Raw genomic sequence first — 57,671 nt, forward strand, 5'->3', positions numbered from 1 at the left:
GCTTATGAGTTGTTGCTTGCTAGGAACCGCGCCCGCAAGGTTGATAACTATCCGCGTAACGCGAGTGGGATTTTTGAGCAGATGTGTGGAGAGACTGCTCGGGCAGCAAGTATCCATAGCGGTAATATTGGCAAGCTTTTGGATGAATATATTGATGATGTGAGCGCTTTTGAACGTGCCACCTCAGGTTTGGTGGATGATTGCCGGTGGGTGGATAACGCCTTGGAGGAAGCGCGTATCCAGGCGAGTCAGGGTGGTCTTCGCGTGGATGATCAGGCGATCTACCCGCCCTATATTTTGGATGTTGATCCAGATACCTACGAACGTCAAATGGCGGTGTATGTGAAGGTTGAGGAGAAGGTTGCTTTCGCATACCAGCGTGCTGAGGAAGCATTCGCGCTTTTCAGTGATAGCTGCGGAGGATTGTTTGCCAAGCTTCTTCCTGATGGTGGGCTTGCACAGGCTCTAAAGGAAGAGGTTGTCCCTGAGGATGAGGCGGGGTGGACGATATGGTGGACTGGGCGCGTTGATGATGCTGGAAGTGGAGTGCAGTGGGCTTACCGCCGCGCCACTGATGCTGAGCTGAGAATTCCGGTGGGGGTGGGGGCAGATGGCAAGGGTGGCGTCATGTATAGAGCCCCGAGGACTGTGTTCGAGAAGGTGATGCACCAGGGCAATGTGGAGAATTGGCTGCCGGGGCAGAAACCAGCCCCAACGTGGTTAGGGAAAGCTTCGAACTTTGCTGCCAAGCATGCTGACACTCTTAAATGGGGTGCGCGTATCGGTGGTGGTCTGGCCTTCGCGGTCGGTGCTTATGAACAGTGGCAAGAGGACTCGCTTAACCCGGATTTGAGTAATGGGCAGCGCGTAGCACGGGCAGGCGTGACAGGTGTTATGACAGCAGGAGGCGGTTATGGTGGCGCGTATGGTGGAGCTTTAGCAGGAGCGGCTGTAGGAGGATTCTTTGGACCAGTCGGTGCTGCTGTTGGTGGAATTGTTGGTGGAATTTTTGGTGGGGCATTAGGAGTGTATTTGGGTGATCAGGGAGCTGATATCTTAAACGGTTTATATTGTTAGGGTATGGAGAAAGGTGGTTCGGTGGATTATAGAGCCCTTTGGATGATAATATTTGGCGCTGCCCTTCTTGTGGTCTGGTGGTTCGATATGTTTTCTGATTCCGCTTTTGGGCAGATGGGGCGCTCTGTGGCGAAGTGGCAACGGCAAGGAAGGAATGTAATAGCCCTTTTTTTACCGGGTTTTTCCGCTGGGATGATTCTGCTTGCAGTGGTCGATCTTTTATCGACTTTAAATGTCCCAGATCTTGTAACAAATGGGGTTGGATTCGTTGCTGTAGGGGTTCTTCTGGTCGCCTTTCTCGGGTTTCTTCCGATTCCTTTGCCGCGTTGGATGTATCCGGAGTATCACTTGGCAAGGCGTGAGCGTATTCGTGCGGAAAAGCTTTCTCGTGGTGAGGTGGTGAAGATGCCGTCTTCTGGGCGGGTTGCTGTTGAGGCGCAGCGTCTTGAGCAGATTGTGCGGGAGCGGGAAGCTGCTCAGTGTGCTGATGAGGATTCTTCCCGATAGTGGGGTCGGGTTGGTGTGTTGATGATCGGTGGCAAGAGGACTCGCTTAACCCGGATTTGAGTAATGGGCAGCGCGTAGCACGGGCAGGCGTTTCTGGTGTTATGACGGTAGGAGGTGGTTATGGTGGCGCATACCTCGGAGCGTCCTTCGGTGCGACTATCGGGGCATTCGGCGGTCCTATTGGTGCTGCTGTTGGTGGAATCGTTGGAGGAATTGTTGGTGGGGCCCTAGGGGCGTATGGTGGAGAGACTTTTGCTGATTTTCTCAATGAGAGCTATAGCCGGATAGGAGCGCATGAATGAACTCTGACTTCTTGATTGCCGCCTCATTTTCGGTGGCTTCTCTTGCTACGTGGTGGTTCGTGATGTTTTCGGATTCCGGGTTTGGTCAGATGGCGCGGGCTATGGCGAAAAAAGGCAGATACGGGAAGAACTTTAATGCTTTGTTTATTCCTGGCTTTGGATTGGGGGGAGCGCTCATTTTGTTGATGAAGATTCTCCTGGATCTTGGTGTATCGGCACAGTTAGCTAAAGGTTTTGGTGCTGTTGGGGCGATGGTAATTGCTGCTGCTTTTCTCGGTCTTTTCCCGATTCCTTTGCCGCGTTGGATGTATCCGGAGTATCACTTGGCTAAGCGTGAGCGTATTCGTGCGGAAAAGCTTGTTCGTGGCGAGGCGGTGAAGATGCCGTCTTCTGGCAGGGTTGCTGTGGAGGCTCAGCGTCTTGAGCAGATTGTGCGGGAGCAGGAAGCTGCTCAGCGTGCTGATAAGGACGAGTCTTCCCGGTAGTGGGGTGGGGCTGCTGGGGGTGGTGTGCTGACAATCAGTGGCAAGAGGACTCGCTTAACCCGGATTTGAGTAATGGGTAGCGCATTTTAAGGGCTGGTGTTACGGGAGGAATGACTGCGGCTGGAGGTTGGGGTGGCGCAGCTGCTGGCGCATATATAGGTGGTGGTCTTGGAGGTTTTTTGGGTCCAATAGGTGCTGCCGTTGGTGCGATTGCCGGAGGTCTTATCGGTGGTGTCATAGTGGCGCATTTTGCCGAGCAGGGGGCAAGCTTAGTGAATGAAACTTTCATCACAGAAGGGTGACTGTCGTGGCATCAGTTTACTTTCTAGGTCTTTTTGCAATAATTGGCCTGGTCGTGTGGTGGTTTGGGATGTTCTCTGACTCGGGGTTTGGGCAGATGATTCGGGCCATGAACAAGAGTTCTTCGCGGGGGAAGAATGAGTTTTCTCTCTCTTACCCGGCTGTTTGGTGTATGTTCCTATTCCTGCTTTTGTTGCTGGTTACAAGGGACCTAGATCTTCCGAAAAGCGTGGCCGTGATTGGTGTTACTGGACTTTTGGGTTGCGTAGTATTTTTCATCCTCGGCTTTTTTCCGTTTTCTTTGCCGCGTTGGATGTATCCGGAGTATCACTTGGTGAGGCGTGAGCGTGTTCGTGCGGAAAAGCTTGCTCGTGGTGAGGTGGTGAAGATGCCGTCTTCTGGCAGGGTTGCTGTGGAGGCTCAGCGTCTTGAGCAGATTGTGCGGGAGCAGGAAGCTGCTCAGCGTGCTGATAAGGACGAGTCTTCCCGGTAGCAGGGTGGGGCTGCTGGGGGTGGTGTGCTGACAATCAGTGGCAAGAGGACTCGCTTAACCCGGATTTGAGTAATGGGCAGCGCGTAGCACGGGCGGGCGTGACGGGTGCTCTCGCAGCAGGTGGAGGGTTCTTGCTTGCTTCGTGGGGTGCCGTAGGTGGTGCGAGTATTGGCGCGTTTGGTGGACCAGTCGGTGCCCTTATCGGAGCTGTTGCTGGAGGTATCCTTGGCGGAGTAGGAGGTTCCTACGGCGGTGAATGGCTTGGCAAGAGGGTTAACGCGCGGCTTCTGTCGTAGAAAGGTGTTATTAAGTTGGATTATAGGAGTTTGTTTGTTTTTCTAGGCGGTTTACTCTTATTGATTTCTTGGTGGTTTGAGATGTTTTCTGACTCAGGGTACGGGCAGATGACGCGGGCCATGAAGAAACAAGGTGGTTATGGGAAGAATTTCTCTGCACTGGCGTTGCCTGCGGGAGGGATCTGTGCCGTATCGGGCGGGCTTTTGATGTTCGGAGGTGAGGCTGCTTTTCCGATTTGGGCTGTAGATACTTTTGGCTATTTGACGCTTACTTTTGCTGTAGCAACGGGTCTTGGGTTTCTTCCTGTTCCTTTGCCGCGTTGGATGTATCCGGAGTATCACTTGGCGAGGCGTGAGCGTATTCGTGCGGAGAGGTTGGCTCGTGGTGAGGTGGTGAAGATGCCGTCTTCTGGGCGGGTTGCTGTGGAGGCTCAGCGTCTTGAGCAGATTGTGCGGGAGCAGGAAGCTGCTCAGCGTGCTGATAAGGACGAGTCTTCCCGGTAGCGGGGTTGGGTTGGTGTGTTGATGATCGGTGGCAAGAGGACTCGTTTAACCCGGATTTGAGTAATGGGCAGCGCGTAGCGCGGGCAGGCGTTTCTGGTGTTATGACAGCAGGAGGCGGTTATGGTGGCACGTATGGTGGAGCTTTAGCAGGTGCGGCTATCGGAGGATTTCTTGGGCCAATAGGTGCTGCCGTTGGCGGGATTGCTGGAGGGCTCATCGGCGGGGCTATGGGTGCCTATGTCGCAGATGAGTTTGCTGATTGGGCGGTCAATAGATTTCTGTAGGGGGTGTCGTGGTGTCCAATATAGTTATGGCATTCATAATTTCTGGACTTTTGCTGGTGTCATGGTGGTTCGAGATGTTTTCGGACTCTGGCTTTGGGCAGATGGCGCGGGCTATGAATAAAAAAGGTAGGTATGGGAAAAATGTCATCGCGTTAATGGTTCCGGCAATAGGATCTTCTTTTTTGGTTTGGGCGATCGCATTGATTGTTGAATCGGTGGGATTCTCAGAGCTGTCGATCGATGTGCTGGGCTATGTCGCGTTAGTCCTTTTTGCCATTGGTCTCGTTGGTCTTTTTTCGATTCCTTTGCCGCGTTGGATGTATCCGGAGTATCACTTGGCTAAGCGTGAGCGTCTTCGTGCGGAAAAGCTTGCTCGTGGCGAGGCGGTGAAGATGCCGTCTTCTGGCAGGGTTGCTGTGGAGGCTCAGCGTCTTGAACAAGCCCTCCGGAGACAGTCAGACAAAAACGAGTGACAGACACGTAAGCGAGCGCTCAGTGCGTGCGGTCAAGATGCGACGGACACCTCTGACGAATGGTGGACGAGAGCGCGCACCGCGCACGCCCTGTGGCACAGTAGGAGTGTGCAAACATGCCCCGTGGAATCCGGCCATGTACCTACTACTGAAATGCCATTCGGTGATCCTTTTGAGGATGATCGCCCCCACGACCACTGTGGGGTTTTTGGCGTATGGGCGCCAGGTGAGGACGTTGCCCGCCTGACGTACTTTGGCTTATACGCCCTCCAGCACCGCGGGCAGCAGTCGGCTGGTATTGCGACCTCCGATGGAGAATCCCTGCTGGTCTACAAGGATCAAGGTCTGGTCAATCAGGTGTTCTCCGAGCAGACCCTCCAGGGCCTCAAAGGTCACATTGCGCTCGGCCACGTCCGCTACGCCACGACGGGTGCTGACACCTGGCGCAACGCCCAGCCCACCCTCGGCCCCACCCCGCGCGGCGCGATGGCACTTGGCCACAACGGTAACCTCGTCAACACGGAAGAATTGCGCGCCCTGGCCCACTCCGTGGCCGACGGCGAGGACGTTCAGCGTGGCGCCTCGACGGACACGTCGATTCTGACCGCCCTGTTGGGCCTGGCAGAGAGCTTGCCTGGCCCCCTGCCTTTCGTTGGCCAACCCCGCCCTGAGGGTGGACAGCCTGCTCCCAGCGCGCAGGAGCCCGTCGAGGACGCCGCCCCCCTCGTGCCCGCAGCCCTCAAGGTCCTGCCGCGTCTGCGAGGCGCATTCTCCCTGGTCTTTATGGACGAGACGGCGCTCTACGGTGCGCGAGACCCCCACGGCTACAGGCCGCTGGTGCTCGGTCGTCTGACCAGCGGCTGGGTCCTGGCCTCCGAGACCGCCGCCCTTGACCTCGTTGGCGCCTCCTTCGTGCGCGAGGTCGAACCGGGCGAACTCATTACCATCAACGCCTCTGGCGTCCACTCCTGGCACTTCGCCCCCACGCGCGCCAATACCTGCGTCTTTGAATACGTCTACCTTGCCCGCCCCGACACCGTCGTGGGAGGCCGCCAGATTGTCGCTGCCCGCCGCGAAATGGGTGCAATCCTCGCCCGGGAATGCCCCGCCGACGCCGACCTCGTCATGCCCACCCCCGATTCAGGCACCCCAGCGGCAATTGGCTACGCCCAAGAATCCGGTATTCCCTTCGCGCAGGGCCTGGTGAAAAACGCCTACGTGGGTCGCACCTTCATCGAACCCACTCAATCCCTGCGCCAACTCGGTATTCGCCTCAAGCTCAACCCCCTCCGTGAGGTGATTGAGGGCAAACGCCTGATCGTCATTGACGATTCGATTGTGCGCGGCAATACTCAGCGTGCGCTGGTCAAGATGCTCCGCGAGGCCGGCGCCGCCGAGGTGCATGTGCGCATCTCCTCCCCGCCGGTGGAATGGCCCTGCTTCTTCGGTATTGACTTCCCCACGCGCGCTGAACTCATTGCTTCCTCGATGAATGCTGAGGCGATCCGCGCGTGGATTGGCGCAGACTCCCTGGGCTACCTGTCCTTGGAAGGTATGGTGGAGGCTACCAAGCAGGGCACCAGCCTCTGCCTGGGATGCTTCACCGGTGAATACCCCGACCCGATCGAGAAGGGCACGCCAATTCCCGGCACGCCCGGGGCGACCACCTGCTGAGCCGCCCCCTGATCCCTCCCGCATTCGAAGGTTCCCACTCCTGACTTGCCCACTGCCGACCTTCCCCACTAGAGAAAGCCGATGACTATGAGCGACGCACCTGCCCTGGATTACGCTGCTTCGGGCGTAGATACTGCTGCGGGGGACCGCGCTGTTGAGCTGATGAAGAACGCAGTGACGCGCACTCATAACGCCACTGTCTTTGGTGGCACCGGGGGTTTTGCGGGCATGGTCGACGCTTCGGCTCTTCTGGGCATGAAGCGTCCGCTGTTGGCAACGTCCACTGATGGCGTGGGCACGAAGATCGCCCTGGCGCAGGCCATGGACGTGCATGACACCATTGGCCAGGACCTGGTGGGCATGGTCGTTGATGACATCGTGGTGGTGGGTGCCCGTCCAGTGTTGATGACGGACTACATCGCCTGCGGCAAGGTCGTGCCGGAACGTATTGCTGCGATCGTCACCGGTATTGCGCGCGCCTGCGCCGAGGTTGAATGTCCGCTGGTGGGTGGTGAAACCGCTGAGCATCCGGGCGTCATGGCGGAAGATGACTACGACATTGCTGGTGCGGCCACAGGTGTCGTTGATGCTGAACGCGTGCTGGGTCCTGCTCGCGTGGGGGAGGGCGATGTCCTGGTGGGCATTGCCTCTTCAGGCTTGCATTCGAATGGCTACTCTTTGGTGCGCAAGGTGCTGGAGGTTTCCGGGCTGGGTTTGGAGGCGCAGATGGCGGAGTTTGGCCGCACTCTGGGTGAAGAGCTTCTGGAGCCTACGCGCCTGTACACCAAGCTCTGCTTGGATCTTATTGAGGCAGTGGGGGAGGGCGAGCTCCTCGTACCGATGGAAGGTCCCGAGGCTGATGCTCTGCGCGCTCCGGGCCTGCATGGCGCGGCAACGGGTATCCACGCGCTCAGCCATGTGACCGGCGGTGGCTTGGGTGCGAATGTGTCGCGGGTGCTGCCTCGTGGTTTGGTGGCCGAGGTCGACCGTGGCGCTTGGGGTGTGCCCGCCGTGTTTGATTGGGTGCGGCGTGAGGGCAATGTGTCCTGGGAAGCCCTGGAGGATTCTCTCAACCTCGGGGTGGGGATGGTTGCCGTCGTCGGGCGCGACAGTGTGGATGCTGTGGTGGAGTCCGTGCGGGCGAGCGGTGTTGAGGCTGGGGTTATCGGTCAGCTGCGTGCGCTCGCCGATGACGAGGCTTCCCGCTTGGCCTGCGGCGAGCGTTTGATTGCGGGAATGAAGGGTGTCGATGCGGGGACGGTGCTGTTGCGCGGAGAGTACCGCCTAGCCTGAGATACTCCCCCTTGGGGTGTCTGAGAGTGTGAGGCTGCTGCGCGGCCATGCCGGTATTCAGTCTGAATATGTGGTCAGGCTTTTTATCCGGGCAAGTTATCTGGGAAGTTATCTGAGCAAGCGTGCCTTTTCGTGTGACGAATGTGCACTCAGTCGAAGATGTAAAAAACCCGAAAGATAATGTGACCAAATGGTAGGCCCCTGCTTTTATCTGTGCCCGTGAGGTTAATTCGCTGATGAGAGGCTCAATGAAGCGTGAGTATCTCGTCGGGTTGAGAGGCTGCTTCCTTGCCTTCATTGTGATGAATGTGACCAGGTGACCTGCTTATCGACCTATTTATTTCGGATGCTTAATCACATCGGGTGAATATCTTAACAAGAATTCGACATTGATTTGGCGGAAGAAGTGCATTAAATTTAGACCGTCCATCAACAATGTGTCAGTGTTCACCGCATGCGCTCGCCGCGTATGCGGTTGCCAGCGAGGTCGTAATGTCTCGAGGTAGCTATCGCCTTTCTATGGAGCGCGGCTCCACTACCCGCGTCACCTCACGCCTTTTTACCCTTTTCTTTGTCATTTTTCTCTGCGCTTCCCTCTTGGCAGCCAACGCTTTAGCCGCTGAGGTCACCGCACCCTCAACAGCGACCACATCTGGGGCGACCTCGTCGACGCCGACTCCGGAGGATGCGACGCCCTCTGAGGTCACCTCTGAGAACGAGCAACCAGGCTCTGCGGACTCCGATGCGGCTATGAGCGCCACCGATACTCCCGGGAATTCCCTTGAAAAGAGCGGTGACATTGCAGCAAGTGAAGAAGGCAACGCGAGTGCTCTCCCTCCACAGTCTGACGTAGAGAGCAAGGTATCTGCAGAATCCGCTCAGAGCGGCGTCCAAGCGGCCACCGAAGAAGAGAAAGTCGGAGAAAGCGAAGAAGCTCCGATGACGCCGGTTCACTCTCCCTTCCGGCGCGCACAGGGGCAGACCCAAGGCATCTCCGACAACGCAGACCTCTTTGAGTGCAGGGGCGGGCATGTCTACACCCTTTCAGAACATGGCCAGATCTATTACTTCACCGGCGGCCGGGTGAAGACAATCGGTTCGCAGATCCCAGCTCTTGGGAATGGGCGGGCAGCTAATGCCTTCGGTATCGACCTGGACGGGCGTAAAGCCTATGCGATCGTTCAAGGGGCAGGCTCTCAAGAAGTGCACCGCTACACGCTATCGCGAGGGTGGGAACAAGTCGGCAGCGTCACCAATCAACTGCTCAATGGCCGCATCACCTCAGGCGCAGTACACCCTCAAAACGATGAGTTCTATTTCGGTGGCTTCGATCTTCAAAACAGGCGCTATCGGCTCTGGCGCTATAGTCCCAGTGATGGAAGAGTCCAAGGTGGCGGGGGATTTCAGCTCAAAGGATTCACCCCCGCTGAAACAGGTGAGTCCGACATTGCCTTCGACATGTACGGCAATCTACGAATCATGGTCAGCGCCCGTTCAGGGAACTCAACGCGCCTTCAAATCTACGGGCTGAAAAGGGATGCTATTAACACCCTCGCTCAAAGTGGAATGCGCGTAGAAACAGGCACCAATGCGAGGCTCACCCTCATCCAAGACGTCACCAACGCGAGTGCTGGACTTACCGGCCTGACCATGCAAACCCATACCGCCGGAACGGAAGGTGTTGTGGTTGGACGAGACGCTACCAGTGCCCTCTATCGATCCAACCTCTCCCTGGCGGCAAGAAATCTCGAACGCAATGCGTTCTTCAACCAGCCCGACAATCAAGGGGTCATCTTCGCTGACGCGGCATCTTGTGAAGTGGACTTTGACATCCCCGGGGTGCATCGATACCGGCCGATGAGCATCGCATATTCAGGTATTGCCAGCCAGTATGGGATTGATGGCCAACCCTTCATCCCAGAGAGGAAATACTTCCTCAAAGGATTTACAGCACGAATCTTCCCTCGAGCCGTAGATAATCGCAGGATTGACCCTGCTTACATGAGAAGTCACACGTGGACCATCACAGAGTGTGAAGGAAGTGCCTGCGGCGCTGAACGCACTCAAGATATCAGCCCCGAATCAGGTGCCGCTACGGTATATCTTCCTCTGCTCACCGACTTGAACTACCGTGCACACTACTGTGTCGAATTAACCTCGCAAATCCCGACGGGCTATATCTTCCCGCAATCCGGGGAGAATCCTCGTGAGTACTGTGGCATATTGCCCAACAGTAATGCCAGCGGCGTGGGCAAAGTGGGTATGGAGACCTCCCTCCGACCCCTGGTCGGAGGCGTCCAATGGTCGAAGTTTGCTCAGCTGACAAAGGGTATCACTCGTCCCCTTCCCGGAGCTGAATGGCGAATCCGAGGCACCTATGACGCAGGTGGAGAGCAAAGAACTATCGATCAGCGCGTCGTTCCCTGTCAAGACGCCTCCTGCGTCCCCTGTAACAATTTCATGTGTCCATCAGTCCTATACGTCAAAAAGGACACCGCGTATTACAACATCATTCTTCCTCCGGGACGCTACACCCTGGAAGAGACGAGTGCGCCTCCTGGCTATGAGCGCAGGACCGATAAGATCCCCTTCACCGTCACGGTAGACACCACTAACGTCAATCCGAACGCCATCACTGTCCCCAAGGAACAACTCGGCACGATCAATAATCCTGCCTACGTCAGCCGAATCGACCTGCGAGTAGCGTTCACTGACTTCAGAGGCCAAAGACTCCCCGGTGATCAAACACCGACCCTGCAAGCGCGCTTTGAAGTGGAGAAGAAGGATCAAAGCGTATGGATCTCACCGGGTGGTGGAGACTTTCCTGCCGTCAGCAGCCTCGTGCAGATGAAGAAGCCCGGCAACTATTTCCCGGACCCGTGGTTCGTGCACTACTCCACATCCAATGCGTCGACACCGATCCGCTTCGAGGATGTCCTGCCCCCGAATTCAGGCTTTACACGCACGGGTGTTTCCTGCGTGGGGAAGAAGAGCGCGATCTCCTATCTCAGCGTCACGGGTACGGGCGCCCCTACAGCCAGGCCCGTGCCCAAGGGTGAAGAGATTGAGTGTTATGTTACCTACGTCAAAAATGCCACTACAGGTGCCATAACCTGGCAGAAGACCACAAGTGGCGGAACCCTTCTGCGCGACTCGCAGTGGCAATTGATCCCAGTTGGTCCAGGCCAGGGGAGTGCGAAAGAGGTTCGCGATTGTGTTGCCACAAGTGCCTCGCAATGCCCTGCCAATAGCTTCGACAAGGATCACCGAGCCGGATACTTCGACGTCCGAGACCTTCCCTTCGGTAGGTATCGCCTCGTTGAAACACAAGCGCCCACCGGCTACGACATCTCTCCAAATTACGCCCTCAATGGCCCGGCGCAGGTACGTGAAATCTCGGCGAACACACCTTTGGCTGACTTCGGCAAGATCACGAATGAGAAGAGCGCCATCCCCGGACAAACGCCCGTCAGTATCAAGGTCGTCATTGAACGAAGCTCAACGAGTGATGTCAACCCTGCTCTCACTCAGGTGAGTGTTCGTCAATCAGTCACCTCAACGGGAGCCCCCATTACCTTTGCGCATCACGCCGCGCCAGGAGGCGAATCGACCACTGCCGAGACTTTGCGCGCTGACGGCACGGTAGCACTGAGCAATACACTCAACTACGTCGACAACCGCCATCAGGCGACCTGGACGATCACCCCCACTCTTCCAGCAGACCGTAGCTACACCTTCGTGTCGGCCCGATGCACAGGAAAAAACAACAGGCAGTTCCTCAACTCCACCGCTCAGACAGCTGGTCTTACTCCAGCTGCCCTCACCACTCGGGCAATCCCTGCAGGGGAAAACGTCACCTGCGAATTACGCTACCGCCCGGCTGACATCACCAGCCAGATCTCAGCAACCATCAGTGTGGAGGACGAGCGCGGCAGACCGGTGTCATCCGAACAACATGGCATCACCCTTGGAATGAGGATTGAACCGGGCGCCACCCATGCGCGCTTCAACACAAGTCACCCAGCCCAGCTTCTTAAGACCCAAGAAAGCACGAGTCGCGGGACCTTCCCGCAGAACTGGATCATTTATCACGCCAACCCCACCGCGCAGCCACAGATCCGCTTCTCCCAGCAGATTCCACAAGGACGTCAGCTTCAATTCCTTTCCATGACCTGTCAGCGTCAAGGACAGGCAGCGGCCTTCTACACCAGTCAGGATCCTCAGCTGCCAGCCAGTAGCACAGGAATTGCCGCGAATTCGCGGATTGAATGTGCGCTCAGGTACCGTTTCTCCTCCACTGGATCTGCCAGCTGGTCCAAGGTGGACGCGCACGACACCTCCAAGACACTGGCAGGCTCTGCCTGGAGAATCAAACCCGTGGGCACCTCCCTGATGGTTGCCGAAGGCATCACCATCAGCGACTGCGTGGCAGCCACAGAATCCGCCTGCGCAAACCAGCACGATCGTGATCGACGCGAAGGACACTTCACAGTCACGAACATCCCTCTGGGTACCTACGACCTTATCGAGGAACAAGCCCCGAACGGTTACAGCAAGGCCCCCACCAAACGTTTCAGCCTCACCACAGGCCAGCAAGAACATGCCATAGGAGCCATCCCCAACAGCACCATCCTGCCGGAAGTGACGATCAGCGCTGAAGTCTTAGAAATCAGGATGGATGGGCGGCCGGACGCCCACAATAAGCACGCGGGATTCGGTATCGACGTGAGAGCCACCGCTGGAATCGACCACCTTTCGCCGCACGCCCCCAATACGCCTCTCATTGGCAAGCAAGGTATCACTGGGGCGGATTGGCAATCAGACACGACGTGGAAGGCACGACTGCATGAGGGACAGGCCAACGCAGGGATTACTGTCGATTCGCAGGTATCCCCCCACGCTCCCCATCTGAGGCGCGCCATGGCCCAATGTCAGCATGACCTGACTGCCAACCAGTTTGAAATCCTGGGATACACCTACATGGACGGCGAACTTGCGCTCACCGACGTACCTGCAGGCGCCCACATTCACTGCGTCTTCATCTACGCCCCTGAAGGCTACGAGGTGCCCGTCGACCTGCAATGGCGGAAAACTGACGCTCAACACAACCCGCTGCCGGGTTCGGAATGGACGCTGGCGCGCGGCGACCAGAGCCTTCCCATCATCGACTGCACCGATCCAGACCAGTGCGATGCTACCCATGACATTGACCCCCAACCGGGTGTGATCAGGATCGAAAGGCTTGCCCCCGGTGAGTACACGCTCACCGAAACAAAGGCGCCCCTGGGCTACGCCCTCGCCGCACCACAAACTATCCGCGTTCTCCCACGCCAAGATGTCACCGACCTAGGAGACATCGTCAACACGATGATCACGCCCCCCGCACTGCCTCTCACCGGCGGCGTAGGCGCGGACTACGTGCTGGCAACCGGTGCAGGATTCTTCCTCCTCTCCGGAATTGGCTGGGTCCTCTCACGCCGTCAAGAGAGGAAGAAACGCGCGATATAACCCCACAATCCCCCCGCCGCGCGCGGGTCAACACTCCTACACACAGTGTTTCGGGCATCAGCTGATGCCCTATTGGAAAGGAAAATCCCATGACACGACATCCCCTGTCGTTCCGGCACCGCGTGATTGCCGGAACGAGCGCTCTGGCCCTCGGCCTGGTGAGCGCACTCGGCGCGGCTGCGGCGGCCAACGCAGTGCAGGTTCCCAATACCGGCCTCATTGACGAAAGCCGCACCGGTACCCTCACCATCGTCAAACGAGCAGCCGGCGCCAACACCGCAGGCAGCATTGACGGTCAGGACGAAGGCACCGGCACTCCTCTGGCTGGCGCGCAGTTCGTCATCCACAAGATTGACGGCACCGATCTCAAGACCACTGCGGGGTGGGAAAAGGTCGATGCCCTCAAGCGAGTCAACCTCATGAATGCCTGCGCGAACGCAGATGCGCCCACCCTGAACGGGTACACCTTCTCTGACCCTAAGACCACGAGCCAGACCGCAGCAGGTACAGGTAAGACCACCCCTGTGAGCGGTCTAGCCCTGTCCGCCTACCTCGTGTGTGAAAAGGTCAAGCCCGCACAGGCACTCAAGCCCGCAGCACCCTTCATCGTCACCGTTCCGACACCCTTCGATAACGGCACCACCCCGTGGCTCTACGACATCACCGTCTACCCCAAGAATGTCGTGACAAACGCGCCGACCAAGACCCAGACCATTGACGCAAACGCGACCCTGGGCATCGCAGACCACGTCAAATTCGCCATCAGCGCCGTGGTGCCTGCGATTGACGTCAAAGAACACTTCAGCATGTTCACCCTTGCCGACCCCCTGCCGGGCGGCTTCGAGGACATTAAGATCACGGGCGTGACCCTCGCTGAAGCTGGTGGCGGTAACCCCGTTACCGTCACCGAAACCACGCATTACACGAAGAACATTGTCCAGGATAAGCACTGGGCTCAGATCATCTTCACGCGTGATGGCCTGAACCTCCTCAAGCAAAATGCTGGCAAGACCGTCACCATGTCCCTGGCAGCTACCGTCAAGACCCTGCCCGATGGCGTGGCGGACCGAGGCGTCCTCAAGAACACCGGTTACCTGATGTTTGACACCGTCATTCCTGGCGGCGATGAGCCCCCTCAGCCGACCACCCCTCCGATGACTCCTCCCGACAACCCTGGTGATGCGCCCAAGGTCCCCGACACACCCGGCACCCCTCCGCTGACCCCCACCAATAATGACGTGTACTCCAAGTGGGGCGGCTTCCAGATCCCCAAGGTCAACCAGGGGCACCCTGACCAGGTACTGCCCGGCGCCGAGTTCCAGGTATTCGTCGCAAAGGATCAATACGCTGCAGAATGCACCTCGCGTGAAACCACGGGCGAGGCACTGAGCTTTAAGAGCCCTACCGGCACCACTCAGACCCTCGTCACCGATGCTCAGGGCCTGCTCGTCGTGCCCGGCGTCCTCATCGACCAAAAGAGCGTCGCCTCCGGTCAGGATGCAGGATTGCAGTCTCACCGCTGCCTCGTCCTCGTCGAAACGAAGGCCCCCGCAGGCTACGTGAAGCCCTCCGGCGAAAACGCGAAGACTCCGATCAAGATCACCGGCGGGATGAGCACCTCCGATACCGCCATCTCCAACACCCAGCAGGGCGTACCCGAGCTGCCCATCACCGGTGCCAGCGGCCAGCTGCTGCTCACCGTTGGTGGCGTCGCCCTCCTGCTCTTCGCAAGCGGCGGATACCTCGTCAACCGTCGTCGCAGCGCACAAAAGTGAGGCACTAATACGCAACCGACACGCGTATAGTCACTCTATGTAAAGGTGGTGGGGGAAAGGCCGTAATCCTTTCCCCCACCACCTTGCTACGCCGACCTCCGCCAGCGCCCTGTCCACACTCCCCGGGGTCACTCCAAAGGACGCCACCTATGCTCGCCTCTCACGGACGCCACGTCGCTCACCGCAGGACCGCCACCACACGACGCGTATGGCGGCCCAACTTCCTTGCCTTGAGCACAGCCCTGTGCGCACTCCTGGGACTCATCTTCATCACCTACCCCACGGCGGCAGCCTGGCTGAGCCAATACAATCAATCCCTCATCGTCAGCGATTACAGCGAGCGCATCAAACAAACCGAGCCGAGCGGCGCAGAGCACCTCCTAGCCGCACGCAACTACAACGAGGCACTCACCGCCGGAGCCATCCTCGAAGCGAACACGAACGTCCCCACAGGTAATGGCAATAGCAGCGACCCGCTCTACGACTACAACACACTCCTCGCCGTCGACGGCACAAGCCTCATGGCGCGCATTCGGATTCCCTCCATTGAGCTTGATCTTCCCGTCTACCACGGCACCAGCGAAGCCACTCTCCTGAGCGGCATCGGACACCTGCGCGGCACATCCCTGCCTGTCGGAGGCGCTGGCACCCGCACGGTCCTGACCGGCCACCGTGGCCTAGCCAACGCAGAGATGTTCACCAACCTGGACCAGGTAGAAAATGGAGACACCTTCTCTATCGACGTCTTCGGAGAGACCATCACCTACCGGGTCTTTGACACGAAAGTCGTCGAACCCCACGAGACTGAGGCCATCCGCGCCGAAGAAGGCCGCGATCTGGCCACACTCGTCACTTGCACACCCCTGGGCGTAAATAGTCACCGTATTCTGCTCACCGGTGAACGGGTATTCCCCACACCCGACAATGAAATCATCGCGGCTCAGAAGGATCCGTCTATCCCACGTTTCCCGTGGTGGATTGTGTGGAGCCTTGCGGGGGTGCTGCTTCTTGCAAGCTACGTGTGGCGGTCAGGCCTACGCCCCCTCGCAGCCCCCACACCACCCGCGACCTCTCAGAGTGACGAAGTAGCATCAATGGCGCAATGACGCGAAAAATGACCAATCGGTTGTGAACATAGGAAGCAAAGTTGCTTCAAAAGGGTGATTCACGCTACCTTTTTTGGCAGGTGACTCTTATCCCATCAGCAAAGAGGCTTATCCTGAGGCGCGGGGGTCCAACCGCAATCTCTTCCAATCCAGTGCTGACCACCAGTGTTGTTTGGTCGCACCTACTGTGGAAGGTGACACGGCTCCTTCGCGTCTGTATGAGCCTCCACGCGCAACCTCGCGCGAAATCACCTACCTCATGACCTATCAACATCTGTGAAAGGACGCACCGATGCGCCTTGGCACTATGCATAGGCGGCGGCTTGCTGCGGCTACTGCCGTCTGCGGCCTCGCCCTCGCGGGTTTTATCCCACCCGCACAGGCCAACCCAGACGATATACCACCTGGAATCCCAGGACTCTCCGCGGTCACAGCACTACCACCCTCGAATATTTCCTTCCCAGGAAATGACGGACAGCCCCACACCGTCGGCTACGACAAGCACTCCTTCACCATTGACGGAGAACGCATCAATATCTGGTCAGGCGAGATCCACTATTGGCGAGCTCCTGATGTGAACTCATGGCGCGACCTCTTCCAAAAGATGCGTGCCATGGGCTATAACGGCGTCTCACTCTACTTCTTCTGGGGCCTGCATCAGAGCGAAGAAGGCGCACCTTTTGACTTCACTCCTGGCACCATTAAAGACCTTGACCTGCTGCTCACCCTGGCCAAGCAAGAAGGCCTCTACGTCATCGCCCGCCCCGGCCCCTACGTCAATGCCGAAATCTCCATGGGTGGTCTTCCCGCCTATATGACAAACTACTCGGCTGGCCTGCGGAGCACCGACCCTAAGGTCCTCAAGGCCTCCACCGACTGGCTGCGCGCATTCAACGAAATCGTCAAGAAACACCTGATTACCGACGGTGGCGGCTCCGTCATCCTCTACCAGGTGGAAAACGAACTCATCGCCGAGGACGCCAACAGGGGAGCTTTCCTCAAAGCTCTGGCAGACTTCGTCCGAAATGACGGCATCACAGTGCCGCTGTTCCACAATGACTATGGTCTGGGTGGTCGCTTCCACGACGTAAAGCGTTACGGGACGGACTTCTACGCCTATGACCGCTACCCCGTGGGCTTTAACTGCTCAGCGGGACGTAACACCATCCCCGACCTCGAAACACAATTCCGTACCTACGCGCCTGAAACACCCCACTTCATTACCGAATCTCAGGGCGGCGCATTCACCCCCTGGGGAGCGCGCTACAACGCCTCCGACTGCTACACCTACACTGACGAGGCTTTCACCCGCCAGTGGGGTGTGAACAATATTGGCAACGGTGTGACCGCCTTTAATTTCTACATGGCTTTTGGTGGCACCAACTGGGGGTGGACGGGTTCGCCCTCGTCAGGCTTCACCTCCTACGACTACGGTGCTGGCATCACTGAGGACCGCCAGCTCACCCCCAAGGCCTCGGTGCAAAAGGAAATCGGCTACTACACCAGGGCCGTCCCCGAGCTGGCGTCAATGGATCCCGTGCGGGCGCCTCGCCCAACCATGAATGCTGGTGCGGAGATCAGCGCCTACCAGCGTCAGGCCACAGATAAGGCCAACTCTGCCACGGGCAACGGCGTGCAGGTGCTTGCCTTCCGCCACCGCAACTCCAACGATCAAACGAACTCCACCTTCACTGTCCCCCTCTCTCTGGGGCGGGCTGCGGCCGCTGAGGAAGCCAGCTTCTCTCACGATGACCGCCACGAAGACATCCACTACACAGGGACGTGGGTTGACATCAACGAGGGCGGCGCCGCGAAGGGCACCTTGAAGCGGACCACGACAGTTGGCGATTCCCTGACCTTCACCTTCACCGGCCCAGGCCTGCGCATTATTACCGGCACCGGCGTTGACCATGGCGCATTTAGCGTACAGATTGACGACGAGCAGCCCGTCACGGTGAGCACGACAAAGGTTGACTCTGAACAGAACAAGCCCGAACAATTCGAGGCCTTCCGCGTAGAGAATCTCAGCAATACCCAACACACGCTGACGCTACGCAATGTTGGTACCGACCAGGCAACAACAGTCAGCATCGATGCCATTGATGTTTTTGCACCGGCAGCAACCGAGGCAGTCATCCACAATGATGCTGATGAGAGCTTCTTTACCTACACCGGCAACTGGACCCACGCTCGCGGGCAGCGCTGGACTGCTGGTGACATTAACGGGGATGAATCCTTCTCGAATACTCAGGGTGATTCCTACTCCTTCACCTTCACCGGCGTTGGCTTTGACCTCGTCGCCCCATGGTCAGAAAACCACGGATCGGCAACGGTTCGCGTCGACGGTGACATCGTTGGTCAAACCCGTGAAGAAACCACGAATGGTGCAACCCCTCAAAAGGACATCTTCTCCTGGCGGGCAGAGGACACCAGCACTCCCGCTCAACACACGGTGACGGTCACCAACGATGGCCAGGCATTCCCTCGTTCGAGCGGAACCTACACCTCCATTGATGCCGTGAGGGTTTTCCCCGACGCAAGCGCCCTGCCCAAGGAGAATAACGGCTTTGAGGAAGGTGAAATCGCCTGGGCTCGCGTGCCACAAAAGGAGGGCAGCTTCTTGACCTTGCATGGCCGTGATGCTCTGCTGCTCACAGCTGACCGCAATATTGACGGCCACGCACTGTACTACACGACCTCGCAGCTTTTTGGTGCACCGTTGAGCTTGGGTCAGAGCACCATGCAGTACATGCTGGGTGTTGATGGAGACGCAGGCGAAACGGTGTTGCATTACGATGCTGAGCCGACGGTGACCGTCCCTGAGGGCGCGCAGAAGCATTGGGATCCAGAACGCGGAGAGCTGCGTTTAAACTACACGCACTCGGCCACTCCCTTCGACATTACCGTCACCCCCGCTGGCGAGGACGGCCCTGCGCCTTTGAAGTTGCGCGTCATTGACCGCGTGGCGGCTCGGACCACGTGGCTGTTGGATTCTCAGGACTCTGAGGGTAACCCGGCAACGATCGCCGTCGAGGGCGCTGACCTTGCGCGTACTGTGAAGTACGAGGGCGCCACGGCAGCCCTGACCGGGTCGATGACTGCTGCCAAGAACATCACGGTGTTCCTGCCAGCAAACTACTCGACCGTGACGTGGAATGGTCAGGCTTTGGGGACCACTGAGGGTGATGCGCTCACTGCTGAGGTCCCCGGGCCGCAGGAGGTGACGGTCGCGCCTCTGACATTTGTTCGCGCTCAGGATCATGCTGAAGCTGCGGTCGATTTTGATGACTCCTCGTGGAAGACCATCACCGACACGGTGGCTGCGAACCCTCGCCATCAGGGCCCAGGGCCGCGCGCAGGAGTGGTGCTTGATTCGAACCATCATCGTTTCTATGAAGGGTCCGTCTGGTACCGGGCTCGCTATACCGCGGCCTCGGATAATCCGACGCTGAGTTTCACGGGTAATGGTGGCTCGGGGGTTCCCGGCCAGGGCCGTAATCCTGCGTTTATGCAGGTGTGGGTGAATGGCACCTATGTGGGGGCTCCTCGGGCTGAGGGTCGTCCCGTGCAGCTCACTGTCCCTGAGGGGCTTATTCGCGCTGGAGAGCCTGTGACGGTTGCGGTTTTGGTGCATAACCTGGGCCAGAACCTGGACTGGAGCGACAATGGCTTGTCTAAGCAGAACCGTGGCCTTTTTGACGCGGATCTGCGAGCCCGAGGTGGTGTGACGTGGAAGATTTCCGGTGCGACGTCGGCTGATGCTGCTGATCTGACGCGTAATCCTTCGGGGACGCTGTACAACAACGGCGGCCTGGGCGGAGAGAAGGCTGGCTGGCACATGCCTGCTTTTGATGATTCAGCGTGGACTGCCGCGCAGGATCTGCATTCTCCTGCGGGCGTGACCTGGTATCGCGCGAAGGTGAACCTGGATGTTCCGGCGACGCAGGATACGATCTTCCGTTTGGATGTGAATTCCTCTCGCTTTGCGCATTTGGCGGATCATTCTCAGGTGACGATCTTCGTCAATGGTTGGAATACGGGTGTCTACATTGGTAACCGTGGCCCGCAGACCTCTTTCGCTGTGCCGACGGCGTTCTTGAACCTCAATGGGCAGAACACCATTGCGGTGGCTGTGGCCGCTCAGGCGGACACAATGGGGCCCGAGTCACTGACCCTGCGGGCAGCGCATTCGAGCACCGTTCCGCAGCGAGTGGTGTCAACTGAGCCGCCTGCGCCGAATGAGCCGAATGAGCCGGGTGAGCCTGGTGGCCCGGGTGAACCCGGTGGGTCTGGTGAGCCTGGTGGGTCTGGTGAGCCTGGTGGGTCTGGTGAGCCTGGTGGGTCTGGTGAGCCTGGTGGGTCTGGTGAGCCTGGTGGCTCGACTCCTCAGCCGCCCACTGGCGGCACCGAGGAGCCCGAGAAGAAGCCGGAGATTTCGGGTGTTGTGGCTGCTCAGGAGATCCCCCAGAAGGGTGTTCTGACTGTGACCGTGAGCAAGCTTGCTCCGAAGGCGAAGGTTGCCATGGAGTTGCGCCGTCCCAAGATGAGTGGCGCGAGCGTCTTCCGCAGTGTGGCGTCCTTCTTCAGTGCCGCATCGTCTGACGAGGACGGTTTGCCGGTGTCGGTGAGTGCTGTCGCCAATGACGAGGGCGTGGCCACCTTGACCCTGAAGGTTCCTGCTGAGGTTGAGGCTGGTGCCGCCGAGCTGGCATTCAGCATTGAAGGCAAGGAAGTGTCCGCAATGCCAGTCACGATCGTTGCAGCTCAGGCGGGTGATGATGCGGGGTCTCAGACGCCGCCTCCAGGGAAGCCTGATTCTGGCAATAACGGCCAGGGCAAGCCTGACCAGTCCGGGAAGCCTAAGCCGCCGAGTTCCGATCAGAAGAAGGACAGTGGTGATGTGAAGGGCAGTGATGCTCAGACGTCGAAGAAGAGCAATGGTGTGCTTGCCTCAACGGGCGCGCACACCCTGGGTCTTGGCATCCTTGTTGTCGCAACGGTGGTGCTGGGGGGTCTGATGCTCATCCTGCGCAGAAGGAAGGACCTGAACTAAGGCATCTGGCCTCGCTCAGCTGCAGCTGACTCATCCTGCCGGGGTGTGTTCAGCTGCAGCTGAGTCATTGAGGCTGGGAGTGTGCAACTGTCTGGGTTCCTGGTTTGTGTCTGACTTCTGGGTCCGTGTGTGGGCGCGTGCTCTGTGGTTGGGTTCCTGGTTTGTGTCTGACTTCTGGGTCCGTGTGTGGGCGCGTGCTCTGTGGTTGGGTTTCTGGTTTGTGTCTGACTTCTGGGTCCGTGTGTGGGCGCATCTACCTCTTTGAGGTCTCTCCCAGAAACTGATGTGTTGCACAAGGCCTTTAGCTGCCTGATGTTGCCGGGGGGTGTGGGGATCGCAGATCCCCACACCCCCCGGCTTTGTGTGCCCACAGTAAATGCGCGTGGAGAGGATACCGGTGCCGCTGCCGGTCGAAAAGTAGCCCATTTTGACGGATGAAAAGTAGCCCACGGCCGGTGCCTGGAGCTGCATTTAATGGTGCTGAACTACTGCGCCCATGTCCATGTCCCGTGTTTTCGTCCGGGGCTCACTTTCAAGGAAGCGGTGTTGATAGCTACGCCCTGTCGAGGGCTTTTGCTTGTGTCACATGCAGGCCGCTGCACGTCCTTCGGGTGTGATGACCGGGATGCAAACTGTCGACCTCCGGGTCAAGCTGCCGTGCCTGCGGTAGGGAGGTCGAGTTATGTGACAGTTGTTGTCTTTTGTGACACGCACAGGTATCGCAAAAGACAACAACTGCCACACAACGCAATTTCTGCTGCGCGTGGCTTCCGCATTCCCCCAACAGCCCGCAGAGGTCCCGTGCTTTGCCCTGCTCACGCTGCTCGCGCTCGTGCTCTACGGCCACGCACACTGCTCACGCCGCGCACGCCCTCACACTGTTTGCCCTGCTCGCGCTCTTGCCCTACGGTTACGCACACTGCTCACGCTCGTGCTCTACGGTCACGCACGCCGCTCGCCCACAAGCCCTGTGTGGGGGAGTCCTGGACGGCGCATGCAAAACCCCGTGTGTTCTATGACGCCATAGAACACACGGGGGTGAGAGTGCGATGTGGTGAGTAGGAGTTACTCAGCGAGGCTCGGAGGGCGACCAGTAGTCGTCCTCGTCCTCGGTGTCCTCATCTTCGTTGTCGTCGTCATCGAAGTCAGCGTACTTCGCGTACAGATCGTCCTCGGACTCATCATGCCCTGAGGCCAACTCGCGTTGGAGTGCATCTAGATCCGTATCGGGGCTGAAGTACTTCAGCTTGCGTGCGACTTTCGTCTGCTTAGCCTTCTGACGGCCGCGCCCCATTGGCGTCGACCCCCTCCACCTCGTGCGGGTCCGCCGAAGCGGTTCCCTGATCTGTCAAATTCTTTCCAGAGACATCATAGCGCGTATCAGCGCAAAATTACGCCTCGGACAGTGCTTATGGATGAAAAAGTGTGCACTCCGACTGCGCAGTCCCTGATGTGCCGCGAGGAAAGTCTCCTCGTAGCAAGGGGAAATGCGTTCAATTAGCGTGAACGAAAAACCTTGCGCAGGACAAACACTCCGATGACGCCCACCACGCCAGCGGCGGCGTAGCCAACCTTCTTCAGTGCTTCCGTGTCGCCGGCGCGAGCGCTATTGAGGGTGTCGGCCACCTGGACCTTGACCTCTTCGGTCTTGCGGGCCAGGGACTCCTTGGAGACCTCGATAAGGTGCGCGGGTTGAAGCTGAGCGACGAGCTCATCAACGGTGGCGGTCATCTGCGAGCGGGTAGCCTCCAGGTCGGCCTGGATTTCCTCAGGGCTACGAGCGGTGGTGTCACTCATGACGGAGTCCCTTCTTGAGAGCTTCAACGCTGGCTTCCAGGCCAGACTTGGGATCGGGGGTGGTCAGGCGAGCCTTATCCACGGCGTTCTTCCCGAGCAGTGCAAGGACGAGGATGATGAGCAGCAAAATGGCGACGACGATGAGCGAGGCCGCCCACGCGGGGAGAACGAGGGCCAGTGCCAGCTCGATGGTGTGGAAGATCCATCCCAGCAGGTACAGGCCCAGCAAGCCGGCGGCACCAAGCAGACCAATGCCCATGCCCATACGCGAGGCGTAGGCGGTGGCCTTGGCCTTGGTCAATTCGATTTCCCCGCGGATGAGCGAGGTGATCTGGGTGCTCAGGGTGGCGAAGAGTTCTCCGATGCTGGCGGGCTTCTTCAGTGAAGGCGCGGCAGCGGGTGTCCCAAGGTCAGCGGCGGGCATATTCGGCGCTGCGGGTTTCACGTCGTTGGGGACCCCGGGTTGTTGGGGCGCCGCAGTGTTGTCATTGGCCATGGATGGCACTTCCCTTCTCGGCTGAGCAAAGCGTTGACTCCCTTAAGTGTGTCACGAAATGCGTGACAGGCGGGGCTCAATATGAATCTTCGCGCATTGTTGCAGTCCGATTCCTTCCTGTCGGGAAGTCGTGGTCCTGCATGATCGGGCTTATCGGGTGGCGTCGGGTCCTTGGGTGGCGTCGGGGTCGGTGCTCTTATTGACGAGGGGAAGCACGGGGCCGGGCAATTCGGTGAGGATCTGCTGGGCGCGGTTGAGGACTGCGGTGGAGTCTTCCGAGAGAGGCCCGGTGGTGGGGCGCGGGATCTGCGGAAGCATGGTCGTTGAGGGGTAGTGGTGCTCGCCGGTGTGACCGGTGGCGGGGGGCAGTGTGCTTGGGGGGCGGGTTGGGTGCGCCGTGTCCTTGGGCGTCCAGGGTGCGAGGATGCGAGTGGTCTGCCTCCCGAGCCTCCTCCGCTGGTGTGGTGACTGTGGCGGTGGGGACGAGGGGCGGGATCAGGGAATGTGATCCACGAGGGGACCGCCCCGCAGCCTGGGCGGCGAAGGCGCGGTCTGCGCGGGTGGGCAGTTCGGGCGCCTCGAAGTCTTGCGATTCTGGGAGGATTTCGGTGGCGGCGAGTTCTCCAGCATCAACGTGCGGAGCGTCGCTGGCTTGGGAGGTGGCGGGCTCCTGCATGCCTGTGCTGGTGCGTGCGAAGGACTCGGTGACGGGCGGGAAGAGGCGCGTGGAGGTGGCCTCGTGAGATGGGGAGGCAGAGGCGCGTGCCGTCGTCGCTGACGCTGGGCCAGCAGGCGGGTTGGGCGAGGTAGCCGACGTGGAGGAGACAGCCGGGTTGGGCGAGGCAGCCGCGGCAGCTGAGCCGCCCGAAACAGCCGCAGTAGCTGGGGTGGCAGCGGGTCGTGCCGCGCTACTTTCAGCGTGAGCGCGCCCCTGCGCTGACGATGCTGGCTGAGCACCATGACGGCGCTCAGCGCCGGAGACGCCATTCGATTCGGAGGCTCCATTGGAGCTCGCCGAGTTCACTACCGGGGGGACCGCCAGCGGTATCGGACGCAGTTGGCGCTCGCGGGACGAGGACGTCACCGGCGCCCACGTGGGGTGCATGGAGGGCGAGTCGGCGTCCTCGTCGGTGTCAATGAGCTCATCGTCATCAATGGTGACGATCCCCTCGCTCGGAGGAGTCACCCAGCTCATGGCGCTGCCTGATTGAGGATTCTTCAACGCGGTGGAGAACGCCAGGTTCAGCGCATGGTAGTCAGGCTGGCTGATATTGCCCACGACCTCCCCGTCAATGAGGATGAGCGCCTGATCGCTTTGCGCAGCAACATCGGGCGAACGAGTGGCAACAATGATCGAATACCCCATGTCCGCCAGCTCAAAGAAGTGACCAAAGAGGTCTTCGCTTTCTTCCACGCTGAGGAACTCCGTGGGTTCTTCCACGAGGAGCACGGGGCTGCCAGTGATGAGTGCGCGCGCGATCGCGGTGCGTAGACGCTCAAAGGGGGTGAGGAGGGCAACCTGGGCGTTAAGTAGGGGAGTGAGGACCAGGATCCTGCACAGGGAGAGCATGGCCTGGTGGTCGGCAAAACGGCCCGTCGCCGCCAGGGCAAGCATGAGTTCTTGCTCAACCGTCAGTTCATCGTTGAGGGCAGCGCGGCGCGGCACGTAGCCGATGGGTTCAAGATCGCCGCGGAAACGTGCCGCTAAAGAACGAGGCCGAGGCCAGGAGATCCTTCCGCTATCGAGCGGGGTCAGGCCGGCGCAGGCCAGCAGGAAGGGGGAGGGCTCTTGTGCGGGAGGCCAGGGCAGATCCCGGTAGCCGGTGAGGATGGCAGAGATCGTGCCGCGCGTGAAGGAGGCCGATACGGAGTTCAACACCAGATGCTCGTGTTGATTGTGGAGGCTGACATTACGCAGGCGAAGAACTCGGCGGCCCTTTTTTTGTGCGGGGCGCTGCGTCCGGGTACTCACCGCCTGTGAGGGTTCATCCTTCGAATGGGAGCGTGCTGCCACAGTCATGGGGTCATTGTTTCACGCTTGAAGGGGAGTCGTGCGGAGCCACCCCCGGGGGTGCGTCTCATGCGAGGTGGAACTCACGGTGAGCCAGGGAAACAGACTGGAGATTGGCTGTGAAATCAGCTGGGAAATGAAGCCTCCTCGGCGCTCCACATAGAGACTGAGCCTAGCTGCCGGTAGCGTTGGCCTCGTGGCACCATCTTTCTTCTCCCGCGCAGGTTCTTCCCAGGACTCCTCCGGCTCGCCCCACGGTGACGGAGGCCCTCACGTGGCACCCTCACACGCCTCCGAGCCCCAGGCTCCTTCAGCGTCGCCCGCTTTGGCCTCCACCCTGACGCACTCCAGCGGAAGTGACCCCCTGCGCGCTGGCGACCAGTCCGTGCTGAACGTGCTCACCAGTGCGAACGCCTTCGACGCCGCACTTGAAACCTGGCGGGACGAACTCTCCGCCGTCACCGCCCTCGAACGTTCCGACAACGCGCCGCGCCTGAGCCTCGCCCAAGCCCACCCCGGCGGCCTCGCCCAACTCTATGCCGAGCACACCACCCGACTGTCCAACCTGCTGCGCGAACCGAGTGCCTACGCGCGCGGCCTCGAACGATGCCGCGATATCCTCGCCCGCTCCGCCGAACTCGCCAACCGCCACGGCATCGGCACCGTCCACCTGGCCATCGGCAGCGCCTCGTGGACCCACAATGAAGCGCGCCTGACCTCCCCCGCACTGCTGCGCCCGGTATTCCTCGAAGAACACGAGGGCGACATCCTCGTCACCCTCACCTCCGGAGCCCAGGTCGCCCCCGCCCTCGCACGCGCCTTCAGCGCCAAGGGCGTCACCATCGATATTGAGAGCCTCATGAATGAGGCGCGCACCGTCCACGGTTTTGCCCCCAGCCGAGCCCTCGCCCACATTCGCGCCATTGGCGGCGCGCTACTGGGCTTTGACCTGCGCGATGACCTGGTTGTCGGCATCTTTGAACACCCCGCAGGCCCCCTCCTGCGTGAACTCGAAGCGGACGGCGCCCTCGCCTCCTCACCGATTGTGCGCGCGCTCGCGGGCGATCAAGGAATCGTCGACAAACTCCGTTCTGACCTGCCAGACCCCAATCCCGCCGACCGCGACCCATGGAAGGAACGCGGCGTCGGGGACCTGACCCCCCGCCAGCAGGATGTGCTCGATGCTCTGGCGCAGGGGCGTTCACTGCTGGTGGATGTCCCCCATGGTTCTGATGATGCGGGCATCATTGCCGCCGTCGTCGCTGAAGCGGGAATGCGCGGCCGCTCAACCTTGCACATTGGTGGGGCTCAGGCGCGCACCGCCCGTCTTGAGGCTCGCCTGCGGGAGCTCGGCGTGGAGGAGATGACCCTGCGGGTTGATGCCACCGCTGAGTCTGGCGCGCAATTGTGCGAGCGACTCACCACTGCCCTGGCTGAGACGACGCCGCTGCAATCACCTGAAGCTCTGGATGCGATGCGCACGAAGCTGCGCGGTACACGCCAGACGCTGACGAACTACACCACCGCCCTGCACACGCCCTTCCGCCAGTTTGGGGTGAGTGCGTCGGACGCCCTGCAGGTGCTGACCGATATTACGAGTGCGCGCCCGGCTCCGCGGACGAAGGTACGCCTTCGGGAAGAGGTGCTGCTCAATATCGCGCGCGACCAGGGTGATCAGGCGCGCACCCTGCTTCATCGTGCCGCGCAGCTCGGCGTCTTTTCACGCACCACCAGCCACGAGGCGTGGAACGGTGCGGTCATTAACTCCGCCGAGCAGGTCCCAGAGATCCTTGAACGGATCCTCCGCCTCTCTCAAGAGTCCCTGCCCGACCTGCAGGCACGCATGGATGCCGTCGTTGCTGAAACGGGCATTACGCCTCCGCAGAGCCTCAAGCACTGGGAAAGCCAGCTGGAGATGCTGGCGGGCGTGCGCGCCGCTTTGGATGTGTTCCGTCCGGCCATTTTTGAACGCTCCGCTGCTGACATGGTCATCGCCACCGCACCGAAGCAGTGGCGTAAGGATCATGGCATCACCATGAAGCGCTCTCAGCGTGTGCGCCTGGTCAAGCAGGCAAAGGACATGCTCTTGCCGGGCCGTCACGTGGATGACCTGCATCGTGAGCTCGTCCTCGTGCAGGAAAAGCGCGAGGTGTGGCGCCGCCACTGTGACGCTGACGGCTGGCCGACGCTGCCCTCGCGATTGGACGAGGCTATCGCCCTGACCGCCGCAGTGCGCGCCGACCTGGAGTGGATCGCACCGACCCTGGCAACCGGCCACCCGGATCTGGTGGGCATGGGCCTGCCGACCTTGGCGCGATTGTGTGACCGTCTGGCCGCTGACCCGGAGGGGGCAGCTGAATTGCCCAAGCGGGTTGCGGTTCTTAAGGAACTCAACCGTCTTGGCCTGGAGGATCTCGTCGCTGACCTGCGCTCACGCCATGTTGAGCCCGAAATGATTGATGCTGAGCTTGACCTGGCGTGGTGGGCATCCATCCTGGGGATCATGCTCGCCTCTGAACAGGGATTGGGCGGCCTTGAGCCAGCGCATCTGGGTGAATTACTTGCCCAGGGGCGCGCCCTTGATGTTGAACAGGTGGAATCCCTTGCTCCGCAGGCTTTGGATAATCTGCATCGTTTGCGCCAGCACGCCCTGGCTACGCGGCCTGACCAGCACACCGATCTGCAGGCCGCGCTGAGTGCAGCCCAGCAATCCCCAGGAAGCGTCAACGCGCTTGAACTTTACGCCCTGCACCCCTTGATTGGGCATCTGCTGCCGGTTGTCTTAACCCTGCCAACACTGGTGCCCTGGATTGTGCCGATCGGTCACCGCGTGGACCTCGTCGTTCTGGACGACATTGATGGCCTGCCCCTGTCTGAACTCATCCCGATTATTGCCCGCGCGCGCCAAGTGGTGGTCGTCGCTGACGTTTCTGCTGCCCGCGAGGGCGGCCCGGTGGAGCGTCTTGCGGAGATTATGCCGACGATGACCCAAGAGATTCAGCCCACCCGCTTGAATGACCAGGCCGCGCGTCTGCTGAGCCACCACGGGATTGAACACACTGGCATCCCTGTGCCCTGGTCGTTCATGGAAGTCCCTGTGAACGCTGTCTGGTGTGAAGGCACGGGTATGCCCGCACCGGGGGCACATTCCGTCGAATCAACCGCTGCTGAAGTTGCCGCGGTAGTGGAGCTCATTATCGCTCATGCGGTGGAAACCCCCGAGCGTTCTCTCGCTGTGATCGCCTTGAATGAGCGTCACGCAGAGCGGATCCGTGACGATGTGAAGCGTCATCTTGCGAACCAACCAGGCTTGGCGTCCTTCTTTGTCTCTGACGCTACTGAACCCTTCGTCGTTGTTGACCCCACGCAAGTGTCGGGACTCAGCCGTGATCGCATTATCATTGCCGTTGGTTTTGCAAAGACCCCACACGGCAGAGTCCTCCACGATTTTGGTGTCTTTTCCACACCAGAGGGCAAAGCCCTCATGGCCGATATTTTGCGCACCGTGCGCGGGGATATGACGGTCGTATCCTGCATTCGCCACGATGAAATTGACCGCGACCGGCTTTCAGCTCAGGGTGCGCAGATGCTGGTTGATTTACTACAGATTGCTGGCGGGCAGCAGGAGATCGCTCCCAATAGTTGGCCGATCCTGGAGTCTGAGCCGGATCGACTGCTCATTGACCTTGCAGATCGCCTTTATGGCATGGGTCTTGAGGTTGTCCCCAATATTGGTATCGCTGGCGGGATGCGTATTCCTCTGGCGATTGGCCACCCTGAAGTGCCAGGTCGCCTTTTGGTTGCTGTTCTTACAGATGATGCCACTTATGTTGCTGAACCATCCCTGCGAGTGCGTGACCGTATCTGGCCAGCAATGCTTGAAGAGCAGGGGTGGAAGGTTTACACGGCACTGTCCATGGCAGTGTTTATCGACCCGACGAAGGTTGCTGAGGCGATTGTGCAGCTCGTGTTGGACGCTGTCGATGAGATCAACGGCCCAGCGCAGCCTGTGATGGTTGATATGCCGCGCGTTGAGATTGAGCCCGCTCAGCTAGATCCTGAGGAAGAAGCCGCTCTGCTGTCAACGAATGAGGCGCGTGCACGACACGACGAGTTGATGACCGGCATGGTGCACATTATTGGCACCGAGCAGGCTGCTGCTGAGTTGCAGTCCGCCCAGGAGGAGGCCGGTGTGACCTTCGCTCAGCGCAGCGGTGCTGGCCAGCAGACGGGTGCGGGGCGCGGGCGTCGTCCGGCGATTGCGCGTGGCCTGCCACTGTCGGCCTATGGGGACGATCAGCTTGACGAGGTCGCCGCGTGGATTCGTTCTGATGGCGTGGAGCGTTCGCTGGAGGAGATGGTCGAGGAGTTGCGCGCGGCGCTTGGCATTGTGCGCCGAGGCGCGCAGACTGACGCTGTTTTGGCCAATGTCATTCGGCGCACGGAACCCGTTGCCCTTGAGGTTGTCGAGGGCGGTGCGCCTGAGCCCTCCGCTGAGTCCTGAGTGCTGTCGTGGCTGAGTACGAGGCAGAGGTGCGGGGGGCGGGCGGGAGTGTGCCGTCACGAGGGCGTCGCCCTCGTCGGCGGGTGGTTGTGGTGAGTGAAGTTGACCAGCGCTTGATCGATCAGGTTTGCCGCCTTCGTGGGAGGAGCGGGTGAGTGATCGTGATCGGGCGAGGCCTTGGCGCGAGGGGATTCCAATGATGCGCGGCTTTTGGAGAATGTGCCGCCGCATGCTCAGCCGCGGCTCTAGGGGCTGTGGGGCTTGGGGTTGAGCGGCTTGGGGACGGGGGCGCTTGGAAGGGTGTTCAGCCATAACTGAGGGCAGCATCTTTTATCGGCGTATGGAAGAATGTCTCGAATGCTGGATATGTGGGTGTGGTCTATTCCTCGCAAATTGCTCTTCGGCTTGCGATTTTATGTGAGTGCGCGAAGATTTTAATGTCATTAGTTGCCTCAGTGAGTAGTAGAGGAAAAACATGCTTCAAGGATTCAAGGACTTCATTTCGCGCGGTAACGTCATCGACCTTGCCGTCGGTGTTGTCATCGGTGCTGCCTTCGGCAAGATCGTCACCGCCCTGGTTGAGAATGTCATCAACCCCCTCATCGCCGGCATCATCGGCACCCCCAACTTCGACTCCCTCGGTGCTTACGCCTTCTCCCCTGAAGCAGTGGTTGAGCCCGGTAAGCTCCTGTCTGCAATCGTCCAGTTCCTGCTGGTCGCAGCCGCAATCTACTTCACCGTCGTCGTTCCCATGAACAAGATGGCTGAGATGCGCCAGGCCAAGCTCAAGGAAGATGAAGCTGCTGCCGCCGCTGAAGAGCCCGCAGTCTCTGATGAGACCAAGCTCCTGGTCGAGATTCGTGACCTGCTCGCCTCGAAGTGAGCTGAGTTGCATTACTGAGAATCGGTCCATGAATTAACCGATTTCATCGCGCGCGGGGTGACCTCGAAAAATTCGAGGCCACCCCGCTTTTTGCATGTCTTATTTAGTGCTGGACAAAAGTGTCGGTCGTTCCGGAAATCTGTCTCAGAAACGGCTGGAAATATGCTGATTATTTCTGGAGAGTTGGGTGGCGGAGCTTTTAGGAATCGCACGGAATAAAACCCGAGAGACAAATAATCCCATCAATGAAACGATCATGAGGCTCCACCGGAATCAACCCCGCCTCCACCACCTCATCATCAAAGACGCTGGCCACCACCGGCACCCCCTCTGGCAAAACCGACAATGCGCGGTCATACCAGCCACCCCCCTGACCGACCCGAGCACCACCCCGATCAACAGCCAAAGCCGGCACCAAAACGATACTCACCTCATCCCACAGGGCAGGCTCAACCGGCAAACGTGGCTGGGCGGGCCAGCGCGCATCCCCCACCCACAGGTCATCCTCGCCACCCACATGCAGCCCCCACTGCGGCCACGGAAGGGCGGCGCCAGCCTCGTCAAACACAATCGGAAGCAGACAACGCGGGGAACGCTCCACAATCGCGCTGACCGCAGGCTCGGTAGGCAGGGGCATGAAGAGTGCGGGCAAAGTAGAGGGGGCATAAGGGCTGATCCCAAAGAACAGGCAGGCATTCTCCCAACTCACGCGCAAAGCATCCCGCTCTGCCTCAAGGCCGTGGCCACCCGCCAGGCGCTCAGTTGGCGGGTACTCAGCTGCTGGGTACTCAGTCTCACGCCGACGCTCACGCCGACCCGCACGCATACGCGAACGCAGCTCTGCCTTCGTCACTTCCACTGTGCCTGTCACCTCCCGCGCCGCCCGCAGACTGGGCTACGCTGGGACTATGGTAGAACGAGCACACGACCTCCCACACGCGGCTCTCACCACGGAAAGCCTGCCCACCCCAAGCCTCTCCGTCGGCACGCACCTCCCTCCCCACGCAGATAGTGTGCGCACTCAAAGTGCCACCGCACAGGCGCAGGCGGTGGAAAGCTGATGCGGTCGGTCGCCGAGTTCTATCAGGATTGCCTCGCCGCCGTCGGCCAACAACCACCTCTGGACGTCCAGCTCGCCGACGCCGTCACCTGCGTGCTTGCCGAGGACGTCGAAGCCCCCTTCAACCTGCCCGTGGCCGACCTTGCCGCATGCGACGGCTACGCCGTGCGCGCCCAAGACCTCGCGGGAGCCACACCGGATGCTCCGGTGACGCTGCCGGTCACTGAAGAAGTGCGTGCGGGCGACGTCAACCCCTCGGCCCTCCTTGCCGGTATGGCCATCCGCATTGCCTCTGGCGCGCCCATGCCCTCCGGCGCAGACGCCGTCATCGCCCTCGAGTTCACTGACCACGGCGTCGCCAAGGTAGCCGCCCGCACCCAGCCTGCAGTGGGGGAAAATATTCGCCGCAAGGCCGAAGACGTTAAGGAAGGCTCCGTTGTCCTGCGCAGAGGCACCCGCCTTGGCGCCCGCCAAATTGCCCTGCTGGCAGGCGTAGGGCGTTCACGCGTCCTCGTCCATCCGCGCCCCCGCGTCGTGATCTTATCGATTGGCGACGAACTCGTCGAACCTGGCCGCCAGGCGCGACCCGGTACCGTTTTTGACGCCAATGGACATGCACTATCTTCGGCTATTGCAGACGCCGGTGCGCAGACCTTCCGCGTGGCAGCCGTACCCGACGAGCGCTTCGCCCTGTCTGAAACGATCGAGGATCAGCTTGTCCGAGCCGACCTCATCCTCACCACCGGCGGCATCTCCTACGGCTCGGGTGACACCGTCCGTGAAGTCCTCGGAGCCCTGGGAACCGTGCGCTTCGACAACGTGGCAGCATGGCCAGGACACATTATGGGTGTGGGCACCGTAGGCGGGGACGACAACAACCCAGGTATTCCGATCTTCTGCCTGCCTGGTGATCCAGTCTCGGCTCAGGTTTGCTTCGAGGTCTACGTTCGTCCTGCCCTGCGTCACATGCAGGGATGGACCTCCGTCAACCGCCCCTCAGTAAAGGCCGCTGTGGACCGCTCCTGGTACTCCCCACGAGGCCGCCGCGAGTTCGTGCGCGTACGACTCAGCGGCGACCCCCGCTCGGGTTACCAGGCAAAGGTCATGGGTGCACCGGCCTCGTTACTGCTATCAGCGCTGTCAGATTCGAACGCCCTGGCTGTTGTCCCCGAAGACGTGACGAATGTGCGTGCGGGCGACATCTTGCAATGCATGGTGCTTGAGTAATGGCGTCTGTAGGAGGTTGGCGAGATGGTGCGCATGAGTTCCTCCGCGCCATCTTGCCCGCATCTCCCGTGTGGGGGCGTCACCCCGACGAGCTGACCCTGCGTTTCGAGGAGCCTGTTGAGGCAGGCATTTTGCGCTCCATCCCTGGGCGTGAGGATCCTGCTTTGTTGGTGCTTCGGCCGCTCGGTTTCCTCGACCATGAACGGGTGGCCGCCGCCCGCGAGGCAGACCGCGATTGGCTCCGACCCTGGGAGCCAACCCTGCCGCCCACCTCCACCGAATATGTGCAGACCGTCTCTGAATACCGGCGCTCCTTGGAACGATCCCACCGAGAGGGAACGGCCCTGAGCATGCTCATGGAGATTGACGGGGAGGTCGCCGGCGTTGTGGCCGTCTCGCAGGTTCATCGAGGGGCGGCGCTGTGTGCCTCCATCGGCTACTGGGTGGCGGCCCGGCATGCGCGCCGCGGCTTGGGGGCCTTCGCGGTAGCCTCGACAATTGACCTGGTGATCGGGGAACTTGGGCTGCATCGTGTAGAAATCAGCGTGCGGCCAGAAAATGTGGCCTCGCTGGCGTTGTGTCGGAAGCTAGGTTTGCGAGAGGAAGGCTTCAAACCGCGTTACCTGCATATCAATGGCGAGTGGGCCGACCATGTGTGTTTCGGAATAGATGCTGAGAGTTTGCCGGAAGGGGGCTTGGCGCAATTGCTCATTGAGTGAAAAACGTCGTCGAAAGTCGCACGAATGTCCAACACGCCCGCTAGACTACGGCTGTATTTTGGCGGGGCCTTCTAGCGTTGATTATGTGGAAATCGGTGGCATCGTATTGTTGGCGGCAGCTCTTGTCGTTCTCACCATCGTGCCCTACGTCGTTGCACGTCGGACGGCGATCACGCAATCGCGTGAAATTGACCGTTTCTCACCGCGAATGAGGATGCTCAGCGATACTGGTAGTGCCTCTGAACGTACGGGAGAGGCCGCAACCCAGCGCCTCATTTCCACAAGTACACAGGTTCGACAGATCGAAGGAGGGCACATGGTCTCGCAGCAGGGCTCCGCTCGCCGCCCCACCGTTACTTCGCGCGCCGAAAAACAACGCCTCCGTGAGATCGCCCAACTGCGCGCCCGTCGCGCTGCTCGCCGCTCCACCGAGGTCGCCGCAGGTAAACGTCGCATGGTGCTCTCGGGATTCTTCGCCACCCTGACTGCTGTAGTGGGTGTCGCTGCCGCCGCCTCCACCGCCGTTTCATGGGTGTGGGTGCTGGTGCCCTTTGGGGCTTTGGTTGTGTCCCTGGTGGTATCACGCCGGGCAGCCATCCGATTTGAAGAAGTCAGTCGCGCTGAGCAAGCCCGCCTGGAAGAACTCATGGGTCTTGTCCCGATGGGCGAGGCCGATACGGTCGATCGTCGCGTGGAAAGCGACGACGTGGTCGGGGCTGGTGAGGCCAGCGCAGATTTGGCTGGCGAAGGCGTGGCCGAAACTCAGAATGAGGCCGACGTCTTTGCGTCATCTGAGGATGAGCCTGTCGCAAAGGCCGAGGCAGATCGTGTTGCTGGCGAAGCTGAGGTGCCTGCGGCCTCCAGTGGGGTTGTTGAAGGCGCTGAAGCTGTTGACGGTGTTGAGCCTGCTGACGGTATTGAGCCTGCTGAGGCCTCCGGTACCACGCGCGCCCAGGCAGCCTGGGTGCCCACCCCAATCCCCGCACCGATGTACGCCCAGCGCGCCCGTGTAGGCGGTCGCCTCGTCCACCCTGATACCGACCTGCGCGGTATTCCCAAGGTCGCAGCCAGCGTGCCCATGCGTCCCTCCGGCATGTCAGAAACTGCCGCGCCCCTGCGCTCCACTGAAGAAGTTGCGGCTGCTCAGCCCGTTTCCTTCGACCTCGATGCGATTTTGGAGTCGCGCCGCGCGCTGTGAGGCGGCGGGTTCTCTGCTGGAAACTCTGTGTTGGATGCTTCCTGGTGGGGAGTGTGTAAAGCAGGGGAGTTGGCGGTGCTAAAATGGGAGTACACCTTGGGGCTATGGCGCAGTTGGTAGCGCGTCTCGTTCGCAATGAGAAGGTCAGGGGTTCGAATCCCCTTAGCTCCACCATCCTTGGCTCCATCGCTCTGCTGAGCCACTCCAACCCGCCGGAAGGACACCTCCCGGCGGGTTTTACTGTGTTTGGGCTGGCGGGCTGCCCTCTCTATCTGGACCCCCTTGTCGGCCCCTTGCCGGTAATGGGAGGGGCGTTGTAGTTTTTGGGGGTTATGCGGTGGGGAAAGTGCAACGCGGTGTGGAAAAGCGAGGGCGAGGGCGAGGCCGTGGGCGGCGGTGTAGGCAGGCATGGCCGGGCGTGGTCGTCCGGTGGGTTGTTCTGTGTTTGGGCTGGAGGCCCTCTCTATGTGGAACCCCCTTGCCTGCCCCCTGCCGGTAATGGGAGGGGCGTTGTAGTTTTTGGGGGTTATGCGGTGGGGAAAGTGCAACGCGGTGTGGAAAAGCGAGGGTGAGTGGACGGGCAGGCTAGGCGCTCCGGAAAGTTGCGGGATGAAAATGCCGAGAGTTGCGGGATGAAAGGTCCGAAAACTGCGGGATAGAATCGCCGAAAGTTGCGGGATGGGGTAGTGTGGTCCTATGAATACGCAGGAAAAGGGCTACCGAAAGCGCGTTGTCGACCAGGAGCTAGACATGCTGCTCGCAGCTGTTGGCGCCGTCGTCATTGAAGGACCCAAGGCCTGCGGAAAGACTGAGACCGCCCTCCAAAAAGCCGCAACAGTCATCAGTCTGGATAGAGACCCCAATGCTCGACAGATGGCTCAGGTTGCGCCTGGCGCCTTGCTGCAGGGAGAAGCACCGTTACTACTCGACGAGTGGCAGCTCGCCCCTCAGTTATGGAACGAGGTGCGTCATCAGGTTGACCAGCGTTCTCCTGCTAAAGGTCAGTTCATTCTCACGGGTAGTTCCACGCCCGACGATGATGCGCGCCGACACTCAGGCGCAGGGCGCTTCGTTCGATTGCAGATGCGTCCGCTGTCCATTTATGAGCTGGGGATGTCCTCGGCACAAGTATCCTTTACTGCCCTCATGGCTGGAGAAGAAGTTGCAGGGAAGGGCGCTGAGCTCTCTGTCCCGGAGCTCGCGCGCGCGCTGGCAGTCGGTGGGTGGCCGGGGCTGTTGGGTCTTGATGATGCGGCATCCGTCCTCGTCAATCAGGGCTACCTCGATCAGATTGTCGAGGTCGATCTTCCCCGCGTGACTGAACGGCGTCGTGATCCCGTGAAGCTGCGGCGTTTGCTTTCCGCGCTGGCGCGAAGTGTGGGCAACCAGGTCTCGGTTTCGAAACTCGCCAACGAAGCCGGTGGCGACGGCAACCCTCTTGATCGTGGGACGGCTGATATCTACCTGGACGAGTTGACGCGCCTGAAGATCCTTGAGGACCTACCCGCCTGGAATACCCATCTGCGTTCCCGTGACGCGCTCACAAAAGCGCCCAAGCGGATGTTTGTCGACCCGTCTTTAGCGGTCGCGGCCCTTGGAGCTGGCCCGGAGACAATCCTCAGGGACCTGGAGTATATGGGGTTCCTCTTCGAAAACCTGGTTATTAGGGATTTGCGAGTACTGGCCGAGCCTTTGGGCGGTCGAGTCTCCCACGCGCGCACGCGAGACGGCCGTGAGGTCGATGCAATCGTTGAGCTGCGCGACGGCACGTGGGCAGCTTTCGAGGTCAAACTTGGCGCGGCATGGATTGATGCGGGTGCTGAGAGCCTCCTGCGTTTCGCCCAGGCAGTGGACACTTCAAGGGCGGGCGAGCCTGCGGCGTTAGTGGTCATCGTGCCCGAAGGCTATGCCTACCGCAGGCCAGATGGGGTGACAGTGCTGCCGCTGTCGGCGCTTGGGGTGTGAGTGGGACGCGAAAGCTTGGGCTTATGGCATCAGCGCTCGGAAAATCTTGCCGTGCGATGAACCTGTGGAAAGAAGGAAGTGCTTTCATATTAAGGTTATGTGGATGCAAGAAGTAGCTTTCGTTAAGGAGGAGATTCTGTGTCTGTTTCACAGGTGAAGGCGAATAAGAAGCCCTGGTACAAAGTTTGGTGGGTTTGGGTCATTATTCTCATTGTGCTGGCGGGAATCGGTGGTGCTGGAAAAGACAAGGCTTCTCAAGAAGGCATCAAGCCGACTCAAGTCACATCAGATCAAAATTCTCAGTCGGCAGCGGAGGCAGCTGAACAAGATGCTGATGTGCAGGGTCAATCCGCCGTAGAAGAGCCTATGAGAGAACCAACTCCTGAAGAACGTCTTGAAGCAGTCTTCCCGAAGGATGATGCTCGCAAGGCTCTGGTGGTTGCGGCATCTAACTCATCTGCTAGTGATGTCTTCGCTGAAGATGGCAACACATACGACCCGTCGAAGTTCCACAGGTACGGCGAGAAGCGAGGACATTACCTTCTTGATAAGGGTGAGGCAGAGTTCCAGTGGATTGACGACTCCACCTGGCAACTGAGGGATCTACCTTTGGATGCATATGAGGATGGCCTCCTGAAGATCACAGAATACTGGGTGAGTGGCAAGGTCACGTGGAATGGATCGGACTACGTGATCACTGATATCACGATGAGGTTTAGCACCCCGACTGCGGCACCTGGATACGACAAGGGTCCTTTTGATCTTCTTGTCAGGAATGGCGATCCGGTGTTGACAGTTTCTCCAGACATGATCAAATGAGCTCGCAGGGTGCGGGGGTATCTGTGGATTAGCAGCGTGTTGGTCGCCAGGGCACCGGTCCTCGCTGTCGGCCCCTGCAGTATCCTGGCTGCCCCTCATTGTTTATGAGGTGAAGCGCCGTGACAAGCCTTGAAGATCATGACACGGAGCTCAGTCCATCATTCTTTCCAAGGGGAGACCTCTCTCGGCGCCGCGTCCGGCGTGGCACCTCAATGGCATCAATTGTCGTCGGTAACGTAGAACATGCTCGAGAGTGGAACCTAGGACGCGCCTCAGCGTGGAGGAGAACCAGCACGGCATGACATCGTTCATTATGAGGCGGTCGTACGACCTCAGTGTTATTAGGCGTAACCGTGGTCTCCAGAGCCAGGAGGGTATTCGATGACTCTATCAGTACCGGATGAGACGCGAGATACCCACGAAGAGTTGCTCACCCAGCTCCGCGATTTGGTGCCCATTGCCTTCCTTGACGGTGAGCTTGATCGAGATGCGCTGCTCGGTGCGCTCGGGCTTGACGACTCGCCGAAGCCTTCTTTCTCCTTCAGCTGGCCTGGCATTGAGCTAGCGCGTCAGGACGCCCGAGTTCCGACCACAGCAACACTTGTGCCTGATGAGGACGCATCCCTGTACTGGTCTGACGCTCGCGATGTCCTGATCGAGGGCGATAACCTGCAGGTGCTGAAGCTTCTGAAGAACGGCTACTCGCGTGCCGTCAAGCTAATCTACATCGACCCGCCCTATAACAGGGGCGATACCTTCACCTACAATGATGACTTCGCAGTACCTGAGAGGCAGTACCTTGAGGAGACAGGGCAGGTCGACGACCAAGGCAATGCTACGACCAGTCGGATCGAGACGGGTGGGCGCAAGCACGCGCCGTGGTTGACCATGATGTTTCCGCGTCTGACACTGGCGCGTCACCTGTTGCGCCGCGACGGCGTAATCCTCGTTTCCATTGACAATAACGAGGTGCACCACCTACGCCTATTGCTTGATGCCGTGTTTGGTGCGGAGAACTTCGTCGACATGATGACCTGGCGTGGCTCCCGTAAGGGTGACGCGAAGCTGACAGGTGGCGGACAGGACTATATCCTCGTCTATGCTCGCGATCGCTCTTACCTCAAGGCTAACGACGTTCGCTGGCGCCAGCGCAAGGATGGGCTCGAGCCGATCTATGCGAAGGTTGCAGAGCTCCGTGCAGAGTTTGGCGACGACTATGAGGCCATGACCGCGGGTCTCCGTAGCTGGTACAAATCCCTCGCGGATGAAGACCCCTCGAAGGCGCACTCGCAATACAGCCGAGTTGATGCAAACGGTGTATGGTTTTCCGATAATATCTCCAGTCCGAACTATCGAGAGAACCTTATCTACGATTGGAAGGGCTATAGCCCTCCGGCCAATGGCTGGCGTTACGAGCGCGAGACTATGGAGAGGCTGGACGCCGAAGGGCGGCTCATCTATCCTGAAGACAGGTCTCGGCGAATTCAAATCAAATGGTACCTACATATGCGCGAGGAATGGGCGCCCGCGTCAGTCTTCTATCGTGACCGTCGTGGTGCATCAGCTACCCTCGAATCCCTGATGGGTGCCAAGGTATTTGACGATCCGAAGAGTACAGACGTACTTGCCCGTCTGTTCCATGCAATCACCGATGACGGTGACCTGATCCTCGACTTCTTCGCAGGCTCTGGCTCTACGGGTCAGGCAGTATGGGAGCAAAACCCGAAGGACGGCAAGACACGACACTGGATATTAGTACAGGTGCCGGAGAAGCCCGACACATCAGAGGAGTCCGGGAGAAACGCACTGGCCGCTGGGTACGAGACGATCTTCGAGATCACGGCGGAGCGCATTCGTCGCGCGTCGACCTTCCTGCAGAAAGAGACGCTTGATGCTCCACAGCTTGGGTTCAGAATCTTCCGCGCTCGCCCGACGAACCTCATCATCGAAAAGCCGATCATTGCCTCTGCAGAACTGACCGGACAGGACTACCTAATGCAGGTGCTTGATTACACGATCAGTGCTCCGGTGGTGGATGGTGCGAAGCCTCTCGATGTTGCGTGGGAGGTGGCGCTCAAGGCCACGGATACGAAGCTCGATGCGCGCGTAACGACGCACGAACTGGACGATGTGACGGTCTTCGAGTTCGCTCCCGCCGATGGGGAGAGCGTGTCTGGTCGCCTGCTGATCTCGCTCGAGGCATTCTCCCTGGCCACTGCCGAGGCGCTGGGCTTGAGTGATGACGATACCCTGATCCTTCGTGGGGACCAGGTCGAGGACTCGGTGACATTGACTTTGGCACCGCGGTTGAAGTCAAAACTGATTCTTCTGGAGCGGGTGCCTCGTGAAGTTTCGCTTTGATGATCAGCCGCACCAGTCGGTCGCTGTCTCTGCGGTGGTTGACCTGTTTGAAGGTGCCCTCGTGCCGCCGCGTGACACACTTGCTGGGCAGGCGCCTGGGGCAGACGGGCACGGAGGCTTCGCACTGGAGCGTTCAGTCCTCACTGATAACCTGAAGGCGATCACGGCTCGTGAGGCTGTTGAGCCGCAGGACCGGCTTGAACTACTTGCTCAGACAGATCTTGAGGGCACAGAGCGGGAGTTTCCAAACTTCTCGGTCGAGATGGAGACGGGTACGGGTAAGACCTATGTCTACATCTCGACGGCGCTACGCTTGGCGGAGCTGTATGGCCTGCGGAAGTTCGTCATCCTCGTCCATTCGATTGCAATCCGGGCGGGCGTGGTAAAGACGTTTGAGCAGACCGAGGAACACTTCCGTTTGAAGTATCCCGGTGTCCCGTACAGGTGGAGTGTTCTGGGTGAGACCTCGGCACTTAACGACTTCACCGAACCGTCGGGCACGGTGCAATTTCTGGTTGCGAGTGTGCAGGCACTCGACAAACCGGAGAAAAATACGCTGTATGCAAGTGCTGAGCAGCCGCAGCTATGGGGAAACTCACTGAGCGGTGTGCAGCAGATCGCAAAGGCTCGCCCTGTCGTCCTGATCGATGAGCCACAAAACATGGCAACGCCACTGCGCCGTCAGGCGATTGCCACCTTGAATCCACTGGTGGCGTTGCGCTATAGCGCAACGCACAAGGAGCCGTTCAACCTTGTGCACCGCCTTGGCCCGAAGCAGGCTGCTGAGGCCGGATTGGTCAAGCGAGTGTCTGTCAAGGGCATCGTCGCTGGCGAGGATGGCAAGCCCTATGTCCGTCTCGACAAGCTCCGAAGTGTTCGCAAGCGACTGATGGCCGAGGCAGTCATTGACACGGTCAACGGCAAGCGAATGCCGGTGGTGCTGCAGAATGGCACTGACCTGTTCGAGGAGTCTGGTCACCTGCCGCAGTACCGGGGAATGGTGGTTGACAGCATCGAACGCAAGCCCGACCGCGTCATCTTTGAGAATAGCCTCGTCTTACATGCGGGGACTGAGACCGGCGTTGATGCTGAAGCGGTCTGGCGTGATCAGATCCGCCACACCATTCGAACGCACCTGGCCCGTCAGGGGCAGATTGATTCGATGAAACGTGGTGTCAAGGTGCTGTCGCTGTTTTTCGTCGAGCGCGTGGCTGACTACGCCGGTGACGAGGCGCTACTGCCTGGGATGTTCGACAAGCTATACCGCGAGGAGTGGCTGCGGGCCGGCTATCCCGAGAGCGATATGCCTGACCCGGCTGAACTGCGGGTCGCGTACTTCCCGTCGACCAAGACTGGCATTCTGAAGGACACCTCTGGTCGAGTAAAGGATGTTGAGCTGGAGGCGCGGGCATATCAGGAGATCATCTCCAACAAGGAACTCATCCTGGATCGTGCGAACCCACGCTCGTTCATCTTCTCCCACTCTGCCCTCAAGGAGGGTTGGGACAATCCGAACGTCTTCCAGGTCGGGTTCCTGCGTCACACCCGCTCGGAGCTGGAGCGCCGACAGCAGATTGGCCGCGGCTTGCGTCTACCGGTCGACCAGAATGGTCACCGAGTGACGGATCCAGCGATCAACCGGCTGACCCTCATTGTGGACGAGTCGTTCACAGATTTCCGGGACGGGTTGAATGCCGAGTATATCGCGGCTGGTGGGGGCTCCGGCGAGGTCGGCCCCGAATTCGACAATGCTGACAATGAGGTCGTCGTCCGCAGACGCCCTGCCCTGTTCGAGAGCCCTGAGTTCGCTGAGTTATGGAAACGTATTCGATACAAGGCGCGCTATCGCGTCACCGTCGATCCGGACGCGCTCCGCATCGTTATCCCCGCATCTGAACACCTGGCCGACCTCGAGTTCATCGCACGTCGCGCAAACGTGGTTCAGTCAGCCGATCTCGTCTACAACGACGAGGGCCGTGTCGTCACGGCTGATTCGGCAGTGGCCGAATCGCGTGGTGAACGCATCGTTGTCGTCGGCCAGCGGCTACCTGACGTCGTGCAGCTCATCGAGGATCAACTACAGTATGGCAGGTTCCCCCTCCAGCTCACGCGTCCGACCTTGGCTGGGATCGTCCGCGAGATCCTGAACTATCCTGACCGCGATTACGCCCGACACGTCCTTGACGATCCTGACCGTTGGGCGCGAATCGTCGCGAACGCCATCCGCATCGAGACGATTGAACAGATGGTGCGGGGCATCAGTTACGAACCTATCAATGAGACCGATTGGTGGGATGCCGAGGTCGTGTTTCTCGAAGTCGAGTCCAAGAACTCGCAGCAGCCACTGCCCGGCAATCCAGATCCGAAAAATGGCATCATTGCTGCGCCTGAAGGTGGCGTGAACCTGTACGACCACGTCGATTACGACAGCCACGTTGAGCGTGCCTTCGCCACTCAGCTTGAGAACAACCGCGAGCACGTCAAGCTGTTCACCAAGCTGCCGCGCCGCTTCCGCGTGCGCACGCCGGTCGGTGAGTACTCGCCGGACTGGGCCATCGTCTACGACGAGAACGGCACCCAACGGCTCTACCTCATCCGTGAGAACAAGGACACTCGCAACCTCGACGACCTCGAGTGGGACGAGGCGATGCGCATCCGCTTCGCCGAGCGTCATTTCGACGCCGCACCGATCGGCGCGGTCGACTACAACTACACGACCGATAAGCATGGGCTGCTGATCGGTGAAGGAGGTGCGGACTGATGGCTCGTGCAGGCAAGGACGATGCAAACGCGACGTTGATCAAGATCGTCTATTTCGACGAGGAGTCAGCCTCAGACTTGCTGGATATCGTCGCCGGGGGTAAAGAGACTTCTTCGAAGGAATCGACCAAGGAACGGGCCACTGAAGTTGAGGCCGAGGCACGCGCGAAGGCAGCTGCGAAGTTTAACTGGCTCCCGTTCTTCGGAGGATCGGCGGAGGTCGGTGCTGCCGCAAGTACGTCGGCGGTAGGGCGCAGCATCCTCAACAAGACGCTCTCGAACACCATCCTGACCGACTACCTCAGCAAGCTTGATGACATGAGGGGCATCGAGCGGCTTGATGGCCTATCGGTCACTGCCCGCAGTGACTCAGCGGCGTACATGAAGATGTACACGCCGTACCTGGCGATACTCAAGATTGACGAACTACCCGTCAATCTTGCCGAGCTGGATAGCGCGCTGATGTCAGCAAAGGGCTACTACGAGCTACTCGGGCAGAGCGCGGACGGCGCGAAGCGCATCTTGCGCTTCAATATCCAGGCCTTCCGCAACAACTATGGGCTGGTTGATCTCGGACACATGCAACTCGTGTTTCATGGTATCCGCGTCGGCAAGGCCGCAGAGTCTAGCCTGACGATGCAGGCAGAGATGGCGCCCGGCGTCGAACCTGCGCCGTTGACTGGGCTGGACGTGCTCGACGGCCCCTCAGCGGAGTCAAGTACGCTTCTCGATGTGTACGATGTCATTCTTGCGGGAGTTGAGTATGGGGAGTGACACGAAGGTCACCGTCTACTACGGCCCTCTTTCATGGTTCGAGAACCAGCTTGGCAAGGGGTCGCGACGATACCTGCTCGACGCGCTCAATGAGCGGGACGAGGCCAGGCGCCGCATCCGGCATACCGTCGACGGACAAGAAAGCAGGGAGGAGGAGACGCCAGCGCCGCGGCCAGACCGCCTCATCGCCATGTCCAGTGACTACGCGAGCGTCCATGAGCACGCCATTATCAACTTCGTTGGTCTCGTGCGGGAGATCAATCCGAAGCAGCTACTCCTGCACAACCCACCCGAGCTCATCCATACGCAGCTTGACCGAGTGTTCAAGACGAAGGTCGAGTCGTTTACCTACCCAGTCGTCACGCGTGACACTCTGATCAAGTTCCGCGACGGCTTCGAGGATCATCTTGTCGGCCAGCAGAGAGTCCGAGAACGGATGCTGGCTGCTCTCTACCCGCTGACGACGGATCGACGCGCCAAGCCCGTTGTTTTGATGTTCTATGGCCCGTCAGGCGTGGGTAAGACGGAGACCGCTCAGTTCATTAACGGGCTTCTGGGCGGGAAGTTGCTGCGCAAGCAGTTCTCGATGTTCCATAGTGACAAGTTTGCCTCCTATGTCTTCGGCGGCACACACTCCGAAAGCTCGTTTGCACGGGATCTGCTTGACCGCGCCTCGGGCGTGATCCTGATCGACGAGTTCGACAAGGCCAACTCTGTCTTCCATAGTGCCTTTTACGAGGTCTTCGACGAAGGAGTCTTCGAAGACAAGAACTACCGGGTGCAACTCGGCCCGGCGCTGATTATCTGCACCTCGAACTACGGCTCGGAAGACGAGATACGTCAAGCGCTTGGGGACGCCTTGTATTCCCGCTTCGATGCGTTGATCCCCTTCGAATCGCTGTCTCACGACGAGATCAAGCAGGTTATCGATCGGCTTGTAACTGGTCGCTTTGAGGCTCTTTCGCCCGATGAGCGAGCCGCGCTCAATCCCGATGAGATCAAGACCTTGCTTCACGCTCGCGCGAGCAGCACTGGCAACGTCCGCAAGCTCGGAAAGCTGGTCGATGAGGTCATCTCTCTGCTGCTTGTGCGCTCAACGCTCAGCGACGCGCCAGACAGAAGCAATGCAACCAAGACGAAGGACATAGTATGAGCGACGAAGCACCTACCGACGTCATTAGCTCCGGGGAGGAAGCCGAGTTGGGGACGGCGGAGTTCCTGGACCCCCGAGCGCTACTCGTGGACTGGGCTAACGCGAATGACGAGTGGGCTCGTCTGCTGGTCTCTGAAGTCATTGCGACCGGGCGTGCGGTTAGCGCTTCGACCATCGATAAGGCGTATCAGCTCTTCCGTCAGGAGAAGGCCCTCGACAATCGCGAGCTGCCTACAGTAGAGAAGATCGACATCGTCGCCAGGCAGGATGAGTCGGCACCACGGTTGTCCCTGACTCGCCTGTCGGAAGTGCGCGGTGTCAATGCCCTCGTCTCTGGAGCGGTGATCGAACCGCACGAGGGACTCACGATCCTCTACGGCGAGAATGGTACCGGCAAGACTGGCTACTCCCGCATCTTCAAGGCGCTGGCAAACAGCCGAACGGCGGACACCATCCTCGGGAATATCAAAGCTGACGCGTCAGAAGATCAGGCAGCCAAATTGGACTTCAAGCTCGGCGACGAGGCGCAAACGTTGACGTGGACGGGAGAACGCGGTGTCTCGCCGTTCACACGGATGTCGATCTTCGATAGCCCAGCAGTCACGACCCATGTCGATAGCGATCTCGACTACGTGTATACGCCAGCCTCACTGTCACTCTTCAGCCATGTTACGGCCGCAATCCAGGCGGTCGAGGCTCAGATCGATGCCTCTGCTGGGGCACTCGACACAGGCAGTTCCAGCCTCCTCGATCGGTTCCAGCACGGCTCTACTATCTACCCGCTGATCGAGACCCTTGGCGCCTCCACTGACCTCGCCGATCTCAAAGCGAAGGCGATCACCGGCGATGACGTCGACACGAAACTGGACGGACTCGCGCAGGCAGTCGGCGCGTTGCGCGAGAACACCATCGGCATGCAGATCACCGTGCTCAAGGCCGAACAACGTGTCTTAGCCCAGGCTTCTGTTGCCGCCGAGGCACTCGTGGCTTTCGACGCAACTGCTTACAACAACGCTCTCGCCCGACGGGCGCAACTAACGTCGGACTACGAGACTTTTCGGTCTGAACTCTTCGCGGCCGCTGATCTCCCCGCCGAGCCTGATGACACCTGGAGCCAGTTCATCGAGTCTGGTGAGACATATCGGCAGCACCTCGTCGAACTTGATGCTCACGACTCGGATCGCTGCCTCTACTGCCGTCAGCCGCTGCTCGCCCCCGCCCGAGATCTGCTTTCAAGGTACTCCGCGTATCTCGAAGACAAGATCTCGGCCGACCTCCGAACTACGGATGCCTTCTTAGCGCAGCTGAAGCGCCAGGCCGCTGCGGTGCAGAGCAATGAACTCGTAGCATTCCTGAATGAGAATAGGGACACCAATGACCAGCCGTCCTACTTCGCTTGGGTAGACACGATCGAAGGAGCGCGGAGTGCCCTTGCGGCAGCGGCGACCTCAGGAGCGCCCGCCAACCTCGCTCTTCTGGAGCTGTTGAGCCAGCCCAAGACTGACGTCGACAAGGCGCTGCTAACGGTTGGCTCCAGGCTTGCAAACTTGGAGGCGCAACAGCAGAACCGGACGCAAGCGCTCGCAGACAAGCAAGCCGAGTATCTCGAATACAAGGACGCCGTCGAGCTCGGGAAGTCCTGGGCTCTTATTGAGGCGCAGGTCAAGAACGCGAAGGAAGCCGATCAGCTGAAGACCCTGAAGCGACCACTGCAGCAACTCGTTAGGGCGGTGACGGGGCTGGCCAAGACTGCTAGTGATCAACTGATCAACCGGAGCTTTGATGCTCTCTTCCTTGAGGAGTGCGATGCCCTGCGTGCGCCTGCCCTGAAACTTCAGTTCGTCGGACGCAAGGGGAAGGCCCAGCGTCGCAAGGTCATGAGCGGTCGACACAAGCCGTCGAAGGTGCTCTCCGAAGGAGAGCAGAAGGTGCTGGCACTTGCCGACTTCTTAGCAGAAGCGAGGCTGGCCGGCATCACAGCGCCGGTGATCTTCGACGATCCCGTTTCGAGCCTTGATCACCGTCGCATCAACGAGGTCGCGCAACGCGTCGCGTGGCTGGCCGAGGAGAACCAGGTCATCGTCTTCACACACGACATTCTGTTCGCCACCACGCTCCTTGGCCTGTTCGAGAAATCCAAGCGGTGCGCCTACTTCCAGATCACCGACGAGGACGGCAAAGGAAAGGTCACACGAGCGACTGGCCCGCGCTGGGACACGCTCAGTGGCATCAAGGGAAAGATCAATAGCACAATCCAGGCGGCTCAACAGCAAGATGGCGAGGCGCGCGATGCGCTCGTTCGTGTCGGCTACGGCTGGCTTCGCTCCTGGTGTGAGGTATTCACCGAAACTGAGCTTTTACAGGGGGTAACCCAGCGATACCAGCCGAACGTCGGCATGACACGCCTGTCCAACATCAACACGACAAAGCTGGGCGAGATCATCCCCAAGGTGACTGACGTCTTCGAGGAGGCGTGTCGATACATCGACGCGCATTCGCAGCCGCTTGTAACTCTTGGTGTGAGCCCGACGCTTGCAGGTCTGGAGCAGCACTGGGCGGAGCTTCAAGAGCTCAAGAAGGTCAACGATGGCAAGTAATGCTGGGCTTTCGAGCTGCAGGACAAGCAGCACCGTTGTGCGACACGATCCGATCGGCTGAGCCATCATGAAAAGCCGATACGACGATGAACTGACCATGCAGCAGGGCCTGAACCTCGAGCAGGAGTCGGATTCAGCGAAGCACTTACTTGCATACGGCGTTCACACCCTCAGAACTGCCGCGTTCATTGAAACGACTCGCGATCCAATCATGACGATGCTCTCGATTGGCGTCGAGAAACTCCTGAAGCTTTCACTTGGGCTTCTCTACGTTGAAGATAACCGGCGCTGGCTGCCCCTGGAAGTTCTTAAGAACGAGTACCGCCACGACCTCATCAAGATGGAACGGCTTCTTCGAGAGGCGATTCAGGAACGAGCCGATCGAGCAACGCATCGCTACTACGTTGATCAGGCGTTGACGGCGGTAGAGAACGACCCCGTCTGGTTGCCTCTAGTCGCCGCGTTGAACCGCTACGGCAAAGAGGGGCGTTTCTACTATCTCGATGCGCTTGCCGAGAACCCGCAGCGGGAGGAAAGCCCACAATCGTACTGGGATGTGGCTGAAAGGGCTGCGCTCGAAGACGAGCCGGGTTTGAATAGTTTATTCGGCCGGATGATGTCGGACTTCTCGCTCTCTGACGAGTTCGATCAACGGCTCAACGCAAGGGTCGCAGACAGCCTGCAGAGGTGGTGGGATCTGGTCGCGATGGCAGCAGTTCAGGGTGTTCTGGGTGAGAGAGGTAAGGCATGGGGGCACGGTATTAAAGCAGTCGGTCGTCAGATCGTTGGTGACTAGTCAAGCCGATCTCTTATCGCCTCGTCACAGTGAAAGTTGTACGGTGGGGTATTCTGCTCCAGTATCGATCAGTGTTCTCGCCCATGTGAGTCGCGGGTCTTCACTCCGCGTCGTAGGAGCATCGTCCGGATAGTGACGGCGTCGAACTTGAGCTGCGCGCCGATACTCGCAAGCGAGAGGCCGGACTCATTGAGACGGACGACTATGCCGACCTGGTTCGGACTCATGCCCTTCGGCCGCTTCGTCGTGTAAGTCCGGTCGAGCACGTCGCTGACTGCGGCCCGATGGATATCGTGCCGAGCAGCAATCTACTCCATCGTCTGGCCTGCTTTGGACTTGGCTACGATAGCCCGCTCCGTCTCGTCAGAGCAGCTTCTTGCCCGCGCGCGCCGAGCGTAGAGGATGAGGAGCGTGTCGTGGCGCGGCAACTTTGGGTTACCGCCCAAATCTGCGTCTTGTTGTTAATTTTGCGTCGTGTGCGGGGCTGTTTTAACAACAAGACGCAGATTTGTTGGATGATTCCCGGCCTCTGGAGGGGAAGAGTGTGGAAAGTTGCGGGATGAAATCTCCGAAAACTGCGGGATAGGATAAGTTTTCCGCAGAATCTCAACAAAAGTGTTCCGGGGAGGGTTGCCAGAAAAATGGCAACCCTCCCCGGTAACTCTTAGCTTTGCCTAGTGATCGGCTAAGCGTCCCGTCAGGACTGACGTACTGAGCGACGTGTTAGCACGCCAACGCTCAGGAGCAGAAGGCCAAGCAGTGCGATCGGCGCGGTCTCTGCACCGGTGCTTGCCAGGCGTGGAGAAGCCGACTTCCCCGACGGGCTTGCCTGCTGCGTGACCTTGGGTGTCGCAGTGTCAGAGGGCTTTGCAACAGATGGCTTATCAGTCGATGAAGGAGCCTGCCCCTTGGGAGCATCGGCCTTGGGCGGTACGACAGTGGGCGGCACAACCGTCGGAGGTACCTTGCTTGGAGGGGTAACGGCTGGAGGCGTGGGCTTCTGAGGCTGCGCAGCCGCTTGAGTGACCTTCCACGGAAGGCGAATTTCCTTGGCAGCCTTATCGGAGACAGGGGTAATAACCAAGGTGTGATCGCCCGCAGTGAAGGTGGCCGCTACCGCCGCTGGAATCCTCAAAGTCGCCTTGCCGTTCTTCACGACAATGGTGCCAAGCTCCACCGGCGTGGAATGGAGGCTCACCTTCCACGTTGAGCCTTCCTTCGCCTGAGTGAAAACGAGGTCAACGTTCGCTTCTTCACCCATGACAAAAGAGTTCACTGTCGCACCATTTGTCATCACGTGAACCGAGGCATCCGGTGTGCCTGGTCCAGGCTGGGGTTGGGGCTTGGGATTGGGTTGAGGTTGGGGTTGTGGCTTGGGATCGGGCTGAGGCTCAGGTTGCGGCTGGGGCTGAGGCTTGGGGTCTGGCTGGGTTCCCGGTCCAGGCTCAGGCTGCGGCTGGGGCTTGGGATCGGGTTGAGGCTCAGGCTGCGGTTGCGGCTGGGGCTTGGGATCGGGTTGAGGCTCAGGTTGCGGCTGAGGCTCAGGTTGCGGCTGCGGCTCAGGCTTTGGCGCAGGAGTCGTCACAAAGCTAATTGCGGTACCGGCATCCATGCTGCGGTCGCTGATGGAGAGTTCATGGGCGGCCATGGTGCCAACAACGTAGGACTTCGCGCGATCGAAGGTCCCTGCAGGAACAGTGACGGTCGTCGTGAAGCTGCCGTCGCGGATCTCATGGGGCTTGACCCAGGTGGTGCCAGCGAAGGTAGCCAGAGCTGAGGTCGTGGGAGCCTTACCGGGAGCCCACACGCTCGGGTCGGCAACGACAACGTAAATGCCTCGGCTGGCAGAGGAACCCAGGTAACCGGTTGCGGTCACGGTGAAGGTGGTAGCAGTGGCCGGATCAATGTTTTCAGTAGGAGTGACAGTGATCTGCGGATGTGGCACAACAGCGGGAGTGCCGACGGTGAAGTTATTGGATACGACCACGGCGCTTGAGCGTGCACCGTCGACCAGCTTCAGGGAAGCCTTGTACACGCCAGGACGCAGGTTATCGAGGACAACAAAATCCGTATCGGTGGGGGCATCCTTGATGAAGGACGTGAAGCCCGTGGGGCAGCTCGTGACACATTCGATGCGCACGAGCCAGCGCCCGTTCTTGGGCTCATAGCCGCTGCGAATCCACTGAACGGTGGCCTTGCTTGTGTCTTTATCGACGCTTGCGAAAACCTCGCTGGGTGGGGTCATCGCAAAATCGTCAAGGTTGGCGGGAATGGTGATGGGGTTTGACGGCTCTGACCAGGCAGACCAACCGTGGGCATTTTGAGCGCGCACTGTGAAGGTGTAGGTGACGCCAAGCGTGAGGTTCTTAATCGTCATGAACTCAGGCAGCGGGTCGTTCATATCCGCCTTGAGGGTGCGGACACTCTGGTCACTTCCGCGCAGTTCAATGTCGTAGTTGGTGACCTTCCCGCCAGGCTTGTGCGACGGCTCCAACCAGGATGCTTCGAGGGCCGTGGCATCCTTCAATGCGAGGCGCAGGTTCAGACCCTTGGGGGCGGCCGGAACCATATCCGCATCAGGAGTGGAGGCAGTCTGGATGGTCACCTGCCCAGTGCGAACGAGGGCGGAACGGAGCGGAGGAGCGAAGAAGCTGGAGGAGTCTTGGATCTCGGATTGCACGGTCGCAACGTAGACGCCGTCCTTAAGGCCAAAGAACTCAACAGCATTGAGAGCCTTACCGACCTCACGTTGATTGGCGTAGACCTCTTGCCCGTCAACGACGCGGTAGAGCTTGACGGAGTAGGAGGTAATCCGCGCATCAGTGGGGCGATCCCATACGATGCGTACGCCGTTCTTTCCGCTGAGGCTCAGGACGGGGTTCTTGGGTGCGGCGGGAGCAAAGCTGAACTCGGTGCCTTCATCGAGGCGACGTTCGGAGAGTTGGGATGCTCCGGCTGCGAGGGTACCGATCACATATTCGCGGCCGAGGTCGATTGTGTCGGTCGTCAGGTCCAGGGTGACTGTCGTCGAAAAAGCGCCATTGACAATCTGTGCGGGCGCGATGTGAACCTGCTTGACGAACTCAGGAATTGGGAAGATTCCGGGGCGCCACAGTTCAGTGTCGGAAATGACCACGTCAACGCCGTATGTAGCGGCTGCTTCGCCGGTGTAGCCGGTGCCTGCAACAGTGAAGGTCGTCGGAGTCGATGGGTCGAGCGCGTCGATCTTCTGGCCGGTGGGCACAGAGACAGCGAGGGTGGTGTTGGGGGTGGGGGTGAGTGTGACTGTTTCGTAGTCGGGGGTGGCGAAGGGGCCGACCCCGGCATTGTTCTTTGCGGCGACCTCAACCTTGTAGGTCTTGCCGGGGATGAGGTTTTCGACGATCACGTACTTGCTGGCAAGTTCGTGGGCCTCAGATAGCGTTGTCTCGACTGAAGGGCCGTTGTCTGTTGGGGTGAGGCGCACGATGTAGGAGTGCACGGTCGAGTTGCCCGGGTTTTTGGGGGGAAGGAAGTTCACCCCAACGGAGGTGTCGGACAGGATTCCTGCGATAACGCCCTGAGGTGCTGACGGGACACCAGCGGGTGCCGTTTCATTCCCCGACGAGGGGGGAGTGTGGGGGGAGTCGGGCGAAGTTGGTGGCTGATTGCCGGGAGGCGTTTGTTCGCCGCCCCCGTTAGCGCCGGGCGCTGGGGATTCACCAGGATCGGGGGACTCGCCGGGTTCAGAGGGGTCGTTTGGCGAGGGCGGTGCGGCTTCCGGCGTCAGGGTGAATGGGCTGGAGATAATGGCGGTGCCGGCGATTGGGTCAATGTCCCAGGCATCTATAGCTTCGATAGTCACCGTGTACTCTGTGTCTGGCACCACCGTTGGGGCACCAAGCTGCAGGGGGCCGCGCTTGAGGTAGCGGGCAATTACGATGCGCGAATCCTGCTTAACAGTCACGCGGTAGTTGTGGGTGAATCCGGCAGCGGGCTCCCAGTTCACTGTCAAAGTTGTGTGATCGGCCGTAATGCTGACGTTTTGCGCAGCGGATTGATGTGTCGACTCCGTCCAGGTGATGCCGGTGTCGGTAGGGGGAGCGTCGGCAGCATGTGCTGGCATGACCGCTGATGTGAAAAGCAGCGCGCTGAGGGTGACTGTTGCCAGCCCTGCGCGTAGTGCTGATCGGCTTCGTGATGTGAGCCTGATCGCCATGAATCTCTCCTCGTAATAATGAAGCGGAGCTCTTCCTTAATTGAGAAAGGTTAGGCTAACCTTCGCTGCAACCATAGAGCTGTCGAGGATTAAAAATCAAGAACGAACAAGATTGAAATATTGAAGCGATCATGGTGAATGTCTGAAGGCGTGCAGAAAAAACGCGGGGGATCCTCCAGGGCTGTCAAGAAAGCTCGGGAAAGTCCTGGCAAAGTCCTGAAGTGCAAATCTTTCAGTAGCGTCGCATGTCAGGATGGAAACAGGCAATGCCATGAAACCGACAAAAGCTCCCAAGCCGAGTGCCCTCCAGGCTGCTTTCGATCGGGGGTTTGTGGCGTCGAAGGAGGAATAATGCACTTAGGTACTTCCCGCCGTTTTGGCGCACTCGCGGTCATGGTGGCAGCATCTCTCGCGCTCGCGGCATGTGAAGACGGGCTGAAGTCCGGCGCTCCACAATCGGCCAATGCTGCCGATGGAGGTGCCATTGGTGCCCCGGCCTCGACAAGCGATGAGGCTGCTGACACCCCTGCTTCCACGCCCCAATCGGCAAACCCCGTGCCCGCTCCTGCGCCCACCCCTCATGCCAACCCGACACAACCGAACGCCCCTCAATCGGCACAGACGCCAACCCCTGCTCATCAAGCGGGCTCGGCTGATCCACTTGCTGCCCTCTACCCCGCAGACTTCACCCTCACAGCCCTGTCGGCAGACCCTATCGCGGATGTTGCAAAGCCAGAGCGCGCTACCGGCCCCGACTCGGGCCTCGTTGATCCCAGCTACGGCACACGCATTTATCGCGCCACCAGCGCCGACGAAGGCGAAGGGGGGCGCATGCGTCACGAATACTCGCGCCGTCAAGCCTTCAACGCCGACAACTCGCGCTACCTCGCCCAAGATGCCACCGGGCACTGGCATCTCTACGACGGCGCCACTTTTGCTCACCTGACAGCGCTTCAAGGTCTTGCAGGGGACTGTGAACCTCTCTGGCACCCCACCGACCCCGCCGTCTTCTACTTCACCTCCATCAACGGTGGCCGCATATGGTGGAGCTACAACGGGAACACCGGCGAGAAAACTGAACTCTTCGATTTCACCGGCAAAACCCCCTGGCCGCAGGCCAGCTCATTTTGGACAAAGGGCGAAGGTACCCTCAGCGCCGACGGCCGCTACCTTGCCCTGATGGCCACGGCATACAACGAGCAAACCCAGAAGAACACCATCTACGGACTGCTCACCCTTGACCTGCAGAAAAAAGAAATCATCGGCACCCTTGACGCTGAGAAATTTCCCGTTCCGCGCGCCTTCCCCGACCACATCAGCACCTCACCCAGTGGCGCATACGCCGTCCCTTCCTGGCTGAAAGAACACGGTGGAACCTGGGCCTACAGTCGCGACTTTTCCCAGTCATGGAAACTTGCGGAAGGCTCAGAGCATTCCGACCTTGCCTATGGCCCAAACCGTGAGGACTACCTGGTTTATGCCGACTACAGCCGCAGTGCCATTGTGGCGATCAACGTTGAAACGCGCGAAGTGACGGACCTGCATACGCTCTACCCCGCACCTGGCGAGGCCTATGCCGTACATGTCAGTGGACAGGCCTTCGGTCGCCCTGGCTGGGTTGTCATCTCCACCTATGCTGACAGCGCCGACTACGGGAAGGCTTCTCCGTCGCCCACAGTGCGCCCTGAATATCGAAAGGTGTGGCTACAAGAGCTTGCGCCCGAGGGTCGTGCGCTCAATGTCGCCCACATTCGCGCCAATGAACATGACGTGCAGGGGGATCCGTACTTCCTTGAACCTCAAGCCAGTGCGTCACGCGACCTCAGCCGCATTATCTTCGCTAGCAACTTTGGTGGTGGCCCGGTGGAAAGCTACGTGGTGACCTTGCCAAACAGTGTTTTCAAAGATTAGGGCTCAGTGTTAACGAAGTACACAGGATGTAGGTGCTATCTCCAGCAAAGGCTTTCCCACCTGCCTGAGTGTTTCTCGCCCGTCCCAGTGTTTCCTAACGACGCAACACAGAGGATGTCGGGTGCTCACGAGATTGCATTAATGACATGTGAATGCTGGATGTGGATATGTGTACTGATGATGGATATGTGCCACCTGTATGGGACGCTGATATATCCCAGTGCATTGTCGCGTGACCCGAAGCGTTCTACGGTTATTTTAGGACCTTTGCCGCAGTGCCCTTTCCCGCAACGGCGCGGGAATTTCATGGGGTTCTCATTTTTGTGTGAAAGAATGGGGCATTGGTGGGCGTGTATCCAGATTGATGCCGCCGACGCGGATGATGAGGGGGAGATTTCAGATGCCGCTGTTCGAGCTTGAGGGCGGACGCCTGGTGCCTGCGCAGTTTGGCAGGACTGTCGCTGAGGGCCTGACGGAGGATGTGCTCGAGACGGTGCGTAGTCAGGTTCTTGAGATTGTTGCCCGCCCGTTATTCCCCATCACCTGGCGCGACATGTCGCGCGCGCATGAGGGCGTGGGGGATAGCCCGCGCCTGACGGCTCTCGACGCGACCGGCCAGGTCGTTGCGGTGGAGGTCCTTGCTCACCTCAACTCCGAGGCTCTTATTACCTCTCTTTCTCGTTTGGCTGACGCGGCCGCCCTGTCCTGGACGGACCTGGCCAGCGAGTATCCCGGCGGCATTCCCGCTTTCCGTGAGGGGTGGGCGAACTTCCGTGACTCGATGCCGCCCTCGCCGGGCGCCGGCCCCCGCCTGATCATGGTCGTCGGATCTATTGATCCGCAGGTCCGTCCCGCTTTGGAGGTCCTGGCAGCCTCCGGCGTTGAGATCCACGAAATCTCCCTGCGTCGCATGTCCAGCGGCCGCGCGTTCTTGGATGTCGCCCCCGTCGGCCCGCGCATTTACGCGCACGTCCCGCAGCTTTTGGGTCAGGGTTCGACTGTCGAGGCCCTTCCCGTGGGTTCCTTTGGTGCGCAGCAGGCGGTTCAGCCCCAGGTTGCGTCAGCCCAGCCGAGCCCAGCCGAATCTAGCCCAGCCGAACCTAGCCCAGCCCAGCCGAGCCCAGCCCAGCCCACCCCACGCCGTCCTCGCCCTCCCAGCCCCCCCCGAGGTGTCCTCGTCGGCCCCGGCGATGTCGCCGCCCGCACCCGCCGAGAAGGGAGAGAAGACCGAGAAGTGGGAGAAGGCGCCGGAGCAGGCAAGCGCCGCAGGAGGCCTCTCCTCGCGGGCTCCATCCGCGACCGTTGCTTCCCACCCCGAGGTCCCCGTTCAGACGGCCGAGACTGCACCTTCTGAGGACACTCGCGACGCTCACGAGCACCCCCACACCGGCACTTTCCCGCAGGCGGCCATCGCTACCGCACTGGCTGACGAGGGCGTTCGCGCCGCTCAGTCGCGCGCAGCCGTGCAGTCTGGCGCAGCCAAGGATGAGGCCTCGCCCGCTCCGCTTGCTCCGGCTAAGCCCGCTCCCGTCGTGGAGCCCAGCGTCTTTGAAGAGCCTGCGATTGAACGCACCCGTGAGAGGACGCTGCGTCCTCGCCCTCGTGCGCGCCACGCGGCCACGGACTCCCCGGTTGCCCGCGAGCGTGAACTGCCCACGCGCGGGGAGCAAGCTCACAGTCAGGCCGCTGCTGAATCGGCAGCTCATTCGGCGCTTTTCGCTTTGCATGAGCGTGAAATGAAGGTGAATCGCGCCCGCCAAGAGGGCGTGCCCGTGTATGACCGTGATGCGGAGGGTCTGCGTGTCCTGGCAGGAATCGTTGGTGAGCGCACGCCTCTGGGGGTGCGCCCCTCCATTAGTCTGCGGATGCCGATGTTCCTTACGGAAGAAGGCTCGATCCTTGTGGGGGGAACCGTGTTCACGAATCCCACTGAGGCCCTGGCCTTTAATGGTCACCAGGGTATGAATGGGTGGCTGGAGCTGCGTTTGGGCGATGCACTTGGCCCGTCTTTGGCTGAGGCCCTTGACGAGGTGAACGCCGACATCCTTCGCGAGTACGAAGGTAGCTAAGGCGGCTGGCCAGTGTCGTGGGTTCACCGTCTGGCTTGCTGAGTATCTATATGGGAGTGCCCCCATGCGTTGTTCATGGGGGCACTCCCATTCGCGTAGCCTTCCGCCCCGTCACACATTCATTGACCCACCGTGGGCGCAGAGCAAAGATGGAGCACTTGTTGCATAGCGTGCCGCTTGCGACCTTTTGTCACACCTGCAGGTGTCACACGCTGCAACAAGTGCTCCATAATCGGGGGGCCGATAGCGAGCAACGGCCGCGCTGCCTGAGCAGCGCGGCCGTGCGCGTGAGTATGAAAACCTCGGGGCCTTAGATAAACGCTCCGACCCAGCGACGCATGGTGTCCCACACTTGGGCACGAACTGCAGGCGCGGACAAGAACAGGTCGTGCACGCCGTCGAAGCGGGCGATGGTGACCTGGGGTCCAAGGCGCGCGGAGCGGTCGACGATGGCCTCCACGTCTAGGACAACGTCGGTGGAAAAGACCTCTTCGGTCCATTCTTCGCCGAAGTAGGTGGCGTGGGAAACCATGGAGAGGATGGGGGCTTCGATGGTGGCTTCCTTTTCGATCTGGCCGTGTGCGGCCATGATCGTGTCCATCCACCCGACGGGTACGGGGTAGCTTTCGGGCCGTTTCCACTCGCGGGCGAAGTCCCAGCCTGTGACGGCTGGGTCGTTCTCGTGGCCGGTGAGTTCTTCGGGCAGGTCGAAGCCGGATTCTGCCCATCCGCCGCCCAGGGAGCGCCCGTAGTGGTCGGGGCCTGTTCCCATGGGGAGTTCCCAGTGGGGGTTGCGGCTGGCGATGCGTCCGAGGACGGGTTGGATGGTGGAGCGCATGGAGGCTGCCGACTGCATTTCCAGCCATGCGGAGTTGAGGATGAGGCCGGAGATGACGCCGGGGTGGCGGTAGGTCCACATGGTGAGGATGAGTCCGCCGGTGGAGTGTCCGATGAGGACGAGGGGCAGGTCGGGGACTTCGCTGCGGATGAGGTCGAGGGCTTCGGAGACGTCCTCGTCGTAGTCGGCGAGGTCGGTGATGAATCCGATGGTTTGGTGGGGCCGCAGGGATCGCCCGTATTTACGCAGGTCGAGGGCGTAGAAGCTGCCTCCCCATGCGGCGACGTTGCGGGCGAGTTCGTGTTGGAAGAAGTAGTCGTTGCGTCCGTGGACGTAGAGGGCGACGAAGCGTGGGGTGGCGGTGGCGCCCTCGTAGGCCTGGGGATCGTCGGCGGGGAGGTAGCG

Annotated in this window: 36 protein-coding genes and 1 tRNA gene (2 of these 37 cut by a window edge); 29 read left to right on the top strand and 8 right to left on the bottom strand. The window is 59.8% G+C overall.

Features of this window, described 5'->3' with window-relative positions; genetic code table 11:
• The 12 genes from HWX48_RS04940 to HWX48_RS04995 form a co-directional block, all read left to right on the top strand.
• Positions 1–1,077 carry the 3' portion of a hypothetical protein gene (locus HWX48_RS04940; RefSeq protein ID WP_175955211.1) on the top strand. Its footprint begins 51 nt before the window's first position, so the window shows 1,077 of its 1,128 coding nt (coding positions 52–1,128); its start codon lies off the left edge, out of view; the stop codon is at positions 1,075–1,077.
• Between the two features lie 3 nt (positions 1,078–1,080).
• Positions 1,081–1,584 (top strand): hypothetical protein, encoded by a 504-nt coding sequence (locus HWX48_RS04945; protein WP_175955213.1) that lies wholly within the window; start codon positions 1,081–1,083, stop codon positions 1,582–1,584.
• Between the two features lie 298 nt (positions 1,585–1,882).
• Positions 1,883–2,371, top strand: a complete 489-nt coding sequence (locus HWX48_RS04950) for a hypothetical protein (protein ID WP_175955215.1) — start codon at positions 1,883–1,885, stop codon at positions 2,369–2,371.
• Between the two features lie 307 nt (positions 2,372–2,678).
• A complete protein-coding gene (locus HWX48_RS04955) occupies positions 2,679–3,164 on the top strand; it encodes a hypothetical protein (RefSeq protein WP_175955217.1) in 486 nt (161 codons plus the stop codon).
• A 416-nt stretch (positions 3,165–3,580) separates the two neighbouring features.
• On the top strand, positions 3,581–3,964 hold the full coding sequence (locus tag HWX48_RS04960; protein WP_175955219.1) for a hypothetical protein: 384 nt from the start codon (positions 3,581–3,583) through the stop codon (positions 3,962–3,964).
• A 295-nt stretch (positions 3,965–4,259) separates the two neighbouring features.
• The gene (locus HWX48_RS04965) at positions 4,260–4,721 is read left to right on the top strand and encodes a hypothetical protein (RefSeq protein WP_175955220.1); all 462 of its coding nucleotides are present in this window, start codon (positions 4,260–4,262) and stop codon (positions 4,719–4,721) included.
• A gap of 153 nt (positions 4,722–4,874) precedes the next feature.
• A complete protein-coding gene (gene purF / locus HWX48_RS04970; protein ID WP_175955655.1) occupies positions 4,875–6,395 on the top strand; it encodes an amidophosphoribosyltransferase in 1,521 nt (506 codons plus the stop codon).
• A gap of 87 nt (positions 6,396–6,482) precedes the next feature.
• Positions 6,483–7,688 carry a phosphoribosylformylglycinamidine cyclo-ligase gene (gene purM / locus HWX48_RS04975; RefSeq protein WP_175955222.1) on the top strand — a complete coding sequence of 402 codons (1,206 nt, stop codon included), beginning with the start codon at positions 6,483–6,485 and terminating at the stop codon, positions 7,686–7,688.
• A gap of 492 nt (positions 7,689–8,180) precedes the next feature.
• Positions 8,181–13,196 (top strand): collagen binding domain-containing protein, encoded by a 5,016-nt coding sequence (locus HWX48_RS04980; RefSeq protein WP_175955224.1) that lies wholly within the window; start codon positions 8,181–8,183, stop codon positions 13,194–13,196.
• Between the two features lie 89 nt (positions 13,197–13,285).
• A complete protein-coding gene (locus HWX48_RS04985) occupies positions 13,286–14,971 on the top strand; it encodes a SpaH/EbpB family LPXTG-anchored major pilin (RefSeq protein WP_175955226.1) in 1,686 nt (561 codons plus the stop codon).
• A gap of 149 nt (positions 14,972–15,120) precedes the next feature.
• Positions 15,121–16,077: a class C sortase gene (locus HWX48_RS04990; protein ID WP_175955228.1), complete on the top strand. Its 957-nt coding sequence runs from the start codon at positions 15,121–15,123 to the stop codon at positions 16,075–16,077.
• A 292-nt stretch (positions 16,078–16,369) separates the two neighbouring features.
• Complete coding sequence (locus HWX48_RS04995) at positions 16,370–21,130, top strand: beta-galactosidase (protein ID WP_175955230.1); 4,761 nt, start codon at positions 16,370–16,372, stop codon at positions 21,128–21,130.
• 1,069 nt (positions 21,131–22,199) lie between these two features.
• On the opposite strand, the gene HWX48_RS05000 is transcribed toward HWX48_RS04995, so the two are convergent.
• From HWX48_RS05000 to HWX48_RS05015, 4 genes are all read right to left on the bottom strand, one after another.
• Complete coding sequence (locus HWX48_RS05000) at positions 22,200–22,424, bottom strand: DUF3073 domain-containing protein (RefSeq protein ID WP_175955232.1); 225 nt, start codon at positions 22,422–22,424, stop codon at positions 22,200–22,202.
• Between the two features lie 203 nt (positions 22,425–22,627).
• Complete coding sequence (locus tag HWX48_RS05005; RefSeq protein ID WP_175955235.1) at positions 22,628–22,927, bottom strand: DUF3618 domain-containing protein; 300 nt, start codon at positions 22,925–22,927, stop codon at positions 22,628–22,630.
• Positions 22,920–23,423, bottom strand: a complete 504-nt coding sequence (locus HWX48_RS05010; protein ID WP_254872968.1) for a phage holin family protein — start codon at positions 23,421–23,423, stop codon at positions 22,920–22,922. Before HWX48_RS05010 ends, HWX48_RS05005 begins: the two co-directional genes overlap by 8 nt.
• A gap of 196 nt (positions 23,424–23,619) precedes the next feature.
• Positions 23,620–25,443 carry a hypothetical protein gene (locus HWX48_RS05015; RefSeq protein WP_175955237.1) on the bottom strand — a complete coding sequence of 608 codons (1,824 nt, stop codon included), beginning with the start codon at positions 25,441–25,443 and terminating at the stop codon, positions 23,620–23,622.
• A gap of 265 nt (positions 25,444–25,708) precedes the next feature.
• Here HWX48_RS05015 and HWX48_RS05020 point away from each other — a divergent pair, with 265 nt between their 5' ends.
• The gene (locus HWX48_RS05020) at positions 25,709–29,938 is read left to right on the top strand and encodes a prevent-host-death family protein (RefSeq protein ID WP_254872969.1); all 4,230 of its coding nucleotides are present in this window, start codon (positions 25,709–25,711) and stop codon (positions 29,936–29,938) included.
• A 475-nt stretch (positions 29,939–30,413) separates the two neighbouring features.
• Positions 30,414–30,821, top strand: coding sequence for a large conductance mechanosensitive channel protein MscL (gene mscL / locus HWX48_RS05025; RefSeq protein WP_175955239.1), 408 nt, complete (start codon positions 30,414–30,416; stop codon positions 30,819–30,821).
• A gap of 199 nt (positions 30,822–31,020) precedes the next feature.
• Here mscL and HWX48_RS05030 read toward each other — a convergent pair whose 3' ends face one another.
• Entirely contained in the window at positions 31,021–31,680 is a 660-nt protein-coding gene (locus HWX48_RS05030) for a 5-formyltetrahydrofolate cyclo-ligase (RefSeq protein WP_254872970.1), read from the bottom strand.
• A gap of 201 nt (positions 31,681–31,881) precedes the next feature.
• Between HWX48_RS05030 and glp the strand changes: the two genes are divergently transcribed.
• The 12 genes from glp (at position 31,882) to HWX48_RS05090 (ending at position 48,250) form a co-directional block, all read left to right on the top strand.
• Positions 31,882–33,108, top strand: a complete 1,227-nt coding sequence (gene glp / locus HWX48_RS05035; RefSeq protein WP_175955241.1) for a gephyrin-like molybdotransferase Glp — start codon at positions 31,882–31,884, stop codon at positions 33,106–33,108.
• Complete coding sequence (locus tag HWX48_RS05040; RefSeq protein ID WP_175955243.1) at positions 33,108–33,827, top strand: GNAT family N-acetyltransferase; 720 nt, start codon at positions 33,108–33,110, stop codon at positions 33,825–33,827. The genes glp and HWX48_RS05040 overlap by 1 nt, the downstream gene beginning before the upstream one ends.
• A 58-nt stretch (positions 33,828–33,885) precedes the next feature.
• Positions 33,886–35,025: a hypothetical protein gene (locus HWX48_RS05045; protein ID WP_217701590.1), complete on the top strand. Its 1,140-nt coding sequence runs from the start codon at positions 33,886–33,888 to the stop codon at positions 35,023–35,025.
• 98 nt (positions 35,026–35,123) lie between these two features.
• Positions 35,124–35,199 (top strand) — tRNA-Ala (locus HWX48_RS05050).
• A gap of 576 nt (positions 35,200–35,775) precedes the next feature.
• Complete coding sequence (locus HWX48_RS05055; RefSeq protein ID WP_217701591.1) at positions 35,776–36,990, top strand: ATP-binding protein; 1,215 nt, start codon at positions 35,776–35,778, stop codon at positions 36,988–36,990.
• Between the two features lie 138 nt (positions 36,991–37,128).
• Positions 37,129–37,809 (top strand): hypothetical protein, encoded by a 681-nt coding sequence (locus HWX48_RS05060; RefSeq protein WP_175955249.1) that lies wholly within the window; start codon positions 37,129–37,131, stop codon positions 37,807–37,809.
• 381 nt (positions 37,810–38,190) lie between these two features.
• Positions 38,191–40,170, top strand: a complete 1,980-nt coding sequence (locus HWX48_RS05065; RefSeq protein ID WP_175955251.1) for a site-specific DNA-methyltransferase — start codon at positions 38,191–38,193, stop codon at positions 40,168–40,170.
• Positions 40,154–42,931 (top strand): DEAD/DEAH box helicase family protein, encoded by a 2,778-nt coding sequence (locus HWX48_RS05070; RefSeq protein WP_217701592.1) that lies wholly within the window; start codon positions 40,154–40,156, stop codon positions 42,929–42,931. Before HWX48_RS05065 ends, HWX48_RS05070 begins: the two co-directional genes overlap by 17 nt.
• Positions 42,931–43,704 (top strand): DUF6414 family protein, encoded by a 774-nt coding sequence (locus HWX48_RS11220; RefSeq protein WP_175955253.1) that lies wholly within the window; start codon positions 42,931–42,933, stop codon positions 43,702–43,704. The genes HWX48_RS05070 and HWX48_RS11220 overlap by 1 nt, the downstream gene beginning before the upstream one ends.
• A complete protein-coding gene (locus HWX48_RS05080; RefSeq protein ID WP_175955255.1) occupies positions 43,694–44,857 on the top strand; it encodes an AAA family ATPase in 1,164 nt (387 codons plus the stop codon). Before HWX48_RS11220 ends, HWX48_RS05080 begins: the two co-directional genes overlap by 11 nt.
• On the top strand, positions 44,854–47,454 hold the full coding sequence (locus tag HWX48_RS05085) for an AAA family ATPase (protein ID WP_175955257.1): 2,601 nt from the start codon (positions 44,854–44,856) through the stop codon (positions 47,452–47,454). Before HWX48_RS05080 ends, HWX48_RS05085 begins: the two co-directional genes overlap by 4 nt.
• A gap of 67 nt (positions 47,455–47,521) precedes the next feature.
• Positions 47,522–48,250, top strand: a complete 729-nt coding sequence (locus HWX48_RS05090) for a hypothetical protein (RefSeq protein WP_175955259.1) — start codon at positions 47,522–47,524, stop codon at positions 48,248–48,250.
• 68 nt (positions 48,251–48,318) lie between these two features.
• Here the strand turns inward: HWX48_RS05090 and HWX48_RS05095 are convergent, their stop codons facing one another.
• Positions 48,319–48,477 (bottom strand): hypothetical protein, encoded by a 159-nt coding sequence (locus HWX48_RS05095; protein WP_175955261.1) that lies wholly within the window; start codon positions 48,475–48,477, stop codon positions 48,319–48,321.
• 470 nt (positions 48,478–48,947) lie between these two features.
• A complete protein-coding gene (locus tag HWX48_RS05100) occupies positions 48,948–52,448 on the bottom strand; it encodes a fibronectin type III domain-containing protein (protein ID WP_175955263.1) in 3,501 nt (1,166 codons plus the stop codon).
• A 351-nt stretch (positions 52,449–52,799) separates the two neighbouring features.
• On the opposite strand from HWX48_RS05100, the gene HWX48_RS05105 reads away from it, so the two are divergent.
• The 3 genes from HWX48_RS05105 (at position 52,800) to HWX48_RS05115 (ending at position 56,428) form a co-directional block, all read left to right on the top strand.
• Positions 52,800–54,359, top strand: a complete 1,560-nt coding sequence (locus tag HWX48_RS05105; protein ID WP_254872971.1) for a hypothetical protein — start codon at positions 52,800–52,802, stop codon at positions 54,357–54,359.
• Positions 54,360–54,759: 400 nt separating this feature from the next.
• The gene (locus HWX48_RS05110) at positions 54,760–55,713 is read left to right on the top strand and encodes a hypothetical protein (protein WP_175955265.1); all 954 of its coding nucleotides are present in this window, start codon (positions 54,760–54,762) and stop codon (positions 55,711–55,713) included.
• Positions 55,714–55,822: 109 nt separating this feature from the next.
• Positions 55,823–56,428, top strand: a complete 606-nt coding sequence (locus HWX48_RS05115; protein ID WP_175955267.1) for a hypothetical protein — start codon at positions 55,823–55,825, stop codon at positions 56,426–56,428.
• Positions 56,429–56,738: 310 nt separating this feature from the next.
• On the opposite strand, the gene HWX48_RS05120 is transcribed toward HWX48_RS05115, so the two are convergent.
• Positions 56,739–57,671, bottom strand: partial view of an alpha/beta fold hydrolase gene (locus HWX48_RS05120; protein WP_175955269.1) — the 3' portion only. 192 nt of this gene lie beyond the right edge of the window; the window shows 933 of its 1,125 coding nt (coding positions 193–1,125); its start codon lies off the right edge, out of view; the stop codon is at positions 56,739–56,741.

Origin of the sequence: Schaalia sp. Marseille-Q2122, from assembly GCF_903645355.1 — a bacterium.
Taxonomy (GTDB): Bacteria; Actinomycetota; Actinomycetes; order Actinomycetales; family Actinomycetaceae; genus Pauljensenia.

Excerpts from the sequence above, each read along its gene's own strand:
- HWX48_RS04960 (WP_175955219.1), top strand. The coding sequence starts at position 3,581 with ATGAAGAAACAAGGTGGTTATGGGAAGAATTTCTCTGCACTGGCGTTG.
- HWX48_RS05105 (WP_254872971.1), top strand. The coding sequence starts at position 52,800 with ATGCACTTAGGTACTTCCCGCCGTTTTGGCGCACTCGCGGTCATGGTG.
- purM (WP_175955222.1), top strand. The coding sequence starts at position 6,483 with ATGAGCGACGCACCTGCCCTGGATTACGCTGCTTCGGGCGTAGATACT.
- HWX48_RS11220 (WP_175955253.1), top strand. The coding sequence starts at position 42,931 with ATGGCTCGTGCAGGCAAGGACGATGCAAACGCGACGTTGATCAAGATC.
- HWX48_RS04950 (WP_175955215.1), top strand. The coding sequence starts at position 1,883 with ATGAACTCTGACTTCTTGATTGCCGCCTCATTTTCGGTGGCTTCTCTT.
- glp (WP_175955241.1), top strand. The coding sequence starts at position 31,882 with ATGCGGTCGGTCGCCGAGTTCTATCAGGATTGCCTCGCCGCCGTCGGC.
- HWX48_RS04945 (WP_175955213.1), top strand. The coding sequence starts at position 1,081 with ATGGAGAAAGGTGGTTCGGTGGATTATAGAGCCCTTTGGATGATAATA.
- purF (WP_175955655.1), top strand. The coding sequence starts at position 4,875 with ATGCCATTCGGTGATCCTTTTGAGGATGATCGCCCCCACGACCACTGT.
- HWX48_RS05090 (WP_175955259.1), top strand. The coding sequence starts at position 47,522 with ATGAAAAGCCGATACGACGATGAACTGACCATGCAGCAGGGCCTGAAC.
- HWX48_RS05000 (WP_175955232.1), bottom strand. The coding sequence starts at position 22,424 with ATGGGGCGCGGCCGTCAGAAGGCTAAGCAGACGAAAGTCGCACGCAAG.
- HWX48_RS05065 (WP_175955251.1), top strand. The coding sequence starts at position 38,191 with ATGACTCTATCAGTACCGGATGAGACGCGAGATACCCACGAAGAGTTG.
- HWX48_RS04995 (WP_175955230.1), top strand. The coding sequence starts at position 16,370 with ATGCGCCTTGGCACTATGCATAGGCGGCGGCTTGCTGCGGCTACTGCC.
- HWX48_RS04985 (WP_175955226.1), top strand. The coding sequence starts at position 13,286 with ATGACACGACATCCCCTGTCGTTCCGGCACCGCGTGATTGCCGGAACG.
- HWX48_RS04990 (WP_175955228.1), top strand. The coding sequence starts at position 15,121 with ATGCTCGCCTCTCACGGACGCCACGTCGCTCACCGCAGGACCGCCACC.
- HWX48_RS04980 (WP_175955224.1), top strand. The coding sequence starts at position 8,181 with ATGTCTCGAGGTAGCTATCGCCTTTCTATGGAGCGCGGCTCCACTACC.
- HWX48_RS05100 (WP_175955263.1), bottom strand. The coding sequence starts at position 52,448 with ATGGCGATCAGGCTCACATCACGAAGCCGATCAGCACTACGCGCAGGG.
- HWX48_RS05095 (WP_175955261.1), bottom strand. The coding sequence starts at position 48,477 with ATGAGTCCGAACCAGGTCGGCATAGTCGTCCGTCTCAATGAGTCCGGC.
- HWX48_RS05110 (WP_175955265.1), top strand. The coding sequence starts at position 54,760 with ATGCCGCTGTTCGAGCTTGAGGGCGGACGCCTGGTGCCTGCGCAGTTT.
- HWX48_RS05085 (WP_175955257.1), top strand. The coding sequence starts at position 44,854 with ATGAGCGACGAAGCACCTACCGACGTCATTAGCTCCGGGGAGGAAGCC.
- HWX48_RS05005 (WP_175955235.1), bottom strand. The coding sequence starts at position 22,927 with ATGAGTGACACCACCGCTCGTAGCCCTGAGGAAATCCAGGCCGACCTG.
- mscL (WP_175955239.1), top strand. The coding sequence starts at position 30,414 with ATGCTTCAAGGATTCAAGGACTTCATTTCGCGCGGTAACGTCATCGAC.
- HWX48_RS05080 (WP_175955255.1), top strand. The coding sequence starts at position 43,694 with ATGGGGAGTGACACGAAGGTCACCGTCTACTACGGCCCTCTTTCATGG.
- HWX48_RS05015 (WP_175955237.1), bottom strand. The coding sequence starts at position 25,443 with ATGACTGTGGCAGCACGCTCCCATTCGAAGGATGAACCCTCACAGGCG.
- HWX48_RS05010 (WP_254872968.1), bottom strand. The coding sequence starts at position 23,423 with ATGGCCAATGACAACACTGCGGCGCCCCAACAACCCGGGGTCCCCAAC.
- HWX48_RS05055 (WP_217701591.1), top strand. The coding sequence starts at position 35,776 with ATGCTGCTCGCAGCTGTTGGCGCCGTCGTCATTGAAGGACCCAAGGCC.
- HWX48_RS05040 (WP_175955243.1), top strand. The coding sequence starts at position 33,108 with ATGGCGTCTGTAGGAGGTTGGCGAGATGGTGCGCATGAGTTCCTCCGC.